Below are 57671 nucleotides of genomic sequence, written 5' to 3'. Positions count from 1 at the left end.
GACGTCCGCCACGGCCTCCCCGATCAGCGCGGCCTCGGCGGACAGCACGACGACCTCCACGCGCGTGTAGTCCTCCACCTCGGCGATGGCGGCGCGCATGACGTCCTCGACGGGGACGGGCCTGCTCCAGCCCCGGCCGGGTGAGGCACCGGAGAGGATGACCAGGCCTTCCGCGTGGCGGCGCATACGGGTCGTGAGGTGGTCCAGCCGGAACAGGTCCGCCATCACGTCCGGGTCGGTGGCGCGGCGTTCCATCTCGTCCAGCATGCGCAGCTGCCGGTGGAGCAGAGACTGGCTGCGCCAGGCGACGTTGAGGAAGACGCGGCTGATGCCCTCGCGCAGATACGACTCGCGGACCGCCGTCTCGATCGCGGTGTGCTGGACGCGGGTGAACGCGTCGCCCACGCGGGAGACCTCCCTGGTCTTGCCGATGATGAGCGGCGGCGCCTCGGCCTCGACGTCCACCTCCTCACCGCGGCGCAACCTGGCGACGACGTTGGGAAGCCGGTCCTCGGCCAGCTGGAGGGCGGCGCGCTGCAACCCGCGCAGCTCACGCGACAGGCTGCGGGCGGCGAAGATCGACAGGAGCACGGACGCCACCACCGCGAACAGGCCGAAGCCACCGACAAGGACGAGACGGCGGACGACCCGCTCGCCGATCGGCTTCGCAAGCTCGTTCAGCGCGAGGCTGGCCTGGGTGACCTTCTGCTCCCATGCCTGGGACAGCGGCGCGACGGTCGCCGACCACTCGGCGACCTCCGGCGGCAGCCGGTCGCCGCGCGAGTTGATCACGGCCTCCTCGATGGCCCGGTAACGCTGGAAGTTCGGGGTCGCCCCGAGCTGCTGCAACGGGCGCCTGAGGTCGTCGTTCATGTCCACGAGCCCGACCTGGAACTCACGCCGCCCGATGGCCGCCCACTCCGCGAAGGCGAGCTTCTCCTCGTCGCTCAGCCTGCCGCCCTTCGCGAGCGCAGCGGAGATCAGCGCGTCCTGGCGCAGCATGTAGGCGCGCGCGTTGCCCACGCTGATGAGCGCGCGGCCCTGTTCGAAGATGTCGAGGTCGTTGACGATGACCAGACCGCTGAAGACCAGGATGACGCGGTCGAGGATGTTGCCGTAGGACTCGATGAGCTCCAGCGTCCCGATCTGCCCCGTGTCGACCTTGGCCCGCAGCGCAGGCAGCCGGTCCAGGGCCTTCATCGCCTCGGCCAGCCGCTGGCCGGTGTCGGCCTTCGCCGCGTCCGTGGCCTCGGGCGAGAACGCCGACTTGCGGAACGCGTCCTGCACGGCGCTCGCGCGGGCGCGTTGCGCACCGAGTTTCTGCTTGTCCGCGGGCTTCCGGGTGCTCACCGCGACGACGCTCAGCGAACGTTCCTGCTGGAGCTGGTTGACGAGGAAGAGGCCGGGCAGGCCGACCTTCTCGTAGGTGGTGGAGAAGTCGTACTTGTCGATCGCCGGGCCCAGCGTGATGTTGGCGGCGAATCCCCAGAGGGCGACCAGGGACATCAGCGGCACGAGCAGCAGCACCGTGATCCGCAGGCGAATCGGCAGGCCTCGCCTCCTCGTGCCCCCGGGGTTCTCACGTGCCTTCTGCCTGGCGGCCGCCCCGGGCGGGCCGGGCGGCCGGCTCTTGCTCTTGGTGCCCATCAGATCTCACCCTCATGTCGGATCGGGCCGCAGGGCTCGGCCCGCCCTTCTTCTCGATGTCGGGTATTCGAGGCCGGGTCGTACGTCGTTCAAGCCGGGTCGTACGTCGTCGTACGCCGTTCAGGTCGAGCCGTACGCCGTTCAAGTCGTCGTACGGCGTTCAAGTTGTCGTACGTTGTTCAAGTCGAGGGCGCACGTCGTTGTGCGTCGTTCACGTCAGGTCGTGCGGGGCCGGGTCGTGCGAGGCCGAGCGGTCTCGCCGCCGGGGCGGATCAGCCCGCGGCGGACCACCCTTCGTGCCCGCCCGACCAGGTCTCCCCCGCGTTGGCACGCGCGACCAGCCGGCGGAGCCGGTCAGTGATCATCGCGACCGCCTCCGCGTGCCCGCGGGCCGCCTTCTCCCGCGTCGTGTACTGGCCGATGTCGGCGTGCATCGTGAGATCGGAGGCGATGGTCTGCCACAACAGCGGCCGACCGTTCGCCGCGAGTCCTTGGTCGATCACGGTGAACCAGGTCGACACGACCACCACGACCGGGCCGACGCGGATGACGTCCTGCGCGAGCAGGCGTGATCTCACGTCGAGCAGCAGCCGCTGTGCCTCGTCCGATGTCGCGGGTCTTCCGTCTGCTCGATACCAGTCCACAGACATCGCATCCCCACCCCTATCGCCGACGGTCTGTACGTCTGCGGGGTCTGTCGGATGCGGCGTACATCGCCATGTAAACGCGCATGATGCTCTTCCGCTCCAGAACCTGGGCTCCCGGTCAACCGGCAGGGCGGGACCGCCGGCCGGCTTGCTGTGAAGGGCTGACGCGGGGCGCTACGGCCACGCGGGCACTTCACACCAGACCGACTTGCCGGCGGAGGTCTGCTCGATGCCGTGCCGTTCCGCGATGATCGCCACCAGGAACCATCCCCTGCCGGTCTCTTCCAGCAGGTTGACCTGGACGGCGCGCGGAAGGACAGGGCTCGGGTCGTGGACCTCGATCCGGAGCCGGGTACCGACGCGGAGCATGCGCAGGCACAGCGTGGCACCGGACGCCGCGGCGTGCTGCACGGCGTTGGTGACCAGTTCGGAGACGAGCACTTCGGCGTCGTCCCGGACGTCCGGGATCTGGCAGCCGGTGGTGATGGAACGGCTGAATCCGCGGGCCAGGGGCACGGACGCGTGCACCGGCGGCAGGTTCAGCTCGCCCAAGAGCACTTGCTGCGGTTCGAGCAGTTCCATTGGCTGGAGCTCCGGGGGCTCCGCCACCGCGAGCACGGCAGGCGGGGCGGCCGCCGTGACCGTGGGGGACGTGGAGGGAGAGTGGGCCCTGACCGCGGCCGCGGACGGCGCGGTGGGCAGGTGCGCCACGCGGGGCGCGATGGGCGCGGCGTGCGCCTCGGCGTGTGGCTCGGCTGTGTTGCTAGGTCGCTCTATCGTGCGGTGTTCGCCCGTCATGAACGCCTCCTCGGCTGGGGCGTGGCGACCGGTTCCCGCGCGGGCGTGGCGTGGGGCCGGGGGTCACGATGGCTTGCCTTCCTCGGCGTGCGCGATTGCTCGGTCGCGCAGCAGTTGGGCAGTGCTCTCGAACCACTCTCGGTTCTCCTGCTCGAATCGGAGCCCACGCAGACACGTCAGGTAGGGCCCGATTGGAGAACCGGTACGCAGATAGGTCTCCTCGTCGAGATCACCACGAAGGTGCTCGAGAGTGCGCTCGAAGATCGCGATCTTGGCGGCGGAGGCCAGAGCACGGTCCTCAAGCTGTGCGATCACGGCGGGCGTGGAGATGTGGTCCACGGCCTGTACCATGACCAGGAGGTTTTCGCGGATGATCCCCGGCTTGGCGGGTACCGCGGCGAAACGTTCCAACTCGTCGATCCCGGCTTGGGTGACGGTGAACACCCGCTTGTTGGGGCGGTCGTGCTGGATGATCCGCCGACCGGTGATCAGTCCCTCGGACTCCAGTTTGGTCAGCTCCGCGTAGAGCTGCTGGGGAACGGCGTGCCAGTAGTTGGAGACGGACAGGTCAAAGATCTTGGCGAGCTGGTAACCGCTGTACTCGCCGTCCAGCAGGGCTGCGAGAACCGCGTGACGTAGCGCCATGGCCCGTCTTCTCTCCACTCTGTGCACCGGGTGATCTGTGACTTTATCAGGCAAAGACATACCTAGTCTCGTTTTTGACTAATTTGTTTTGACACATCTGGTTGAAGATCAGTTACGAGCGTGTTGATCTTCCCGTCCAGCAGGGCCTGCCGAGTGAGCCCACGCTGGATCTTTCCGCTGGTCGTACGGCGGATCGCACCCCGTCCGGCGAGCACGACGCTGAGCGCCGGCAGGTCGAACGCACGGGCGACACGGGCCTTGGTCCGAGCCGCCAGGTCGCACAGTGGAGCCTCCCCGCCCGGTGCGGTGCTCACCTCCTGCACGATGACGACCTGTTCCACGCCGGTGTCGATCGAGAACGCGGCGGTGTTGCGCGCCTTCGGGTTGGCTGCCTGGGCTGCCTCCTCCAGGTCGTGGGCGTGGATGTTGCGCCCGTTGACGATGATCAGATCCTTGATGCGCCCGGTCACGTACAGCTCCCCGTCCACGACGAAGCCGAGATCGCCCGTACGGAGGTACGGCCCGGCCCCGTCAGCGGTGAACGCGTGGAACGTCTCGCGTGTCTGATCGGGCCTGTTCCAGTACCCCTTGGCGACACTGCCGCCACGCACCCAGATCTCCCCCACGCGCCCCGGCGGCCGCACGACCCCGCTCTCCGGCCCGACGATCTGCACGTCCAGCGTGACCGGACTCCCGTTGCCGACCAGCCGCCGAACACCCCGTTCCGCAGGGTCGTCCGCGTCGGTGGCCGGTCGGTCATCCGTAGCGGGTGGGGTGTCGAGGGGGATTGCCTGGTCGTGGGTCAGGGCGTCGGCGTCGAAGTCACGGACGACGGCGCCGCCGCCGAACGAGGCTCCGGTGATGAGGAGCGTCGTCTCGGCCATGCCGTAGCAGGGCATCCAGACGTCCGGCCGGAACCCGACGGGGCCGAACCGTGCGACCATCCGCCGCAGCGTCTCGGCGCGGACGGGCTCAGCGCCGTTCTTGGCCGTCCGCAGCGAGCTCAGCTCAAGCCCCTCCAGCTGCCGGTCGGTGATCCGCCGCAGGCACAGCTCGTACCCGAAGTTCGGCGCCAGCATGATCGTCGCGCGGTGCCGGGTGACGAGCTCCAGCCAGAGGACGGGGCGCTTGATGAACGTGATCGGCGACGTGAACACGTACCGGCACCCGAGGTAGAGCGGCTGCAGGAACTGACCGACCAGGCCCATGTCGTGGTAGTGCGGCACCCAGCCGGTACCGATCGTGTCGGGGCAGCCCTGGATGCGGCGCTTGATCTCTTCGGCGTTGTAGAGCAGGTTGCCGTGGGAGACCATCACGCCCTTGGGTTCGCTGGTCGAGCCCGACGTGTACTGCAGGAACGCCAGCGTGTCAGGGCCGATGTCCGGCGTCGACCAGTCGCCGGGGTGGGCGCCCACGTCGGTCTCGGTGTCCAGGCACCCGACGTCACCCGCCAGGCCCGCGTCCGCGAGCCACTTCTCCAGGGGTCCGCGATGCGCCCGGTCGGTGAGGACCCAGCGGATGTCGGCGTCCGCGATGATCCGCCGCGTACGCCCCGAACGGCCGGCGTCGAGATCGGGCAGCGGCGCCGGTACGGCGAGGACGCGGGCGTACAGGCAGCCCAGGAACGCCGTCACGAACTCCAGGCCCTCCGGATAGAGCAACATGACGGCCCGGTCCTGAAGGTCGTACGCCTGCAGGCGCGCGGCCAGCGCGCGGGCGCGGCGGTCGAGCTCGGCGAACCCCAGCTCGGTCTCCCGGTACGTCCGGCCCGGTCCGCGTTCCTCGCTGACGAACGTGAAGCAGCGCCGGTCGCCGTAGGACGCCGCGTTCTCCCGTACGACGGAGACGAATCCGCCGCTGAAGCCCGCATTGAAACGAGCGCTGGATCTCGCGCTGGATCTCCCGCTGAATCCCGCGCCCCCGGCGAGGCCGTCGCGTGACCGCACGGCGGATCACACCCCGGCCCGCGGGTCGGGCGCGTCTTCGGCGGCCAGGGAGAGCAGCGAGAACCAGCGGCGCTCACCGAACCCCTTGAACATCGCCGCCTCGATCACGGCCAGATGGTCCTCGGTCAGCTCGGTATCGGGCTGGACGCGTTGCAGGAGGCGCTGCAGGCAGAGCACGAGCCAGCCCCCGTCGGCGAACGCCCCTCCGAAGTCGTCCCGGTTGTGCAGCCAGGTCAGCATGCACGAGACCATCGCGTGGATCTCGCAGTACCGCCGTGCCCGTCCCAGCGCCGCCACCGAGGTCGTGTCGCCCTCGGCCTCGTGGACGCCCGCGTGCATGTCGGCGCGCAGGTCGGCGATGCGGGACAGGAGATCGGCGAGTTCCTCCGCCACGCCCGGTGCGGCGTGCACCTTGGCCTCGGTGAGGACTTCGTACGCGGTCGCCTCGAACCGCTGCCCGATCTCGTCCAGGCCCTCGTTCGTGAGCTGGAGCCGCCGGCCGTCGGGGCGCCACGCGGGCGGGATGCGCGTCCAGCGGAAGAGGTCCGCCAGCAGCTCGTCCTCCTCGCCTGTGACCTCGGGAGAGGTGACGAGGTACGGCAGTTGCCCGGCGACGTTCGACAGGTTGACGTGCGTCGTGCCCTCGAAGATGCTCGCGATCGCGTGGTCGCGCTGGAGCTTCTGGAAGACGCCGTGGGCGACGCCCTCCCGCAGGTAGCCGCGTGCCGCCAGGACCGTGCCAATGCTGGCAACGACCTCTTCTCCCAGCACGGGCACGAAGTACTTGACGATGGACGACCACAGGCTGAGCCGTGCTGGGGCGACGGTCAGGCTGCGGGTCACCGGGATCGCGACGCACTCGGCGATGAGCAGGTCGAGATGCGCCTTGATCAGGTGATCGCGGATCACCGGGATCTGGTAGATGTCGGCGCCGTAGAGCGTGCGCTGGCGCGCGTACTCCATCCCGATCCGCACCACCGCGTCGATGGTGCCGACCGACAGCGCCGCGATCGCCGTCCGCGTGATCTGCAGCGTCTTCAGCGTCTGGACGAGGCCGGACCCCTGCCGCCCGATGACCCGGTCGGCCGGAAGCCGCGCACCCGTGAACACGATGCCGCTGAGGTCGTGCCCGCGCAGCCCCACCGTCCTGACCGGCGGGAGCACGAACCAGGTCTCCGGATCGAGCTGGTCCTTGTCGACCAGGATGAGTGAGAAGTCCCGGGAGCCAGTGCGCGCGTACGTGGTGACGAAGCGCCCCCGGGTGGCGTTGCCGACCGGCCACTTGGTGCCGGACAGGATCAGCTCGCCCTCCTGCCGCTCGGCCTCCGCCTCGCAGGCCATGACATCGCTGCCGTGGTCGGCCTCGGAGACGCCGAAGCAGGCGAGGGCGCCGCCGAGGACGCCGTCGGCGACGGTCCGCTGCTGGCGTTCGTCACCCCACAGCCACACGGGGTTCACGGCCAGCAGTCCGGACCCGTACATCACCGCGAGCGTGACGCTGCGCCGCGAGATGCCGCGGGTGACGAAGAACAGTTCCTCCAACGTCGCCAGGCGCCCGCCGAGATGGCACGGCACCAGGTACGCGGGGAAGCCCCAGTTCCTTACCGCCTCGACCGCCCCGCGCGGCAGTTCGTCGCGCTCTTCGGCTTCCACGATGGCCTGGTACGAGAACGGGGCGGCGCCATCGTCCATGGGATCACCGAGGTAGGCGTCCAGATCGGCGGCGATCCGGTGCGCCGGACTCAGCGCCGCGCGACCCGATCTCGCGCGGACGGTGACCTGGCTTTCCATCTTTCGACTCCCTCTTGCTGGTCTGAGTCAGGCGGACTCGTGTCGCTCCATCCGCCTTCCGACGAGCCGCGCGAGTGTCATCGCCGCGGGCAGAGGCCGGACCATGACGGTCAGGCCGGTGACGAGTCCGGCATCGTTGAACCTGATCAGGTCGAGTCCCTGCACGTGCTTGCCCATGACCCGGGCGTTGAAGATCAGTGCCTGCGCCGGCGGGAGGCCGAACCGGCTCGGCCGGCCGGCCGTGGTGGATCCCACCAGTTCGTCGGTGTAGTGAAAGTCCTCGAAGACCTCGAGAAGAACCCGAATCAGCTCGGTGACCGAGTCCAGGCCCTCGTAGGGCTTCACCATCACGGGGCTGTGGAACTCGATGGCGGGGTCCAGCGTCCCGGTGATCGCGGCGAGGTCCTTGGACTCCACCGCGGCACGGAATGTTCCAGGAACGGTCACGTTCGCTGCTCCTTTGCGTGAAGCGACGCCGTTCGGGGTGTGCCGGCACCGTCGACACCGCGCCGGCACTCGCCAGAGGTCGGACGCCGGCCCTCCGAAGCACCCGCGCCTTCCAGGCGCTGGCAGTTCGGGCGCCCGCGTCGTGTGGGCGTGCTGCATCGTTGGGAGACCTGCACATTTGTCGGGGGAGCGTCGGCGCTGCGGGGATGCGTCGGCACTTTGGGGAACGTCGGCGCTGTAGGGAGCGTCGACGCTGCGGGAACGTCGGCGCTTTTCAGCTCGCCGAACGCACCGGATGGACGTGACGTGGGGGCCATGTGGAACGTGGAGGCCATGGGGCCGGCGGCCATGGGGGGTACGCCGCAGGCGAGGAGACGGCCAGGGCCAGGTCGCGTGCCCAGACCCGGTAGCCGGCCGGTGACGGATGGAACCCGTCGGAGGCGAAGAGCCGGCGGTCGCGCGCCATTCCTTCGTCCATGGGCACGTGGTAGGCGCCGTGCGCGTGCGTGACCTCCTGCATGATCCTGTCCATGGCCCGCGCCTGGGCGCCCAGCATCATGCGCAGCGGCTGCGGGATCGCGGGAAACCGGTGAACGGGCGGCATCCCCGCGACGACCACGCTGGCATGGTGATACCTGCCGCGCAGAGCGGTGATGAGCTCGGACAGGTCGGCGGCCCAGCGTTTCAGGGGGCGGCGCCGGATCAGGTCGTTGATCCCGACGGTGACCACCACGAGGTCCGGGCCGAAGCCGTTCGAGGAGAAGCCGTTCGAGGAGAAGCCGTTCGAGAAGCCGTTCGAAGCCGGCACCAGATCGGTGATGACCCTGCGGACCGTGGCGCCGTTCTTGCCGTTGACCGACCAGGCGACGCTGCGGCGGAGATGATGGCGCAGGGCATCGGCGAGGAAGCCCGGCAACGCTTCGGCGTGCGCCGAGGCGCCCACTCCCGCGGCCGTGGACTCACCGATCACGAGAAGGCGGAACGCGGGCGCGGTGCCGGTGGTGACGCCGGTCTCGGCACCGGTCGCCGGGTCGAGCCGCGGCGTGTTGCGGGCCGTCCGGCGAGCCTGCACGAGCAGGATCGGCGCGAGCAGCAGGAACATCGTCGACTGCGCGATGCGGGTGACGTGGGCGAAGGAGAATGGTCTCTTCATCTCTAACCCCAGACGGTGACTGTCCCCCGAGGATCAGGTCGTCCGCTCAGCTCGCCGCACGAAAGGATCGTGAACTCTGATCGTTCGCTCGGATCGCTCTCGAAGATCGGCCAAGCCGGTCATCGAAATCGATCGTTCGCGTGGATCGTCGGGTCGATCATCGGTTCAGATCGTTCGCGCGCTGAGCAGGTCTCTGGCGATGTCCGCGATCACCTCCGCGACATAGGCGTGCCCTTCGGAATTAAGATGGATTCCATCTGGACTCCAGAGCGATGGATGGTCGACTCTGGGCACCGCCTCCGGCGGGAGAAATGTCATCCCGGAGGCCTTCGCACTCCGACTGAGCGCGTCGTTGAACTCGTGAATTCGTTGATGCACTCGTTTCTTTCTGAAGTCGGACATCAGGCCGTGGTAGAGCAACGGGGGGTGCGGTACGGGGGCGGCGATGGCCGCCGCGCCCATGCGCGCGGACCAGTCGAAGACCTCCTCGAGGCGGTCCGCGACGTCGGCGTTCTGGAACCCGTTGAGCGCGTCGTTCATGCCGCAGTTGATCACCACCAGGCCGGGCCTGAGGTGCTCGACCGCGGGCAACTGGTCCCGGACCACGTCGGCGATGACCGCACCCACCCGCGCCGCGTTCGCGACGTGCCCGCGCGGCATGTCCAGGTGGACCGCGAGGCGGCCGGCCCACCCGATCCAGCCTCCGGACGGGTCCGGGTCGTTCTGCCCCACGGCGACGCTGTCTCCGAAGACCACCAGGTGACGGCGGGCGGTGTAGTCGTCGGGCCAGCCGTTCATCGGCCTATGAGGTCGAGCAGATAGTCGGTCAGCGAGTCCACCGTCTCCCGGCGGCGCGCCTCGTCCAGGTCGACCTCCACCTGGAGGTGGTCTTCGATGTCGCTGATGATGCTGATGGCGTAGACCGAGTCGACGCCGTAACGGGCCAGCTCGACCGCGGGGTCGATGCTTTCGGCCGGCTTGTCGAGGTAGAAAGCGATCCGGTCAATGAGCCACGTTTGAAGCTCACCGTTGGATATTGTTGTCGCGTTGCCCACAGCGTTCCTCCTTTACCCGGGACGGGCTTTGAATCGATCGCGGTGGCCACCGGAGGACGAGCACAACGCAACATACAGCCAAACCAATGCCTCGTACACACCCCCAAAGTTGACTATCTGAACAGCCCTTCTGGCGCCTTGTAAATCGATCCGTCACCGCCGGAATAAAGGGCAGCGGAATATTCCGGGCACTCAGTTCCAATACCTGGCTTGGATCGACCACAGTCAGCTACGAAGCTGGCTAGGCTCAACCACAGTCAGCTACGAGCCTCCCGAACGCCACAGAGATCCGGTTGCACACCGGAAGGTCGCGTTGCCCCACGGACCAGCGACAACCCTCGAAACAGGCGTCCCGATAGATCGACTCGGGCCGATCTGTAGGCCCCCAAACGGCGGGCCCCACTGGGGGTATTTGGGACACGGTCGGCCACGCAAGTGGCGGCTACTCCCCGTACCACCGGCTGTCTCGACAGTCACAGTCGCCCCGGGCCGTGGCCGGATCGGGTCGGGAAAGTGTTACGCCTAGGCCATATCCGGATGCTGCAATGGGACGGGTGAGAGGGAGGGAGCGCGGCCGCACGGCCGGCCTGTTGATCATCCTGGGGATCGTCGCCGCGTGCTCGGTCTCGGAGCCCGGATCCGGCAAAAAATCACCGCGACCAGGTCACCAGAGCGCCGACGCGGGATCGAAGGCGGGGCCGGGGTCGAAGGCGCGGTCGAAGGCGGGGGCGGGAGCGAAGGCGGGGGTCCGAGTGGGAGCTGAAGAGCGGCGCGGCATCGCCCTGCCCTCGTGGAACACCGACGACTACGCGAGCCCTGCCGCGCGTTCCTACGTCCAGGCGATCGCGAAGACCGGCGCGCGCTGGATCCAGCTCAATCCGACCTGGTACCAGGACTCGCCGCAATCAACCGACCTGCACACGACGGAGGAGACGGCCAGCCACGCGAGCCTCCGGCACATCATCGGTCTGGCGCGGCGAGCCGGACTCAAGGTGATGCTGAAGCCGCACGTCAACCTGCCCGGCGACCAGGACCGGTCGGCGATCCGGCCGCGGAAGGATGACCGCGCCCGCTGGTACGCCTCGTACACCCGGTTCATCGTGCGCTACGCCGACCTGGCACGCGAGACCGGCGTCGCCGAGCTGGCGGTGGGGACCGAGCTGGCCGGGATGTCGGGCGACCGAGCCGACTGGCTCGCGGTGGTGCGGTCGGTGCGTGCTCGTTTCGGCGGGCCGCTGGTGTACGCGGCGAACTACGACGAGTTCGAGGACGTCGCGTTCTGGGACGCCGTCGACCTGATCGGCATCGACGCGTACTGGCCGCTGGCTCCGCACGCCACCACCGACGTCGCCGCGCTGCGCCGCGCCTGGCAGCCGATCCTCGACAAGGTGGGGCGCTTCGCAGCCGAACGGCGGCGGCCCGTTCTGTTCACCGAGGCGGGATACGTGAGCCAGCGCGGGACGACGACCGAGCCGTACGCGTGGGATCTGAGCAAGTCGAACGGGAACGCCGAGCAGGCGGCGGCCTACGAGGCCCTGCTGGCAAGCTGCGCGGGGCGGCCGTGGTGGGCGGGCGTTCACTGGTGGATGTGGGACGACTGGCCGGACGCCGCCGAGACCCCGCCGGACCTCTCGTACAGCCCGCATGGAAAACCCGCCGAACAAGTCCTACGCCGCTGGTGGCGCCCCAGCTGAAGCTCGGGGCGCCACCAGCAGCAGTCGTGCATGTGCGGTTATCGGCTCTCGGACGGAGTCACGGAATCGACGGGATTCATGGGATCGATGCGTTCACGAGATCGGTGCGTTCACGGGTTCGGTGCGTTCACGGACCGATGCGTTCACGGGATCGATGCGTCACGGGATCAGGGTCGCGGGGTCGACGAAGGTGTAGCCGAGGTCGCGGATCCCGCGGACGATCTCGCGCAGGGGGGCCACCGGGTAGTACGGGTGGTAGAAGGTGCTGGCGAAGCCGTCGCGGACGGCCAGGTTGTAGCGGGCAGCGCGGATGATGTCGGCGGGGAACCGGGCCGGGTGGTTGTTCTGCGACTCGGGCTCGTAGTTGCCGAGGTTCTCCGGCAGAACGGTCGCGCCGTTGACGTCACGGACGGGATACGGGAAGAACTGGCCGATGTAGCGCTGGCCATCGACCGGCCCGCCGGAGAGCTGGCCTGAGAAGAAGAGGCTGCGCTCCAGGCGTGCGGCGTAGTGCTGCTTGATGACGCCGTAGTCCAGCGCCGACGCGGCATAGTGCGGAGTCGTCCAGATCGTCGGCACCGGCAGCCCGACCGGCCCGTACTCCGCCTTGCCCGCCGCGATCCTGCCGTCGGCCCAGGTCTCGGAGTCCTCCGGCACCGGACCGTCGAAGATCACGTAGTCGTCGACGTTGACGTGCGCCCGGAAGAACTCGAAGTCGTCGCCGGTGACGCCGTTGTAAGGATTGGCCACGTTCTTGTACTGGTGCGTGTAGCCGTGGGCGACGATGCGGCCGCCGTTGGCGAGCATGTACTTGAGCGCGTTCACGACCAGTGGCCGTTGCGCCAGCGTGACGGTCTCAGGCACACCGTCGTTGTACTCGCCGTTCGGGTCGGTGTAGACGGGGATCACCTGGAAGGCGTACGGGATGCGCTGGCCGGCCAGGTAGCGGGCGATGTTCATCAGCTGGTTGGGATCGCTGTTCGGGCTGATGTCCTCCAGCCGCAGGATCGCGCGGTGCCGGGTGGGCGTGTTCGGCGCGAGCGCGTCGAACAGCAGGTCGTGCCAGGCGATGATCCGGTCGGTCTCGTTCACGTAGGAGTACGGGATCTCGCCGAGATACGTCAGGTTGGACGACCGCAGCGCCCACGGGAACGTCGTGGCCGGCGTGGTGCTGGTGTCGTTGGCGATCGCGAGCGGGGTCACCAGGGACGGGTTGGTGACGTACGGCCGCAGGACGCCGTTGTCGCCGCCGTCCGGGACGGTACGGGTCAGCGGCTGGGTCTTGTAGTCGACCCGGGTGACGTCTCCGATCGGGTCGAAGTAGGAGTTGGTCGGGTCCCATCCGTACTTGGCCGTGAAGTTGGCGATACCGATCTTGTTGGCCAGCGTCCAGATGTTGTCGTTGATCCAGATGACCGGTTTGGCGGTGGTGGCGACGTCGCTGTAGAAGGCGTCCGGGATGGCGTCGGGGATGCCGCCGCCGTAGTACGTCGAGCCGATGTAGATGGTCGCGGTGTGCTGTTCGACCTGGCCGGCGGTGTACTGCGAGACCGGCTTGGCGGTGACCTCGCCGAAGCGCCCGGCCAGGTTGGCGGTGGCCATCCCGTACAGCTCGCCGAGGAACCCGTATGGTCCGGTCGTGTCGTAAAGGATCAGCGCTGAGGTCGTGTCTGCGGCGCGCGCGGCCAGTCCGGTCTGGCCGGCCGTCTTCGAGGTGATCTTCAGGCCGGGGATCGGCTTGGTCGCGCGGGGATTCCTGCGCCGTTGCTTGTCGGCGCTGATCTGCTGCTTCGCCCAGTCCTTGAGCTTGAGCGCGGGCGACGGCGTCCGCACCATCGTCTCGGCTCGGCCACGGCCGTCAGGACCTGCCAGGCCGCGCCGATCGCCCCGGTGGTCCGCCGCCGCCCCGGCGCCGGAACCGGCCACGACCCCGAACGCGAAGATCACCACCAGGGCCGTCAGCAGCGCCATTGCACGCCGGCTTCGCCATCTCATCCTCATGAAGTGCCCCTCCACCTTTGCTGGAACGAGGTAATGAGAAATGTGGTCGGCGGCCCCAACAAGGCATGAAGTTCGGGTTAAACAAATCTCGATCTTGGCTTGCCGAGCAACGCCACCGCGTGTTCACTCTCCCCCGACTTTGCAGGGACTTTACTTCGGGATACGGTGCCTTCGGAACAGCCGAGAGGCCCTGATTCAGAGCGTTACGAAGAAGTCCTGCATCGGACGTAGACGGCCTACGCATCCTGCGGGATCCAGCTCGATGACGGGCAGTTGAAACGGGGGAACCGTGCGGTGTACGTCAAGTTGTCGGTCAGCACATTTCTCATCTTCGCGGGAATCGTCGCACCGCCGGGCGCCACACCCGCGGCCAAGGTCGCACGCGTTCTCCTGCAGGTGACAGGGATGGGATTCGGCATCTACTGCGTGGCCGCTATTGGCCTTTTCCTCGCCGGGGTCTGCATGAGGGTCCGGGAGCGGATGACCGGGGATCCGGCAGGGCACGCGACCCACGACCGGGCCACGGGGGAACGTCCATGACCGTGTCCGGAGGACTCATCATCGACGGTCTGACCAGCACATTCGGGACGGCGACGGCCGGGCGGATCGCGGTGGCGGGCAGTCTGGCGATCATCATCCTCGCCGTCTCGTACAACAGCGGAATGTTTGCGCTGTCGCGCCGACGCACCGAAAAACCCATCGCCCCGACCGGCTCGCGCACTTATGTTTTCCTGCTCGCGTGCCTGAACGAGGAAAGGGTGATCACGGAAAGTCTGACGCGGATTATCCGGCTTCCGCTGGACGACCTGCTGGTGCTCGTCGTGGACGACGCGTCAGATGACGGAACGGCGGCGGCCGTCCGGGACATGGCATCACCACACGTACATCTCTACACGCGTGAATTTCCGGATGCCCGGAAAGGGAAAGGGGCCGCACTCAATGCGGGCCTGCGCTGGCTCCGTAAATCGGATCTGCTCCAAGGCAAAGACCCGAACGATATCATCGTCTGCGTCGTGGACGCGGACGGCCGCCTCGACGGCCATGCGGTGGAACAGGTCGATCCGTTCTTCGACGATCCGAAAACCGGGGCCGTCCAGGTCGGCGTCCGCATGTACAACCGTCGTCGGCGCCTGCTGGCCCGCCTCCAGGACATGGAATTCGTCGTCTACGGCGAGATATTCCAGAACGCGCGACGCCATCTCGGCAGCGTCGGAATGGGCGGGAACGGCCAGTTCATGCGGCTCGCCGCGCTCGAGTCGCTACCGGGCAAGGCGTGGAGCGACTGCCTCACCGAGGATCTCGACCTGGGAGTGCGCCTGCTCGCCGCGGGCTGGATCAACGGCTTCTGCCCCACGGCGGCCGTTCACCAGCAGGCCGTGCTCACGCTCGGCCGGCTGCTCCGGCAGCGGTCGCGGTGGTTCCAGGGACATCTGCAGGCGTTCCGGCTGGTCCCGTTGATCCTGCGCCGGATCCCGGCGCGGTCCGCGATCGACCTGATCTACCACCTGTCCAGCCCGGCGCTCCTTCTGCTGACCTCACTGCTGCCGATCGCGTTCATGATCATGATCGGGGACGCGGTCGTCGCGTCGTTCCAGGCGGGGCACAGCCTGCTCTCGCCCTGGTGGCTTCCCTGGTTCTACCTGATGACGTTCGGCATGGCCGCCGCCTACGCGTTCGTCTACCGCAAGCGCGAGCCCGTGAGCTGGGCCTTCGCCCTCCTCCTCGGGCACATCTACGTGATCTACGGCTACATCTGGTTCGTCTCCGGCTGGTGGGCCCTGGCACGCGCCCTCACCGGCAAGCACACCTGGCTCAAGACCGCTCGAACGTGAGCGGCCGCTCCCCGGCGCGGCCCCGACCGGCGCCGCGCCCCTGATCCCTGCGGTCTCAGCGCTCCCCGCCGCCCCTGTCGAAGAGGAGCCATGTCATGTCCATGATCGAACCTGCCCTGGACCTGCTCTCTGACGGCCCGATCCGGGCGATGGTCGTCCTCGGCACCCGGCCCGAGGCGATCAAGCTGGCCCCGGTCGTGCGCGCGATGAACGCCTCGCCCGCGTTCGACCCGATCATCGTGAACAGCGGCCAGCACCGCGAGATGCTCCTGCCGATGCTGCGCACCCTCGGCATCGACGCGGGCACCGACCTCGCCGTCATGCGGAACCGCCAACGCCTGTCCGAGCTGACCGCCCGCCTGGTGAACGCGCTCGACGAGGCCATCGCCGACCGGCGGCCCGACCTTGTGATCGTTCAGGGTGACACCACCACGGCGCTGTGCGGCGCGCTGGCCGCCTCGTACGAGCGCATCCCGGTCGCGCACGTCGAGGCGGGGCTCCGCACCGGCAACCTCGCCAACCCCTTCCCCGAGGAGCTCAACCGCCAGCTGATCGGCCGCATCGCCCGCTGGCACTTCACCCCGACCACCCGCGCCGCCCGGCATCTGCACGCCGAGGGCGTCCCCGAACGCCACGTGATCACTACAGGCAACACCGTTATCGACAATTTGCACTGGATGCTGCGCCAGGACGAGGGCAAACCCGCCTTCCGCACCGACGGACTCCGCATCCTCGTGACGCTGCACCGCCGCGAGAGCCAGGGTGCCGGCATGCGCGAACTCGCCGGCGTCCTCCGCCGCCTCGCCGACCGCGGCGACTGCGAGGTGCTCCTGCCCCTCCACAAGAGCCCCACCGTCCGCGAATCTCTCCTCCCCACCCTCAAGGACCACCCCGGGATCACCATCTGCGAGCCCCTCGACTACCCGGACTTCGCCGCGACCTTGGCGGCCTGCGATCTGGTTTTGACAGACTCGGGCGGTGTCCAAGAGGAGGCCCCCAGCTTGGGCAAGCCCGTCCTTGTCCTGCGCGCCACCACCGAACGGCCCGAGGCGGTCGAGGCCGGAGTCGCCCGCCTCGTCGGCACCGAATCGACCCGCGTCCTGGCCGCCGCCACCCGTCTCCTCGACGATCCCGCCGAACGAGCCGGCATGGCCAGGGCGGTCAACCCGTTCGGCGACGGCAAGGCCTCGAACCGCATCGTCACGACCCTCATCCGCGACTGCCTGCGGCCGGACGCCCTCTTCGTCCCGGCCCTAGACTGAAGCATGCCGGACCGCCGCTGGCCCCTGGCCCTCGCGCTGACGGGCGCCCTCACCGCCGTGGCCGTCGTCGTCGTGCCCAACTACCGCAAGACCAACTTCGTCCAGTGGCGCGACGACACGGTCCACGGCCCCTGGCGCGCCGTCTACGACGGCCACGGCCGCAACGGCACCCGCGAGGGCGTGATCACCATGCGCCCCCAAGCCTCAACGTCCCCCACCGAGACCCACGCAGGCTTGATCGTCTCCCTGACCTCCTACGAGAACGTCACCTTCCGCCTCCGCGCCCGAACCGTCACCCAACTCCGCAAGGTCCGCCCCAACCCCTGGGAATCGGCCTGGGTGATCTGGCACTACACCGACGATGACCACTTCTATTACTTGGCCCTCAAGCCCAACGGCTGGGAACTGGGCAAACGCGACCCCGCCTACCCGGGAGGCCAACGCTTCCTGGCCACCGGCCTCCCAGCGTTCGCCCTCAAACGCTGGTACGACATCCGCGTAGATCAAAAGAACGCAACCATGACCGTCCGCGCCGACGGCCGCACCCTCACAACCTTCACCGACGCCGAACGCCCCTACACCAAGGGCTCGGTAGGCCTCTACACCGAAGACGCCGAGGTGGAGTTCCGCAACATCAGCGCCCGCGGCTGACGACACAACCGCCCCGGAAACCCGGTACGCTACGGCATGGTGATCGGGCCCAACACCCGACCCAAGCGGGCGTAGCTCAATGGTAGAGCCCCAGTCTTCCAAACTGGCTACGCGGGTTCGATTCCCGTCGCCCGCTCCCACGCAGAAGGCCCAGGCCAGAGGCATGATCCTCGACCTGGGCCATTCGAACATCTAGCGATCTCGCCTGTCCCGTGCCACACACGTGCCACTAGCTTGATCGTCTGGTCTGGCGGACCTGCCGAAAGGCATCCCGCGCGGCTCGGTTGGCTTCACCTCTCCGCCCTGACCCGCACCTCGCCAACGCACCGAGTCCAATCCGCAGCAAGGTCGGTTGCTCAATCCGCTCGTTGGTGAAGCTGGTCAGTCACAGCTACCGCCAACTCCACGTCCAGCCTCCTCACTAACCCGTGGCGCGCGTCCTCTCGTTGAACGGGCCTCTCCGCCCGGAGAGTTGCGCGGTGGCTGCCCCATGACCAGGGCTCGCCCACGCATACGGCGCGCGACCATGCGCCGAGCCGCAGGCACCTCCTCACGGTCAACTGTCGAGGACCGGATACCTGGGTGCTTGCCGCTTGGAAACCGATCGGTGTACCGTGGAGGAAACCGATCGGTTTCAGGGTCTCTTGACCCATGGGCATCGGCGCAGCGTCAGTCGGTCGGTGCCGTTGATCGCCAAGCCGATGCGGAGATCAGTCCCGAACGCGCCGCGCCCGGCGCGTGCATACTCGACCTCGGAGTCAAAACCATGTCTGCTCATGCCACCTCCACCATCTTCGTCATCGGCGGCACAGGGGCTCAAGGGATACCCATCGTTCGCGCCCTCGTCGCCGACAAGAAGTACTCCGTCCGGGTCCTCACCCGGGATGCCACCTCCGCCCGGGCCCAGGCTCTCCTCGCACTCGGCAACGTCTCCATCCTCGAAGGGTCATTCGCCGACGAGGACGTGCTGCGCGAAGGATTTCGCGGCTGTGACGGGGCGTTCATTAACATCGACGGGTTCAACACCGGAGAGAAGACCGAGATCTACTGGGCCATCCGCAGTTATGAGATAGCGATCGAAGAAGGAATCAAGTTCTTCGTCTATGGAAACCTCGACTACGCCCTGAAGAAATCAGGCTACGACTCCAGGTTCCGCACCGGTCACTATGACGGCAAGGGCCGCATGGCCGAATGGGTGCTGTTCCAGAACGAAAAGAACAGGGACCGGATGGGAGCAGCGGTCTTCACGTCAGGTCCCTACATCGAGATGGTCATCTCACCGCTCACGCCCATGACGCCCACCGTCGAGGACGGTGTCGTCACGTGGCGAGTCCCGCTCGGCGAGGGAGCTGTTCCGCATGTGGCTCTCGAAGACTGCGGATTCTATGTCCGGTGGCTCTTCGACCATCCGGAACGAGCCAATGGCATGGACCTCGAAGTCGCCATCGAGCACATGACCTACACCGATATGGCTGCAGCGTTCGAGAAGGTCACCGGGCATCCGGCCCAGTACATCGACACTGATCTGGAAACATATTGGAACAATCCGGACCTGAGAGGGATTGCTGATCACCCTGCCGGATACAACGCCGATCCCAACGACAAGAGCACCATGAGCTTCCGCGACAATTTCACGGGCTTCTGGAATGTGTGGAAGCACGGAATCATCACCAGGGACTACGCCCTGCTCGACGAAATTCACCCCGACAGGATCAGAAGCGCTGAAGAGTGGTTTCGTCGCGAAGACCAATTGGGAAGGGAGCTCGGCAAGGGAAGTCTCTGGGAGAGGGTCCAGCCGGAGAACTGGAGCATGGACTCCGCGGTCCTCAAGAGCAGCGCGGATCTCAGGACGGGCACGTTGTAGGCGGGCACGATCAGCGCCGCCCATGGCCCGGCCAACACGGTCAGGAACGGGCGTTCCGGCAGAGGGTGCTTCAGATCGCGCATGCGCCCCGTTAGTTCGTGCGCTCGGCCACGACCACCGGGTTGCGGGTCGCCGCGCGCAACCTTGAGTTCTACGACACCGGCAATGTCGGCGGGACGGACGGGGTGTTCGCCCAGGATCTGATCGACCACAACCCTGCTGCCGACACCACCTGGGGAATCGACGGCATGCGAGTGCTGATCGCCGCGGTCCGCGACGGTTTCACCGACACGCAGCACCGGATCCTTTCCAGCAGGAGCTTGCCGACGGCTGGGTGGTCCTCCACTGGCAGATGACCGGGACCCACACCGGAGACGCCTTCGGGCACGCCGCCAGCGGCAACCCGGTCGATATCAACGGCACCGACATCATCCGCGTTGTCGACGGCAAGATCACCGAGATCTGCCGCGTCGAAGAACTGCTCAAGTTCAGCATCGGCGCGCAGTCGGCGTGAAGATCGAGATCTGCTCGGACAACGCCCGCGCCTGGCGGCGCGAACCGCGGTGATCCAGTCGGTGAGCTTGTAGTCATTGCCCCCTGCTGCGGTCAGCCGCTGAGCGAACTCGCTGCTGAGGCGAGCCAGCTCGCTCGCCTCCGGGCAGGCTTCGGTGAGTTCCCGCAGGAGTGCGGTGCCCCTGTCGCGTAGGTCCCGGAGCGGGTGAGCGGGAGGCGGGTGAAACACTGCGGGGTGGTGACCAGCTTGTCGCCCTCGGCGTGGCCCGCGGGTGATGTAGCGGTAAGCAGGTTGAGGCTCCCGTGTGACGCAATTCCGCGATTTCCCAGGGGAGTTGAAGGACGAAGACGGCCAGCCCTTCCGCGCGGCGGGTGCGCGGGCGGTGGCCGTAGGGGTCGACGAGCGTGAGCTTGTGACGGGGTGCGCAGCGGTTGCCGGTGGGTTCCTTCACGCGGGCGTACTGTTCGACGGCGTCCAGGGCGGCATCGAGGCGGCGGGCGCATTCGAGCAGGCCCACACCTTGGCCGATCAGATCGTGGGCCCGCTGCCAGCGTTCGCGGTAGCGCCGCTTGCACGAACCGTGCGGGAGAACCTTGCGGATACAGGGACGTCAGCCTGGTGAATCCCGCCGCGACGACGCTCGTGTTCTGCTCACTCCGACCGGCTATGTCTCATGACAGGAACGTCAACAACGGCGGCTGCGTCGTGGTCGCGCTGGATGAGGGCGAGGATGCCGCCCGCGCCGGGTCGGCTCGGCGCTGCCGTGGCCGGAGCGCCGACCGTCGAGAGGATGCCGGTGGTGAGATTGCCGGCCGCTGCGGTGAGGTCCATCCCGATGGTGGTCAAGGCCGGTACGGCGCTCTCGGGGCGGTCACGCCACCGCGTTCAACAGGTCGGCCAGCACGTCGGGCCGTTCCAGGGCAATGAAGTGACCGGCCTTCGGCACCTGCGTGAAGTCGGCGGCCGGCAGCATCTGCTTGTTGGCGTGCCGGTCCGAAGGCCGGGACCAGTCGTTCTCCCCGTAGACGAGGTGGACGGGCGCCTTGACCTCGGGGTAGCGCGAGCGGGCCGCGATGAGGCTGGGCAGGCTCTGGTACACGGCACGGGCGACGGTCGGGTAGCCGGGGCGGCCGCCCACCTGGAGGAGCTCGTCCACATAGTCCTCCCGCAGCGCGCCCTTGTCGCTGAGGCCGCCATGAAGGATCTTGCGGAGGGCGGCCTTGGGCTCCACCCCCGCGATCACCGGGCCCACTCCCGGCGTCAGGACACCGCTGACCACCACACGGGCCAGGAGACTGGACCGGGCGATCCCGCTGCGGAAGTCGTAGGTGTTGACCGCGACGACGCGCCGTACCCGCTCCGGCAGATCGGCCGCGGTGGTCAGGGCGAGCACCGCCCCCATGGACTCCCCGACCAGCGTCACGTCATGCAGGTCGAGTTCGGTGAGGAGCCGCTTGACGCCCGCGCGCATGGCCGGCTCGTCGTACGACGCGCCGGGCACGATCTCGGAGTAGCCCATTCCCGGCAGATCGAGGGCGTACACGGTGTAGTGGTCCGAGATCAGCGGGATGAGGTGGCGGAAGTGCTCGGCCTGGGTGCGCACGGTGTGCAGCAGGACCAGGGGGGCACCGGTGCCCGCCTTGAGGTAGCGCAGCGTTCCTTCGCGGCTGTGGCGTCCTGCGCGCGGGGCGATGGTGTGGCTGGTGGTCCCCGGAATGTGGATCGTGGGACGTGACTCGTGGCTGGGCATATCGTCCTTCAATGTGGTCATGACCGCCTCCCCAAGGGGAAACTGATCGGTTTCCATCACAGTAAACCGATCGGTTTCCATGCGCAAGCCCAGGGAGGTCTCCTGCTCGATCCTTTACTCCGACGCCCAGGGCGACGCGGGTCTGACCCGGGGGCGGGTCATGATGGCGGCCGTGCTGTTCGGCTCGGCGTACTGGGGCGGTACGAACCGCAAGGGCCGCACCGCATCCCGATGGAGACGACGCCCGAGAAGACCGCCGTCCCGGCATGGCGACAGGTCCCTAAGAGGGGGCCATTGGCTCGGAGTGACCCCGGCGCGTGTCGCCCTGACGGGAAACTCCAGGCGCGCACACCACCAGGCCCGGCGACGGTCTTCCTCGAGATCGTCGCCGGACCCCGCCGGAAACCCGGAAACCGATCGGTTTTCATTTCGTCCGCTTCGGGCTAACCTCGCGTCATGACCACCGAAGTGAAACTGAGCCCCAGGGAGCGGCTGCTGGAGGCCGCGGCCACGCTCACCTACCGAGACGGTGTCGGTATCGGTATCGAGGCGCTGTGCAAGGCGGCCGGGGTGTCGAAGCGCTCGATGTACCAGCTGTTCGAGAGCAAGGACGAACTCCTGGCAACAAGCCTGAAGGAGCGCGCCGCCGCCTACGTGGCGACTCTTCTGCCTGCGGTGGACGACGGCCGGTCACCCCGCGAGCGGATCCTGCACGTCTTCGAGCAGCTGGAATCGCAGGCAGGGGAGCCCGAGTTTCGAGGCTGCCGGTACCTGGCCGTGCAGATCGAACTCAAGGATCAGAGTCACCCCGCGAGCCGGGTCGCCCATCAGGTCAAGGCGAACCTGACCGCCTTCTTCCGCGCCGAGGCCGGGCAGGGCGGGGCAGACGATCCCGACTTGCTGGCCCGGCAGCTCAGCCTGGTCTTCGATGGCACCAGCGCCCGCGCGGGCATCGGAGCGGACAAGCTCACGGGACTCGTCGCACCCACGGTGACCGCTCTGCTCGACGCGGCAGGCATGCGCTGACGCATCGCCTTTCCAGACCAGCTCCCTGACCGCCCGGCACCCGGGGGGAAGCCCGATGGCCGTAAGAGCGTTGCCGAGCCGCGCCAACCGACCCTGGTGATGAGTTTTCGCGCCCGTACCCGTCACACCTACGACGGAACAAGACGAGGCGGAAGGATCACGTGATGAGTGCGGACACGCGGCTGGAGGAGCTGGGCGTGAGCGGTCTGGGCGAGGTCGACGAGCCTGCGTTCTCGGGGCTGGCGGAGCGGCACCGGCGGGAGCTGCACGTGCACTGCTACCGGATGCTCGGGTCGTTCGAGGACGCCGAGGACACCGTGCAGGAGACGTTCCTCCGTGCATGGCGGCGGCGGGAGACCTTCGAGGGGCGCTCGACGGTCCGGGCCTGGCTGTACCGGATCGCCACCAACGCCTGCCTGGACCTGCTCGCCAAGTGCCGCCCGGAGCCTGCGACCGGCGGCGAGGTGCTGTGGCTGCAGCCCTACCCGGACCGGCTGCTCGACGAGCTGCCCGCGGGCGACGCGAACGAGCCGGAGACTGTCGCCGTCGTGCGGGAGACGATCGAGCTGGCGTACCTGGTCGCGGTCCAGCACCTCGCGCCGCGCCCGCGGGCCGTGCTGATCCTGCGGGACGTGCTCGGCTGGCCGGCGAAGGACGTCGCGGAGCTCCTCGGGGACTCCGTCAACTCCGTGAACAGCGCGCTGCAGCGGGCCCGCGCCGGCATGCGGGAGCACCTGCCCGCCGAGCGGCAGGACTGGACCGGCGGCGAGGAGGACGCCGGAACGCGCGAGCTGGTGCGCCGCTTCACCGACGCCAGCGTGGCCACGGACGTCAACGCCCTCGCCGCACTGCTGCGGGAGGACGTCCGGTGCTCGATGCCGCCCACGCCGGGCCTGTACGTCGGCCGCGACGCGGTGGTGAACAGCTGGGTCGAGGACGGCTTCGAGGGCATGAAGGACCTGCGCGCTGTCCAAACCTCCGTGAACCGGCAGCCCGCCGTCGCCTTCTACCTCTGGCGGAAGCAGGAGGGCGCCTACCTGCCGCTGACGATCGACGTCCTGCGCGTCACCCGCGGGGCGATCACCGAGATCTTCACCTTCCGCGACGACCAGTTCCCGCGGCTCAGGCTGCCGAACCGCCTGCCGGGGGACGGCACGGAGTAGCCCCGGTGCAGACGCTCGCGCTGCGCCGTGTCGCGGTGGCCGCGGCGGAGTGGTGCAGCTGGAGCTGTGCGACGGCGGGCCCGGCCGGCTCTCGGACGCGACGCCGGGTTCTGGCCCCGCGGCACCGGCGGCCGCGCCCTGCGGAACCCCGGCCGTCGCACCGCGAAAGTGCGCATCGTCACCCCCAGGGCCATGACCGTCAACACACTCCTACGCCAGTCACCGAATGATGAAGGACGACATGAACAGCATGAATGACACCGGGGGCGTCGCAGGCCCGGCATCGGACCAGGCCGGCCACACTCACCGACTCCGAGGGCTCGCCGGCACCGGCTTCATCGCCACGCTCGCAGCGATGGTGACCACCACCCTCGCCGCCGCGCTCGCCCAGGCCGTTGGCGTCGACTTCGAGGTCCCCGATGGTGGCGAGTCGATCCCGTTGTCCGGGTTCGCCGTGGTGACCGGCTTCTTCTCGGTCGTGGGCATCGTCATTGCCGTCGCTCTTCTTCGTTGGAGCGCTCGCCCCGCCGAACGATTCGTGTGGACGACAGTGTCCCTGACCGTGATCTCGTTGATCTTGCCCTTCCTCTCCGGGGCGAACACCGCTACCACCACCGCCCTCCTCGGGCTACACCTCGTCCCTGCGACGGTGATGATCCCCACCCTGGCGCGGAGCCTCCGCACGCGGACCGATTGACGATCCCGCAACCGGACAACGTGCGGCAGATGAGGATGCGCGGCAGATAGGGCATGGCGTCAGGGAGGAGCAGTCCGCGGCATGACCGCATAGGGTCGATCGTGGGTAGAAGCAGAGGGAGAGAGCGCATGGCCATCACGCTTTCGAAGGATGACGGGGCCGCCGATCTGAGCGGTATCACCCACCTGTCCGTCGGGGTTGCATGGGACCCTTCGTCCGGGTCCAGCGGCGGGATACTCGGCAAGGCCCGGCGTAAGAAGGGTGTGGACCTGGATCTGATCGCGGTCCTCATGCAGGGCTCGGAGCCGGTGCGGTTCGCCGGACTCGATTCCCTGGATCCGCTCGGCAACGGCTCGGTCAGACATTCCGGCGATGAGCAGACCGGTGCGGCGACCGGGGATGATGAGACCGTTCTCGTCACGTTCGCCGACGTCCCGGCCGCGATCACGGCAATCGTGTTCATCGCCGCGGCGTTCAAGAAGGGCAGTTCGTTCGACAAGGCCAACAACGTCTCGTTCAAGGTCTATGACGCGACAGGCGGCGACAGCACCCAGGTGGCCGACATCTGGCCGTCTCTGCTCGGCACCGACAATGCCAACGCCATCTGCCGCGCCTTCCGCAACGGCAACGATTGGCAGCTCGAAGTGCTGAACCGGACCGGCAAGATCAAGCAAGGAGACCGGCAGGCTCTGATCCGTTTCGCCATGCAGTAGCGCCCGAGGCAGCGCACCGGGGCGAACACCAGACAGCAGTCACAATCGTGGTACGGGCTGTGGGGATACGGTCCTGTCGGTGTGATGACGGACCTCTCCGGACCGGGCGGCCGGGGTGGTCGTATCCAGGCGCACGCGCATGATGCTCGCTTGCGTGGGCGGGAGCCGATCTGGGGATTGCTGCTCCGCTCAAGGCCGGATCGGAGCGATGACGAGGCGCGGTGGCGACGTACAGGGTTGCCACTCGCGTTACCGGTCGTGGCCGTCGCGACGTCAGTCCGATGCGCCGCTTGCCGAGGTGGCCGGGGGGTCCGGGTGCTGCGAGGCGGCGCCGCGGACATGGGCCCTTGGCAGGGACGCAGCGGGTGCTGACCATGACGTCGGTCGTAGGAGGCCCGCACGACAAGTTCACCGTCACTGCCCAGACCCACACATGGGGACAGGGTGGGGAACAACCCACGTGTCCGCATGGGGATTCTTGCAACGTCCGCACATCGGCATTAGCGGACGACAGATCGGAGACCTAACGCGACAGATGTCGGTCACTCGGTGTGACGCGGTTGGGTGCACTGCTCAAGTAGGTCGGCCGCCGCTGCTCACGTGATGCTCGACTACAACGGTGATCGCTCATCCATCAACTGCACATCACGGTCATTTCAGCACCCGACCTCGCCCCGGAAGATCGAACAACGTTGACTCGCCAACGCGCCGACCAGCCTGGTCTATGGAGGATCGCCCTGGATGTCGCGTGGGTCCGGCCGACCACCCTGCCCCATGGGATCTGCGTGCGAATTGTGATCTCGCTGCCGAGCACTGTGTCAGTCTCACTCCCTGCCCGTCTGCACTCCGATGCTCAGGTCGGCCGGTTCTGCGTCCCGCCACCGTGACCACGGCGATCGGCTCGGGCGGCTGCCGGGATCATCTCGTCGACGATCAATCTCGTCTGCGGCGAGAGGTCGGCTGGGGCGCGGAGGACGTCGCTGCGGAGCTCGCCTGCGCCGAGCTGGGCCCTCAGCGCCTTAAGCGTCAGCTCCGGCATCGGGACGGACGGGCGGACAGCGAGGTCAGCTAGGCGTCCGCGTCGGCTGCCGCCGCGGGGGTCCCCATTATCGCGATGAGGCCTTTTTGGTCGTCACCGCCGAAGAGGTCGTGCAGCGGGACGACGGTGCTCGCCCGTGGCGGTAGAAGGCGTTCGGCGCGAGCACGGTGTAGCCAGTCGCGGCGAGGTGGTCGGCCATCTGCCGCAACGAAGTGGGCGCCGGTGTCGCCCCTCTGAATGGACACCTCGACAGTTGTTCGGCGTCGCCACCGGCAGCAGTCCGTCTGCATCTTGCAGCGTGTATCGCGCTGTTACTGCTGATCCAGCCTCCATTGTCCCGTATTAGGGTGTTGGGCAGGTGAGCTGACGAGGGCGCGCGTGGGACGTATGGTTCTGGCCGGTTTGGTTGGGCACGACCCGTTCGACCGCCGCCTCGGCTCGCACCTGACGGCTACAGAGCGGCGGTGATCACCCGGCTCCTCCTGTTGCACAACGCTCAAAGGGACACCCGAGTACGCGGTCGCCGCCATGCCGTTCCTGCCCGTCGCGTCGTCCCCACCGGGCGTCACCGCCTGATCCGATCCTCATGAAGGGAGCGTCATGGCCGCCAGACTGACCCCACCATTCCGCGCCGACCATGTCGGGAGCCTGCTCCGACCGCCCGAACTGCGGCACGCCCGGGCCGAGCACGCCGCCGGGCGAATCAAGACCGAGGAACTGCGCGCCATCGAGGACGAAGCCATCCGGTCGGTGGTGGCCATGCAGAACGATGTGGGCCTGCGCTCGGCGACCGACGGCGAGTTCCGCCGCGCCTCTTGGCACATGGACTTCATCTACCGGCTCGGCGGGATCAGCCCGGCCGACGAGCAGATCAAAGTCCAGTTTCACCGCGAGAACGGCGACATCGAGTTCACCACCGCTGCCCTGCGGGTACATGACCGTATCCGCCTGGAGAAGACCATCTTCGCCGAGGACTTCGGCTACCTGCGCGATCTGACGGCCGGGACCGGTGTGACGCCCAAGCTCACGATCCCCTCCCCCAACATGGTCCATTACCGTGGCGGCCCGGCGTCCATCGATCCGGCCATCTATCCCGACGTCGAGGAGTTCTGGGCCGACCTGGCCGCGGCCTACGCCGAGCAGGTGCGGCGTCTCGGCGAACTCGGGTGCACCTATCTGCAGTTCGACGACACCAGCCTCGCCTACCTCAATGACCCCGCTCAGCGCGCGATGATCGCCGAACGCGGCGACGACGCCGAGCATCTGCACCTGCGCTACATCCGGCAGATCAACGCCGCACTCGCCGGGCGACCGGACGGGATGGCGGTCACCACACACATGTGCCGCGGTAACTTCCGATCCGCCTGGACCGCGGAAGGCGGCTACGACTTCGTCGCCGAGGCGCTGTTCAGCGAACTGAACGTCGACGGGTTCTTCCTGGAGTACGACGACGACAGGTCGGGCGGGTTCGAGCCGCTGCGCTTCGTTCCCAAGGGAAAGACGGTCGTGCTCGGCCTGGTCACCACCAAGCGCGGCGCCCTGGAGTCCAAGGACGACCTGAAGCGCCGCATCGAGGCGGCGAGCCGTCACGTGCCGATCGAGCAACTCTGCCTCTCGCCGCAGTGCGGCTTCTCCTCCACCGAAGAGGGCAACGTACTCGGCCACGACGAGCAAAGGGCCAAACTCCGCCTCATCGTCGAGACCGCCGAAGAGGTCTGGGGCTGAAGGGGACCGGCGGCCTGGTTTTAAGTGCCGCTCGACTCGTGGGACCAACTCAAGGCCGCGCGCACGGCCGCAGCCAACCCGTGCTCGGGCGGGTGGCATTCGCGAAGAGCGTCTAGGTGCCGCGGCGCCACGTCCATGCGCGTGCCTTTTGCGGGTGTGTTGAGGGAGGTCAGATGGCTGATGTGACGTTCAGCCCGTACGACTATTACGACATCGACTCAGACCCGTATCCGGTGTACGCGCGCTTGCGCGAGGAAGCGCCGCTCTATCGCAATGAGGAGCTGGAGTTCTGGGCCTTGTCACGACACGCGGATGTCATGGCGGCGCTACGCGACCCGATGCGCTTCTCTAGCGCCAACGGGCCGTTGCTGGAGTCCTCGGTCTGGGGGCCGGCGGCCCAGCGCGCGCTGTCCTTCATAGCCATGGACCCGCCGCGGCACACGAGAATGCGCGCCATTGTCTCGCGGGTGTTCACTCCCAGGCGGGTCGCAGAACTGGAGCCCCACATCCGGGCGGCTGCCCACCATCACATTCAGAACGCCTTCTCGAACGAGCAGTTCGACTTCATCGCCGACGTCTCCGCCAAGGTCCCTACTGATGTGATCTCTGAACTTGTGGGAGTGCCTCCGTCTGACCGTGCAGAGGTCCGTCGCCTGGCGGATGTGGCTTTGCATCGCGAAGTCGGCGGGCGAGAGGTTACGCAGGAGGGCCTCGATGCTCTGCTGGTGCTCGTCGGACATTTCGCCGAGCTGGTGGCCGAACGCCGGAACCGCCGGCGGGACGATCTGGTCTCAGCCCTGCTTGACGCGCAAGTCGACGGAGATCGCCTCACCGATGAAGAGATCGTCGCGTTCCTGCACCTGCTGGTGGGTGCCGGCAACGAGACCACCACCAACCTGCTTGGCAACGCCGTCTATTGGGCCTGGCGCCATCCGGACCAGAAGGCCAAGGCGCTTGCCGGGCACGTGCCCGAATGGGTCGAAGAGACGCTCCGATACGACACTGCGGCGCCAACGGTGCTGCGTTCGCTGACTTGCGAAGTCGAGCTCCACGGGGTGGCGGTACCGCAGGGATCGCGCGTCCTCCTGCTGCCCGGCGCGGCCAATCGTGACCCGGTGGTCTTTGCCGACCCTGACTGCTATGACCTGAGCCGGGATACCGGGTCAATGATCAGTTTCGGCAACGGGCCCCACTTCTGCCTCGGCGCGTCTCTGGCCCGGCTCGAGGCCAGAGTGACGCTGGAGGAGTTGTCTGCACGGATCGCTGACTTCGACCTCGACCTTTCCCAGGCCCGTCGACGCCAGTCCCCCTACATCCGAGGTTTCGCCGCACTCCCCATGACGACGGTCAGGTGATGCCCTCCGCCTTGGTTCAGGACTTTCGCGCAGTCCCACGCCAGACGTTCCGGAGTTTTAACCCGGACCTCATCAGGTGTGTCCAAGTGCCCTCTGGTCAGGCATGTAAGGCGTGGAGCGAGCGGCTCCCAGCCTGCGAGAAATGACTCGATCTCTGCAGGGCCCGAAAGTGAAGTGGGACGTTGCTGCGTGCGGACGACTTGCAGCCCGGCCTCGGTGTCGTCGGGCCTGTTTCTTTTTTGTGGCGACATCGGTCAGGTGGCTGATCATGGACGTCGCCCAGTGAAATTGGGGCTTGACTTCTGGTCACGGGCTTCCGCCGAACTTGGCGGTATTCCGTTGAAAGTTGGCAGTATTTTCTCCGGTATCGCCATGCGTGATCTGTGATGATCAGCTCGCCCGTGGATTGCCGCCCCTAACACACCGCTCGGCGGGCCGGCATTAGTGGGATCGCCATTGACCACAGCGTGAGCCATCTGGATTGAGCGCTCGACCATGACCTCACCTTGCTACCCGCTGAAACAGGCGCAGGGCAGGTGTAGGGAAACCCGTGGTGCCGGACATGTCCGGAGGTGAGGCGGAATCAGTGTCCGAGCAGGAAGGTGCACATGAGGGGAAGCTTGTCCTTAAGAGTCGGCCGTCTCGCCGTTGCCGTCACAGCTGTGCTGGCAGTGACGGTGTCGGCGACGGACGGCCGTACCGCGCATGCGAACGAGCGACGCGATGTCACCCGAACGGACTCGCTGCACCGTTACCGGCTGGCAGATGCGCCGAGCGCGCGAGCTCAGGGAGGACGGTTCGACCGTACGACCGTGCGCGGCGATGTGGACGGCAGAGCGCTCTCCGCGGAAACGCGGCGTGCGCTGGGCATGCCGACGGCCCCAGCCGACCCTCCCTCACCCCGCAGACGCGGCGAACCGACCCACCGGGTCACGTTCTCCGTGCTCGACCGCACCGGGAACGCTCCCAGTGTGGAGAACGCCAGACGCGTGGTCATCGACGACCTCGCCACCGGCGACCATTTCAGCGTGCCCCTCAACGACGGGCGCGGCGAAGTCGAGCTCCCGGCGGGCCGCTACAGCCTGTATGTGAATGTGCGGACGCCGGAAGCCGGTGAGGTCTCCACGACGCTGGTGTTCGACCCGCAGGTTCACATCACCCAGGCAGCCGAGGTCGTACTTGACGCACGCCGGGGAAAGCCGCCGGTGACGACGGATCGTCCCGACGCCGGCATGCGCGAAGGTTATCTCGTCATCACCCAAAAGGTGGCGGACGAGGATCTCGTGAGCGCCTTCGAGATGACCCGCCGTTACTATGTGGCAGCAGCCGGGTCGGCACCCGGCCTGGTGCTGAACGCCGTCGCCATGTTCACCAAGGGCGGTGACGAGACCGGCAGCCCCTATGTGTACAACCTGGCCTTCAGCCGCTCGGGCTCCATCGGTGACGATCTGGCCTTCCACGCCCGTACCCGCGACCTCGCCACCGCGCAGGTGAACCATGCCTCACCAGGACGGCCGGCCTGTGGCGGCGCCCTCGCCGGCGCCGACCTGCCCGCAGCGGGGCTGTCAATCAGCAGGTACTCCGGCATCGGTGCGCTGCCGGCGACGCGAACCGAATACTTCTCTCCCGGCTATTCGTGGGAACGCTCCTTCGGTGTCACCACCCGGGATTGTGACTTCTCCCCCGGCAACACCGACACCTTTCACCACAGGGCGGGGCAGCTCGCCCGCGGCGATCGCCATACCTGGGCGTGGAATACCGCACCCTTTGGGCCGGCCGCAGCCGACGGTGGCGTTCGGCGTGGCGACGAACTGGCCGTCACGATGCCCATGCTCACCGATGCCGAACCCGGCCATCAAGGTGGCTCGTTCGCACATGCGAGCGGGCGCACCACGCTGACCCGTGATGGCGTGCTTGCCGGCACCAGTGAGGTGCCCGGTGAGATCCACGCTGAGGTGCCGCCGGAGCGCGCCACCTACCAGGTGCGCACACAGGTACAGCGCAACACACCCTGGTCCGACCTTTCCACCGCGCAGGACGTCACCTGGACCTTCAGTTCCGAACGGGCGGACGAGGCAGCGTTGCCGCTACTGGCCGTGCGGTACTACGGCATGCGTCTCGATGAGCACAATCGGGCCAAGGCCGGCGCGCGCAACGACTTCACCGTGAACGTTGAACATCCCACCGGCGCCACGATCGGCGCCATCCGGAAACTGACGCTGCGCGCCTCCTACGACGACGGCAAAACCTGGCAACCGGTCAACCTCACCAAGCAAAATGGCCGCTGGATCGCCAGCTTGCAGCATCCGAACAACGGCGAGCACGTGTCGCTGCACGCCACCGCCAAAGACGACCGGGGCAATGCCGTGGACCAGACCCTGATCCGGGCCTACGGCCTCACCCCTTGATCCGACCCCGCCACCACAGCGCCCGTCGCACGGCCGGGGAATCCGGCCGGCGACGGGCGCCGCCTTCTCTTACCCCAAGAGACGGCTGGCGTGGGCCGTCCCGTCCCGACGGCTGACTCCCCGGATTCCGCAACGGGTGCGTGACCCTGCCGGGCGAGGTTGACGCCCCCTGGCCGTCACGGACCGTGATCGCGGGCGGTGGTGCGGAGCTCGCCCAACACGCGGGTCCAGTCCGCCGCCGGATCAACGCCCAGTCCGCCGTGCGAGGGGCCAGTCCGCCGCCGTGCGGAGACCCAGGGCACCGCCAGGCGAATGCCTAGCAGGATCGCCGAGACGCGCACCCGTGCAATCGCCCGTTCAGGACCGAGCAGGTCTGAGGGGAGACCACCGCACAGGGCACCGAGTCCTGCTCGTCTGCAGAACGAGCCATCAGCTGGGGACACAGGTCAGGCCGAGATCGCCCTACTGGGATTCCGTGCTGTCGGGCGGCGGGGCCTTCAACCCGCGAAGCAGCGCAAAGATCACGGTCTCGATGTCGCGTGACGCGCCCGCGACGTCGGAATCGTCGGCGGCGATGAACAGGACGGCGTTGCAGTAGAGGCTGAAGAGGAGTTGGGTGGCGGCGTCGATCGGAAGCGGACGAGCCACGCCGGCCTGCACGAACTCCTCAAGGGTCGCCCGCAGGAGGGGCAGGGCGGTCTCTTCGTCGAGAGCACGGACACGGCTCCAGCCCAGAACCTCGATGGCCTGGCGGAGCAGCGCACGGGCGTCGTCGTCGGCGACGTAGCTGCGCAGGAACGCGCGGGTCGCGGCCTCGACACGGTCCCATGGCTGCCCGGAGTCCCCAGTTGATGCGATCGCGGTCTGCATGACCGCCAGCTGGGTGCCCCGGAACACCTCGGCGAAGATCTCGCGTTTGTCGCTGAAGTGGTGGTAGACCGCGCCCTTGCTCGTCTCGGAGAGCCGCGCGATCTCCTCAACCGAGGTCGCCTCGAAGCCCTTGGCCACGAAGAGCTCTTTGGCGGCGTCCAGCACCGCGGCCCTCGTCAGGGCGGCGTATCTCTCTCGTCTTCCAGACTTGACGTCACTCACAGTCCCGCATCATAGTGAGCGACTATGAGTCTGTAACAGACTGCGAGTCTGTCAAGTGCACGATGGTCATGCAGAGAAGGGTGAAGATGCTGGTCGAAGACGATGCGCTGCCCGCAGCGGTGAGCGACGGCGCCGGAGAGCGCGCACGACTGTTCGTGGAGGCGTTCGCGGAGGGCTGGCGGGCACCGGCCGACGGCGACGCGCTGGCCGACCATTTCGAGCCATGGCTGCAACCGGACTATCGCTTCGTCCACCCCTTCTCCCGCGCCGTGGGCGTCGGGGCCACTGCGTTCCGCGAGGCGTTCGCTCGCCCGCTCTTCGGTGTTCTCTCCGACGTGCAGGGATCGGTCGAGTCATGGGCGCACCGCGGTGACACGGTCTACATCGCGCTACGCCTGAAGGCCGAAGTCGGCCGACGCCGGGTGACCGTGCACGTGTGCGACCGGGTGAGACTGGTCGACGGGCGCGCCGCCGAAAGGTTCACCTATGCGGACGTGACGCCCCTGTTGTCGGCCGCCGTGCGGACACCACGATCGTGGTGGCGCATACTGCGGTGGCGGTTCGATGACGCCCGAGCGGCCCGGCGATCGAAGTGAGGGCGTTCGAGGAGATCCCGTCCCGTCAGGTGCGGCTTGCGGACGCCACGATCAACTACCGCGAACTCGGGCAGGGGCCGCCGATCGTGTTCGTCCACGGTCTGCTGTCCAACGGCACGCTGTGGCGGAAGGTCGCCGAGAGACTGCAGACCTCGCACCGGTGCATCGTTCCGGATTGGCCGCTCGGCGCGCACACCGCGCCGGTCCGCCCAGGCGCCGATCTCAGTCCGTGCGGTCTGGCGCGGATGGTCGCCGGGTTCCTCGACGTGCTGGGCCTGCAGGACGTCACACTGGTCGCCAACGACACCGGCGGGGCGATCGCACAGATGGTCGCCACGGAACACCCCGGGCGGCTCGGCCGGCTGGTCCTCACGCCATGTGACGCGTTCGACAACTTCTTGCCGCCGATGTTCCGGCCGCTTCAGTACACCGCGAAGGTACCCGGCGCCTTGTACGTCGCCGTCCAGGCGCTCCGCGCCCATCCGCTCAGGCGCCTGCCGATGACGTACGGCCTGCTGGCCAAGCGGCCGATCCCCGATCACATCGTCGACGGCTGGCTGCGACCGGCGCAGACCCGCCACGCCACGCGACGCGACACCGCCCGTTTCCTCCGCGCGATCGGCACGGCCCACACACTCGACGCGGCCGCCCGGCTGTCCTCATTCCGGCGACCGGTGCTCCTCGCCTGGGCCACCGAGGACCGCGTCTTCCCTTTCGAGCACGCCCGAAGGCTCGCCGCGATCCTGCCGAGAGCCACCATCGCCCCGATCGCCGACAGCTACGGCTTCGTCCCCGAAGACCAGCCTGAGCGTTTGGCCGAGCTGATACGCGACTTCGTCAATGCGACCAACCCGGCCACCCGGCATGAAAGGCAAGAGACCTCATGAACAAGCCACAACGCTTCCATTCGCCGAGCCCGGCGGTGACGGACGGCCTCACGTCACCGATCCCCGACGATCCCGCCGCGTTCGTCGCCCGCGCACAACTCGCGACCAACACCTGCGACACCGAATGGCCGATGACCATCTACGCGCCGGCGATCCGGCTGGAGACGATCGGCGACGGAGTCCACGACGTGCATGAAGGAGCCGATGCCGTCCGGCCGGCGCTGGAGTCCCTGTACCGCTGGTTCGCCGCCGCCGACGCGACGATTTCCAAGACCCTGATCGCGACCTCGCACGACACCGTCGTCAACACATGGGAGGGCACGCTCTTCGGCGGCCGCCAGACCACCTACGGCGCCGAACTCTGGCGCTTCGACCAGAGCGGGCACGTGAGCCACAACCTGCTCTACGCCTCCATCAACCCCAAGCCCTCGGCGAACCCGCTCGGCGCCCTCCGCATGCTCCTCGGCCACCCCCGCCCCACCTGGACCTACCTCAAAGTCCGGCTAAGGCAACGCCGATAACGGACGCCCGGTGCCGGTGTTGCGGCCCGGGTCAGCGGTTCTCGCCGAAGCGGTTCCTGGCCTGCGCGAACGCATCGAGCTTGGCGGGGTTCATGGCCCACATCAGCTGATGGATGCCCTTGTCGTTGTCATGGGAGGGCGTTCTTGGCTTGGGGGATCGCGGGTTTCAGGAGGCGCTTGTCTGGTTTGCCGCTTGGGGCCAGCGGTGCCTCGTCCAGGACGGTGATGGTGAGCGGTACGCAGGCGTCGCCTAGCTGTCGGCTGACCAGGGTCCGGAGCGCACCTAGGTCGGGAGTCCGGTTCGCTGCCGGGACCACGAATGCGTGAACGGCCTCGCCGGTGTCCTCGTCGGGGGCGCCGATCACGTACGCCTCTGCGAGGTCAGAGGACGTGGCCAGGACCCGCTCGATCGGGCCGGCGTAGTGGAGCTCGGCGTTGACGATGATGACGTCCCGCGCCCGCCCGACCAGGTAGAGGCGCCCCTCCTTGTCGAAGTGACCGAGGTCCCGGGTGCGCACCCATCCGTCGATGAACACCTCCGCGGTCTCCGCCGGCTCGGCCCAGTACCCGATCGCCTGCGCGGGTGTGCGGACGTACAGCTCACCGTCGGCACCGGCCGGGACCGGACTGCCGTCGGTATGCCGGATCTCGACGTCGATGACCTCGGGTGGGAAGCCGACCGACGGGGGGACGTCCGACGGCGTGGCCATGGAGATGGTGCCGGTCTCGGTCTGCCCGTAGCCGTGGAACACGACCGGGCCGAGCACGTCGAGTGCCTCGCGGAGCCGGGACGCCTCCAGCGGCGACCCCGACACCATGAGCGCCCGGAGGCTGCTCAGGTCGACCGGATCGCCACGTTGGGCGGCGACGAGCTTGTACAGGCGGGGCACGGTGATGACGCTGGCGGACGCCCGGTGTCCGGTGATCGCGTCGGGGAACACCGGCGGGTCGGCGACGACCATGGTTCCGCCCGCGGCAAGCGTGAGGACGCCGTACTCCATCATCACCTGGCTGCTCAGGGACCCGAACACCAGGTAGCGCTGCAGCCGGGACGCCAGTTCCCGGATCGCCGGCGGCCACGCCTCTGGCCGGGCCGTCCACGCGGCGTTCATGGCGGCGTACGTCTGCGCGCATGCCTTCGGTGCGCCGGTGCTGCCGCTGGTGTAGAGGAGCCGGGCGACATCATGCGGCCGGCCGGACAGACGCAGCGGGTCGTCAGGTGCTGCCAGCAGGTCGGAGACGGTCAGCGTGCGCGGCGCGTGCTCCGGTCCGGTGGCCGCGTCGGTCACGACCGCAGTGATGTCCCGGAGCACATGACGGAGCTGCCCGTCGGGCATTCCGGGCCGCACACCCACGATGCGGGCCCCCACGACATGGCCGGCGATCATCGCGGCGAACGCTTCCGGGGTGACGCCGAGCATCATGGCGACGCCGTCCCCCGGCCCGATGGCCGCGGCGCGCAGCCCGGCCGCGACCCGCCGGACGAGGCCGAGCATCTGCTCGCCGGTGACGATGCGGGCACCGTGCTCGAAGACGGGCCGGTTCCCGGCCGCCATAAGCAGATCCAGAACCGGCCGCGGGTACGGGTCAGCCGGCATCGGCGAGACATTCCTTGACGAAGACGGCCAGCGGCTGCTGATGCACCGCGGGCAGATTCCACTGGTTGTCGAGGTTCTCCGCGAGGTGGTGGACACCGGCCATCGCGCCGTCGCGGTAGTACCGCACCACCGGGTGCAGGTAGCTCGCGTCGTGGGCGTTGGCGGCGTCGTTCTCGACGACCCGCGGGACCGAGATGTCGAACGGGTCGCCCTTGTCGTGATCCGGTCCGTATTCCAGCGTGATGACGAACCTGTGCCGGGCATCGCCGAGCCCACCATCGGCGGTATAGGCCACCGGGACCTCCTCCTGGTACAACGCGATGGCGCCGTCCACGGTGACCACGTCGCCGAGCACGCCGAACTGCTGCCACAGCGCGGAGGAGCGGTTGACCCGGGTGATGATCGCGTCACTGATCACGTCCGGAGCGGGTTCGAGCTTTTCGGCCGGCCAGGTCTCACCGTGGTAGCGCGTGATCAGGATCCGGTAGAGCGCGCGCACGCCGTAGCGGAAACCGTGGATGAACCCGCTGGTGGACTTCTTGAAGTCGCGTTGCTGGGTGAGCGTGCCGGCGAAGTACAGACCGGGCACGGTGGTCGACTCGTACGCCGGCGTCTGCTCGGGGAAACGGTCGTTGATGACCAGCGCCGGCCGGCAGTCGTCGTCGAACACCGAGGCGTCGAACCGGAAGCCGGTGCACACGATGACCCGGTCGTAGAACAGTTCGCGCAGCGCTTCCACGGTGCGGGCGTAGCGGAACATCACCCGGTAGCGGCCGTCGCCTTGGCGTTCGATGCTTTCCACGATGCCGTCGAGGACCGAGTTCTGGGACTTCAGCTGGTAGGTGTCGAGGAAGTTGTTGTTCACCGCGCGCAGGTGCCCGACGTAATGCGTCTGCCAGGCCATCTTGACCGAGTGCGGCCCGGCGACGTGGATGACCGCGGCCTTCTCCATGAGCGCCTCTGCGGTCTCGAACCCCGAGTTGCCCTTGCCGATCACCAGGACCTGCTGGTCGGCGAAGGACGCGGGGGCGGTCTCGAACGTGTCGTAGTGTTCGGCGGTCTCGATGCCGGGGATCGGCGGGACGTACAGCCGGGACACGCCGGTGGCCACGACCAGCCGCCGGGCCCGCCATGACCGTCCGCGGTGGTCGACGGCGGTGAACCCGTCGTCGTCCCGGCTGATCCGGACGATCTCGGTGTCGTAGTGCACCTGGACGCCCGTCGCCGAGGCGAAGTCCGACAGGTAGCGCACGAGATCGTCGGCCTGCGGGAAGTACCGCTCGCTGTAGCGGGTGAACAGCAGGTCCGGATCGTCGCTCAGCAACGAGTTCCAGTCCATCCGCAGCCGCAGCTCCGGATCCCGGTACCCGGTGTGCACCTTGTTGATGGAGATCAGTTGGCGGTGCCGTGGGAACCGGGTGAAGAAGGTGCCCGGCCCGGCTCCGCGTTCCAGAACGGCATAGTCGTGTCCGTCACGTTCCAACAATGCGGCGAGCTGCAGCCCCGCCGGTCCGGCCCCGATGATCAGGTAGTCATGCGGCATGTGCCGGAAGCTACCGACGAAATCTCAGAGGATTCTGAGATTCAGCTTCTATGGTCCAGGCATGCCCGCTGTAGAAGGCTCCATCAACCTCGGCGCTTTGCTGCGCTCCGCCGACCTGCACCGCGCCGCGGCGCCCGTGTCCGTCGTGGTCGACTCGGACGTCCGCAGCCGCGTCGAACGCGGCCGTGACCACCTCCGTGGCGTACTGCAGGAGGAGGAACGTCCGGTCTACGGCGCCACCACCGGCTTCGGTGCCCTGGTCGGGTTCCCCGGCCGGGACGAGGAGACGGACCAGTGTGACAACACCCTGGCCCACCTCGGTGCAGGGCAGGGGCCGGATCTCCCCCATGAAGTCGGACGGGCCGCGCTCCTCGTGCGCGTGTGGTCTCTCGCGCAGGGGAAGTCCGGGGTCTCGGCGCACGTGGTCGACGGGCTTGCCGCGATGTTCGCGACGACGTTCACCCCGGCGATTCCACGCTACGGTTCGGTCGGCGCGAGCGGAGACCTGATACCGCTCGCCTATGCCACCCAGGCGCTGCGTGGCCGGGGACACGCGTATGCCGACGGCCAGCGGATGCCCGCGGCCGAGGCGCTCGGGCACGCCGGGCTGACCCCGTTGACGCTCGACGGCCGGGACGCCCTCGCACTTGTCAACGGCACGTCCCTCACCACCGCCGCGACCGCCCTGGCCCTGGACAGCATCCGGTCCTCTCACCGCGCGACGCAGGCGCTCACCTGTCTGCTGGTCGATCTGCTCGGCTGCGACCCCGGCTTCCTCGATCCGCGCCTCCTCGACGCGTACGGCCATCCCGGCGCGGTCGACGTCGCCGACGGCATGCGCAAGACCCTTTCCGGGATGACCCCGGCCGGCACACGTGCACTGCAGGAGCCCTACAGCATCCGCTGCTCCCCGCAACTGCTGGGCGCCGCCGAGGACGCCCTGCGGTACGTCGACGGTGTCGTCGAGGCCGACCTGTCCAGCGTGAGCGACAACCCGCTGTTCTTTCCAGATGACGACCTGGTCGCGCACGGCGGCAACTTCTTCGGGCAGCCGGCCGCGTTCGCCTCCGACATGCTGGCCATGGTCACCGGCCAGCTCGGCAACCTCGCCGAACGGCAGCTCGACCTCCTCGTCGACCCCGCCCGCAATGGAGGCCTGCCCCCGATGCTCGCCGCCGGACCCGGCCGCCAGCACGGGATGCAGGGGGTACAGCTCGCCACGACCGCGTTCGTCGCCGAGATCCGCCGCGCCGCCGTGCCGGCCGGCATGCAGAGCCTGCCGACCAACCTGCACAACCAGGACGTGGTGCCGTTCGGCACACAGGCCGCCCTCCGCGCCTACGACATGGCGGCCCTCCTGCGCCTGCTCTGCGGTTCGCTGGCGGTGGGCCTGCGGCAGGCAGTGCACGTCGGCGCCCGCCGCCCCACGTCCCCGGGCTGTGCCGCACTCCTCGACGCCCTGGTCGACGCGATCCCGCCGGTCGATCCCGACAGGCCGTTGGACTCCGATGTCCGCACGGCCGCCGAGCTGCTCACCGCGATACTCCCCTGAAGTACGGCTCACCGCGATGCTTCCCTGAGTGCGTCCCACCGCGATACCCCCTGATGCGTCTCCCGCCGAGTCGTACGGCTGATGGAGCGGCCGTCGGCGAGATGATCGACCGTCTGCTGCAACAAGGCCGTGCTGCGCTGTGGAGTGTCTTTACGTCAGCGGTGTTTACATGGGGAAATCAGCGCGCTTAGCGTGAATTGGACGGCATTCAGGGAGGCTTGGGTTTCCTGGGCCTCGATAACGATCAGGTCGCCGTTGACGCGGTCGCGGCGGGTGTCGTGTCCCCCTTGGCGCTCGTGTGCGGGCGTGTGGCGACGCCTGGATAACGGGGGGATCATGGCGTATACGATTTCCGGTAATTACCTGGCGAGTTGCTCCTGCGTCCTGGTGTGCGGGTGCGCCATGGACGCGCAGCCGAGAGACGCACAGGGGAACGAGCAGTGCCGGGGCACCGCGGTGTTCCACATCGCGGAGGGATACCTGGACGACGTCGATCTGTCGGGTGTCGACTTCGCGTTCTACAACTACTTCCCGTCCCACCTGACCGCAGGCGACTGGAAGCTGGGGCTCGTGGTCGACAGCGACGCCGGCGAGGAGCAGGCGGACGCGGTCGAGCGGATCCTGACGGGCAGCGAGGGCGGGCCCTTCGGCGAGCTGTCGCAGTTCTTCGGCGAGTACCTGGGCATGCGGCGGGCGCAGATCTCCCTGTCGGACGGGGACAAGCCGGCGTTCGAGATCCAGGGGCTCAGCGATGTCCAGTACCAACCGCTCACCGGCCCCGATGGGACCCCGACAACGGTGAAGAACGCGCTGTTCGGGTTCGCGCCCGAATTCGAGATCGGCCGCACCGAGGGGCAGTCCGACGGCTTCGACCTGGGCTTCGCGCCCGAGTACGGTGAGCGCGGCGACTACGTCTTCTCCACGGAACAGCAGGAAGGGCAACCACACGGGCGAATCTGAGCACCGCCAGGGGTGAATCTGATCTCTGATTCTCAGGACGCGCCCGATTGCATCTCCGACATATCCGACATCATCAGGCCGGGCAGGAGCCAGTCCTGGAAGGGGGCCAGGGCGGCGAGGATCAGGAACACGATTCCGGCCACCCGCGACAGCGCGGCCCCATGGCGCCACAGCTTCTCCAGAAAGATCAAGGCGGCCAGCGCGGCGATCGCGGCGACGTTCATGACGCCCAGCGGGATGAGCACGACCATGAGGGCCCAGCAGCAGCCGAGGCAGTAACCGCCGTGGTGGACGCCGACCCGCAGATCACGCGCCCACGGCCGGAAGCCGGCGTAACGCAGGAGCTGGGCCATGGGGCTACGGCAGTGCCGCAGGCAGATGCTCTTCAACGGCCCGAGCTGGTAGAGCCCGGCCAGCGCGAACGCGCCGGCCCCGATCCAGCGCCCTATCTCGGGGTCGCGTTCGACCAGGTCACCCGTCAGCGACATTCCGCCGTACGCGAGGAGGCCGAAAGCCGTCCAGACCAGCAGGTAGCCGCCGACGAACTGAACGGTCCGCGCCACGCGCGCCGGGCCCGCCGACCGTCGCCCGATGGCTCGTCCCCAGGTCAGCGCCACGGGCGCCACGGACGGCAGCATCATCGCCGTCATCATGACCAGCCAGAGCAGCAGGAACAGCGGCAGGGCCATGCCCATGGTGCCGGGTTCGACGCCCATGTCGCGCGCCTGCCCCACCATGAACACCCACGCGAGGGCGGACAGAAGGATCATGACCGTCCAGGAAACGACCACGTCCCCCCAAGGCAAGAGACCGCTGGTCTTACGCATGGCGAAATCCCCCTGTGCCCAGCAGAGCACAGGGTTGTTAAAGCGATCTCAGCGTTTCGTCAAGCACTTGGCGAAGCGTCCGTCCGCCTCTTCGCCGGTCCGGCCGAAGTCACCCAGCCGGTAACGGCATCCGGGCCGCCCCGCAACTGCGCAGGCGCGCGGGCGTGCAACGTGCAGCGTGCAACGCGGGCGGCTTCAGTCGTCACGCCCGACGCCGCGATCGGGTGCGCTCATGTCCCCCGTCCCGGGCGTGCCCTCGGCGAGCCCGTAGCGCAGGTACACGGTGCCTTTCGGACCCGCTACCGGCGGTTCGAGGAGTGTGACGTTCGTGGGCACCGCGCCACCGTCGAACACCTTCTTCCCGACGCCCAGCACGATCGGGTGCACCCAGAGGTCGAGACGGTCGAAGAGCTTCTCGCGCAGAAGGGTCTGCACCAGGTTCAGGCTCCCGACGACCTTCACGTGCTCGTGCCGGTCACGGATCTCACGCACCGCGCCGGCCAGGTCCGGGCCGAGCTGCGTGGACCCGGCCCACGAGAGGTCGGGCTTGCCGCGGGAGGCCACGTACTTCGGGACGCTGTTGAAGAGCGTGGCGATCTCGTTGTCCTGGCCGCCCTCCTGGTAGGGCCAGAAGGCAGCGAAGATGTCATACGTCCGCCGACCGAGCAGGAGAGCGTCGGTGCCCTCGTACGCGGCACCGATCTGCGCCCCGGTGACCTCGTCCAGCAGGGGCGCCTGCCAGCCGCCGAACGGGAACCCCAGCGGATCCTCGTCGGGGCCTCCGGGCGCCTGCCCGACGAGATCCAGGGTTGCGAACAGCTCGATGTGGATGATGCCCATGCCTAACTCCCGATGTGTTGGTTTTCGCGATCGGAAGATAGACCTGTGGGCGCCGGCAGACTCATTGCTGCGACGGCATCCGGTTTCGCACTCTTCGCCCCCGCCCGATGCATCGGTCACTACCCGCGATCTACGGCTGTTGCACTGAACCCGGGTGCGCCAAGAGTGTCCGGCGTCCGCCCGCCACCGGTAAGCACATCGCAGGCCATCCTCTTGACGATCACCGACAGTGGGGCGTAACTACTTACCTAAGTGTCGCTTGCGGGCAATGCGGGAGATGGGGCCGAATGTTCCCTAGGGGTTACTTGTTCGATTTGCGCGCGGGACGACACCGCCGGCCACCCAACCCTCGCCGGCCGCCCTCCCGGTACGGCCTGTGGATCGGAATGGCGTTGCTCGCCATCGCAGTCGGCGCATCCCTTCACGGAATCGCGACGTCGCTGGACGCAGAGCACACCCGGCCGCCCCTCTCCCAGCTCTCCGCACAGGAGCTTCGGACCTATCCATCGAAAACACCGCCCACGACACCGGGCGGCATCATCCCGAAGCCGACACCCCCGCCGGCCAAGGAACCCGAGCAGCCACCGAAATCGAGGCCGGCACCGCCGGTCGCGCCGCAGCCGGCCAGCAAACCCCACGTGCTCGACACATCCGATAAGGGCAAGACTTCAATCTCACTGACTGAACGTCCCACCGCGCCGCCACCGTCGAATAACGGGACACAGCAACGCCGGACGCCCGGGCCCGGCTACTCCTCGCCGCCATTTTCCGGGTACGGCTGGCACACCCCCAACCCGTGGTGGCAGCCGTGGTCACACTCCTCACAGCCGCCCTACTGGGGCCGGTGGCCATACTGGGCGCCGCCATCGAACGTGCCGCGACCCACCTCGCCGCCCGCTCGCTGACCCGGCTCACCACAGTGGCCGTGCTCCAGGGGGCTTCTGTTGGCTGGTCAAGCTGGGATCGAGTTTCCCATTCCATCGCCGCAGGGGGGCCGTTCGCGGCATGTGTTCCGTTGGGTGGTTCGGCGGTTGAAGATGGTGCGGTAGGTGCGAGGAGGCATGCCGCGGCGTTTGACGAAGAGTTCGCGGAGGACGGTGGCGTTGCGGTAGCCGACCTGCTCGGCGATCTCTTCGATGCTCAGGTCGGTTGTTTCGAGGAGTTCCTCGGCGCGGTTGAGGCGCTGAGTGAGAAGCCAGGCGTGCGGGGTGGTGCCGGTGCTCTCCTTGAACCGGCGGGCGAAGGTGCGGGAGCTCATCAGCGCCCGTGCGGCCAGTTCGTTCACCGACAATGACCGCCGGAGGTTCTCGCCCGCCCAGGCGATCGCCGCCGCGATGCGTTCGTCGCCGGAGTGCACCGGCATGGGATGGGGGATGTACTGCGCCTCCCCGCCGAGGCGATGCGCCGAGACCACCAGCTCGCGTGCGATCGTGTTGGCGACCGCCGAGCCGTGGTCGCGACGCAGCAGGTGCAGGAGCATGTCGAGGCCGGCGGCCCCGCCCGCGCCGGTCACCAGGCGACCCTCGTCGACGTACAGGGGTTCGTGGACGACCTTGACCTTCGGGAAGCGGGCGGCGAGGCCGGCCGTCAGGCTCCAGTGCGTCGTGGCGCGCCGGCCGTCGAGCAGTCCCGTGGCGGCCAGCAGGTACGAGCCGGCGCCGAAGGCGGCGATGATCGCGCCGTGGCGATGGGCGGCCCGGATCGCCTCGATCACTGCCAGGGAAGGATTCGAGGTCCCCTCATCACCCGGCAGCAGCACGACCAGCTCGGCCTCCGGCAGCTTCTCGAGGCCGGTTTCGATGTGCTGGGTCAGCCCCAGATCCGTGCGCACCAAACCCGGTGTCTCGGTGACCGTCATCAGGTCGAAGGCCGGAAGTCCCAGGTGGGAGCGGTCGGTGAACACTTGGCCGGTCAGGGCCAACCCGAGGGTGTCCAGATTCTCCGGCGCGTACGCCACGACGGCATGAAAGCCCACGATTGACCTCACTGAGATTGACGCGCTTCGGGATTCCATTGAGCCGCTCAGGTGCTGTGCCTAGCGGCTCACTTTTCGGCGAAAGCCCCGCGTTGCCCTGCACCTACCGCTGCTTGTCCAAGGGAATCCCCGAGTCGGCGCCGGGCCGGGACGCCGGGAAGGCAAAGCGCTGTTCTCCTCACGAGAGGTAACCGTAGGAGCTGACACTCGTGGAATGTTGTCGGGCAGCGTCAGGTTGTTGACCGTGCGCGCCAAGTTGAGGGGGCGTTGGCACGGGCCGGACCTCAGCAGGCGATGTGACGAACACAAGGTGATGGCTCATGGACGTGGTCAGTACGGCGGGAGTCCCGGCCAAGGACCGGTTCGCCTTCTGGTCCGAGGCAACGTCGAGCACCTGGGTGCCCTATGACTTACGCTGCCGGCCGCAGTGGGAGAGCCGATTTCAGGCTCGGGTCGGCATCAGCGAGTTCGGCCCGGTGCAGGCGACGCTGATGACCGCGACGCCGCATTCGGTTCACCGTACTCCCAAGCGCATCCGTCAGGCCGATCCCGAGGTGTTCAAGCTCGCCTGCGTCGTGAGCGGTGGCTCCGTGATGGAGCAGGGCGGCCGGCGTGCGGATCTCGGAGTCGGAGATCTCGTGCTGTATGACACCTCACGTCCCTACCAAGCCGAGTGCCCGCCGGACCTTCCGGCGAACCGGCTGCTGCTCCTGCGTTTTCCGCGCTCGTTGCTGCCCTTTCCCGACCGGGATCTGCGGCGGCTGAGCGCGGTCCGGCTCCAGGGCGAGCTGGGCATCGGCGCGTTGTCGTCGCAGTTCTTGCTGCAGCTCGCCCGGCACATGGACGAACTCAGCCCGGCCGACGCCGCCCGTCTGTCCAACCTGACGCTCGACGTGCTGACCGCAGCCCTCGCCGGCGCGCTGGACGCCCAGAAGGCGGTGCCGCCGCACACCAGGCAGCGAGCGCTGATGGCGCAGATTCACGCCTTCGTCGGAGAGAACCTGGGCGACCCGCACCTGACTCCGGGTGCCATAGCCGCGGCGCACCACATCTCCCTGCGACACCTGCAGAAACTGTTCCATGAGGACGGGCACACCATCACGGGCTGGATCCGGGAGCGCCGCCTGGAACGGTGCCGACGAGACCTGGCCGAACCTCTGCTCGCCGCCCACCCGATCAGCATGATCGCGGCCAGGTGGGGGTTCACCAGTCCCGCCCATTTCAGCCGGGCGTTTCGCAGTGCCTACGGCCTTTCGCCGCGCGAGTTCCGCCGGCAGTGCATGGCGAGACATGCTGGCTGAGCTACGGCGAACTCGATTTCAGGGTGCGCTGGTGACAGCGGAACGTGTCATGGGGCGAGGGTGCGCGGGTCTGGAGGGAAGAGCTCGACGATTTTGCGGCCTCGTTCGGTCTGGTGGATGCGGATCTCGCGGCCTTGCCGCTCGCGGTGGACCAGCCCGCTGGCCACCAGCCGTTCACAGTGATGGGTCACGGCGCTGGGGGCAAGCTGAGTCAGCTTGGCCAATTCACCCATGGTGACCGGCAGCGCCGCGGCACACAGCAGCGTGGCGCGCACGGGGCCGACCAGTGCGACGAGCGAGCCGGGTTCTTCGAGGCCGCGCGCCCGGTCATGGACGACGTGCAGCGGATAGGCGATCCAGGCCCCCGCCGGGTCGTCGAAGTCGCAGATCAGCGCATCCTCGCCGACCAGCATCGGGACCAGGACGAGAGGACGATCCCCGAGATCGAACCGGGCGGGTTCGGGATCGGGGATGCGGAGGACGTTGTCCTCGAACGAGGCGGCGGGATGCAGGCCGGCCAGGACGGTGCCGAGCCCGTTCCGCACGGAGGCGATGCCGATGCGTTCTATCTCGCGCTCCAGCAGAGGAAGAGCGTGTTTCCAGAGGGGTTCGACGGCCTCCCACACGTCCACCATGGTGTCGGCGTAGCGGTGCAACCAGTCCTCGGGCCGGTCCGCGACCTGGCGCCAGTGCGCCGGAAGGACTCCGGAGGGGAACGCCATTTCCAGATCCTCGAGCAACTGTTCCCCGGGAATGGCGCGGAGTCGTTCCACCTGGTCACGGACCGGGGTCTCGCTGATCGGGTTCAGCGGCTTGACCGAACCCGGGACGACCGACTGGCCCTCGACCGTGAGCGGATGCATGGCCAAGGCTTTCCGGGCCGTCAGCGAACCGAGGATCCGGCGCTTCCAGTGTGCTGGAGCACCACGATGGTGGCTGAGGGCGTCGAGCCCCAGAGCCAGCGTCGACGCGTAGGGGTCGAGCGCCACGCGCACATCGAAGACCTGGCCGATACTGAGTTCAGTGACCGTCTGGACGGGCTTCACCTCCTACCTCCGCGTCACCTTTCTTACGTCCCCTCACGTCTGCGCCTTGATGGAGACCAGGTCACCCGGGCCCGCCGATCTGTGACCAGGCTGAGCATCACTCTGAGTGAGCTGTGGCGTGAACGTCGGGTACGCGGCATTCCTGGGACGCAGGCCAGTAAGGGCCCTCGCCTCCTGGTCAGCCGACAGGCCCACCGGCGGTGGCCCGGGCGGACAGGTCAGAACGGTCGATGACCCGCAGGATCCACCCCCGGGATGAGCGGCGCTTCGCTGATACGCCGTTCACGCCGGTCCGCCTTGGTCAGGAGCTTGGCCGGGTCGGCCTTGTCGGCCGCCTCAGCGACCTCGCGCAGCAGCGCGGCGATCGGGGTGAGCCGGTCACCGTCCACCGGGAGCCGGTCCAGCAGCGGAATGGCGGTCATCAGTTCCTCGAGCAGCGTGCGCACGATCTTGCGGTGCGAGGTCACCGACACCGCGATCGACAGGTGCAGCGATCCCTCCGGCCCGGCGAACGCCCGGTGACCGGTGCCCGCCGGAATGTAGAGGCCGTCACCGGGCGTCAGTTCGATCACGTGGTCGGGGTCCTGGTCGGTGTGCAGGGTCTGGTTGTCCTGCCAGTCGGTGCCCCCCGGAATGTCCCAGAGATTCCATTTCTTGGTGCCCTCGACCTGGAGCACGAAGACGTCCGCCATGTCCCAGTGCGCACCGACCCCGCCGTCTCCCGGGGAGGTGTAGAAGGCGTAGGTCGTGATGTCGGCGCCGACGGTCTCGGCGAGCCGGTCGGCCAGCTCCGCGACGGGCCGGTACCAGTCCTCGATCCCGACGAGCCGCAGCGTGGCCCCCTGCCGGAGCTGTTCGGCGATCGCGGCGGTGACCGGGTAGCCGGGCATGCTCAGGGCTAGATACGGGCGTGTCTCGGTGAACATCGTGGGCGGCACTCCACCTTCCGGCATGTTCACCTGGAACTGCGGATAGCGAACCTGGCCGTATCGGATCCAGTCGTCGATCCGCTGGAAGCTCAACAGCGATGTGGTCGCCGTGGACGCGGTGAAGCGCAGGTGTTCCCGGCCCCATTCCAGGCGCTCACGGTCGGCGGGGTCGGCGAAGATGTCGGACCAGCTCATTCGGCGGTCTCCATATCAGTGGGGAGCAGTGCGAGTATCAATTGAGGAGCAGTGCGGCGTCCCAGCCGGTCACGGGCGGCGCACCGGTGCCATGGCAATGCAGGGCGAGGGCGATGCCGGCGGCGCCCTCGAGGAAACCCGGACGGTCGGTCTGGTGCGGCGCGGTGGGATGGGCGTACCGGAATCCGAACGGCGCGTCCGGGTCATAGACCTCGCCGATCCGAGTGGCGAACCCGTCTGCGGCGGCCGTGTACGCGGCATCGCCCGTGTCGTGAGCCATCCGGGAGGCGATGTGCAGCAACCCCGCCCAGCCGTGGCACAACGCGACATCGTGAATGGCGTGCTCGGCGGGACCGGTGAGCGCACCGCGCACCGCGGCGTCGCCGGTGTCCCGCCACTCCTTCTCGTCGAAAGCCGAACCCGCCAGGTACAGGGAACGGCCCACCCCCGCTGCCCCGTAGCACCAGACATCACGGATCCTGGCCGGATCATCGGCCCCGTCGAGGAACACCCAGTAGGGCCAGTAGGGACCAGCTTCATCTTCGAGCTGCCGGTCATCGAGCAGTGCCACGATGGCGGCGGCCGCCTCCGCGTGCCGGTCCACCCGTACGCCCGCGCGCCAGGCGACGGCCAGCAGCGCGAGCGGACCACCCAGGCCGTGCGCCAGACCGAGGTTGAGGTGGCCGGCGGTGTCATCGTGCGTCACACCGTGGTGGACCCACCAGGCGGGCACCGGCCGTCCGTCGACCTTGGTGTCCGCGGCGAGCGCGACGTTCACCAGTACGTCGAGGGTCTCGCGCAGCGCCTCACCGACCCCTTCATCACCCGTCCGTTCGTGGCGGGCCAGCAGATACCGGCCCAGCCCCGCCCCACCGGTGATGACGTCATAACCGCTCCAGTCACCGATGGGGGCGCCGGCCGACCGCCGATCACGAGCCCAGCGCCGAACCTGCCCGACGATGGCCTGGTCCAGTCGCGACAGCAGAGTCGTGTACCCGCCCGATGCGAGGGCCGCCGCGTGGGCGGCGAAGCCGAGGGACATGGCACCGCCGTACAGTGCGGGGACCGGTGGAGGTGCGTCCGCGGCAAGACCCGCCGCCAGGTGGGCGTGCGCACGGGGTCGCTGGGCCGCATCGGTGGCGCCGAGTTCGGCGAACAGCAGCGACACGGCCGGATACGAGTCCGACAGCCCGTGCGTCTCCCACTGCCTCATCGTCGCCGTGGGGAGGACCAGCTCGTTCCCCGGGCGGGCAGCGATGGCCGCGACCTCCTGAGGATCGGCGAGCTTGCCGGCGATGGCTTCAACGATCTGCGCTGTCATCTGTTCAGGTGTCGCTCTCGGTCCTGGTGGGCTTGTAGGGCGCCGCGGGCGATGGCATAGGCGTCCTGCTCCGCGTACGGGTCGATCCCGGCGAGCCGGTTGTGGTGCATGTGCAGCACGCTCGCGAAGACGTCCGAAGGATCGTCCAGAGCCTCGCGGACCGACCTGCCGTAGGCCGTGATCAGCTCGGCTCGGCGTCGCCAACTCTCCAGCAAGGCCTGTCCACCGGGCAGGCACGCCAGCTCCGCGAAGCCCGTCGCCGGATCCAGCAGCCGCACCGCCTCCCGGCGATGTTGCTGGAACGCCTTGTGTCGCGGGCCCTTGGGGAAGGTCTCCAGCAGCCACTCCTGCCACCCTTCGCCGTGCAGGTGTTTCGCCAGATCGAGGTGGTTGGCCGCGAGCAGCAACGGCATCGGCACGTCCAGCGGTCCGTGGGCGCGCAGCGCGAGCTGGTCGAGGACGCTGTCGGAGTCAGCCCCGAAGGCCCGTTCGGCCGCCTCGATCAGCTCTGGGCCGCCGTACCTGTCGATCTCGGGGCGGTAGGTGTCGAGGACGATCCCGCTGATCAGCTTGGCCGCAGTCAGGTCGGCGGCCCAGCCGTGCACGACGGGCAGCAGATGCGTGCCGAGCGCCGCCGGCTCGCCATGGAAGCGCAGCCGCAAATGGGGTTCCTCGTCCCGGTAGCGCATGAAGAACCAGCGGTCGGTGAGTGCCGCCGCCCGGCGCACGAGCGCGGGAACGTGACGCCCGAGCAGCTCCCCGTGCCGTCCCGGACTGGCGTAGACCTTCAGGTACAGCCATTCGCCGCCGGGTGGATGGCTCTGCCGGGTGGTGCGGCGTCGAGTGGTGTCCGAGATCTTCCGGCGCCGGACCGGCCGCATCGGAACGACGATCTCTGTGGCGTGCCCGCGCGCCCATCCGAAACCGTAGCGGCCGCCGGCCGGGGCCTCCTGGAGCACCGTGGCCGGACGTTTACGCAAGTCCGCGCGGAGCATCTGCAGGTGCGCAGGGCTGGTCAGGTCGAGGCGCACCCGATGGTCTGTGTAGGTCGCATACACGATGTCGGGCACCGCCCAGTCGGCGCGCCAACGCTCGAAGGCTCGCACCCAGGTGGCCCAATCCGACTCCTCTGTTAGCCGGGAGTCGGGGAGCCATCGGGCCGGGGCCAGGATCGTCCGGCCCCGCCGCACACGCGGCAGGTACGGCATTCCCCCGGCGGCGCCCCAACTCCACAGAGGCCACGGCGGAGTGCAGCTCTCACCGATCTCGATCAGGAGCCGGACCGCGTTCGGCAGGGTGAGTTGGGGGTTCAGCGCGTTGAACGGCATGGGGGCCAGCTCACGGCCGTCCCGCCGGGAGATCACCAAGAAGCGATCATGGTCGGCGCCGATGAGCAGATCGTCCAGATCGAGCGCCTCCGGGCGGTCAGCGAACACGCCGGCTGCCACCAGGTCGTCGGCCAGCAGCGGGACCTGGGCGACGTTGGAAAGGCGGGAATCCAGCACTGGACCCACAACCTGCGCCGGGGTCGCCGGGGCCGCCTCGTCGCGGGCGACCTCCGCCACTGCAGGGCCGAGCTCGGGCAAGATGTGCAGGAAACGGCCGGCCATCGCGCCGGGCCGGGTGAAGTTCATCGCGGTCGCGACCAGCTGGAAGTCGCCGTCTCGCAGCTCGTCCTCCGAATCGGCGACGAGCTCGGCGCACACCTCCGCGTAGGAGGCGGGTTCGTCCGCGCCGCCGAATCGGGCCAACCGCTCGACCAGCTCGTCGTCCAGCACGATCTCCGGGCCACCACGCTGTACCAGGCCGAGCAGCAGCGTGTCCCGTTCTCCGTCCGACGCCGGGCGATCAGGGTCCCGCCGGTGGCCCGGGGGCAGCAGGTAGCCGGCCGGCGGCCCGATGCCCGTCTCCGGGTCGATCACCTCCTTGACCGGGACGAGCACGCCGGTTCCGTAGTGCTCGATGAAGGCGGCCCGGTAGCCGGCCAGCTGATCGAACGGTGCGAAGCGGGACGGGAGGATCCGCCGGGCGATCGTGGCCGCCTCCACCAGTTCGGCCGCCACCTCGTCGGGCAGGACGACATCAGCGTCCATGCCGAGGTCCACCTGGATCAGCCGGTCATCGGCGTGCAGGCGGCGCATCGCAGACGTCGCCGCCCGCCACGCCGCTCTCCCCTGTCCTGGAGAGGTCGCGGCATACGTCGCCAGCGCGTCGCGGACACCGGCAAGCGCGCTCTCCTCCGGCAGCAGCTCCAGCACATGCCGGAGGGGATCGTCCGTGGTGGCCGAAGGGCGTAGATCGGTGAGCAGGAACTCGCGTTCGACCAGCTGCGCCACCATTCGCCGCACGACCTCCGGCGGCGCGTCCGGGAACTGTCCGCACAACCGGTCAACCAGCTCGCCATGGCCGATCGGATGTTCCGCCGCGGCCATCACGGCGTGCACCGCGCGCGTCGCCCGTACCGTCTGCTCCCGGTCATCCGGGGCCCGCTCGCCGGTCTCCTGCCGGACGAGAGGCAGTACGAGCCGGTCACCACGGACGTAGCAGAGATCGTTGGCGACCAGACGCAGGCGTGCGAGCACCGCTGGATCGGATTCCCACGGCCGGATCACCTTGATGAGCCAGCCCATGTCGGCGCGTGCATGCTTGCGATGTTCGGAACCGATCCGGAACTTGGGCTCCGCGTCAAACCGTGCCCTGGTGACGCCGGCCATGAGCCCGAAGGGGGTGGGCCGATGCGTCATCCGGGACAGATACCGGGTGGTCGCCAGCACGGCCCGCCGCAGCCCGGCTGTCGACATCCCGGCCCCGGACATGACCTTGTGCAGGGCACCGTCGAGCCCGGCGCTGGACACGGCGATGGCCTCGCGCACACCGGGATCGGCCGCCACCTCACGCAGATAACGGCGCATCGCCTCTGGCGAGGCAAGGTCGTCCGGCGGTGCCGGCGCCAAGGATCCTGCAGGCAGTGCGGACATCCGCACAATGGCGAAATCCGGTGCACGGAACAACGGCTCCTGTGCCATGGCCCCCTCCCAACGACTCAGACCAGGACCAAAATAGGCCGAGCGCACGCCATTCCCTGCATATTTCTAGGATCCTCGAAATGACCGCTTTAGGGCTGACTGGCCGAGATAGAGTGGCGTTACCCGGTCGGCACTGCTCTTTTAGCGAGTGTGCCGGAGACATTTCCAAGCCGGGCCGGAAAGTTCCCATGCAGAAAGGTCTCTTGATATGGGTGAATTCGACCTCGATCCGAGGATGGAGGGCGCCGCGGGCTTCGGCTGGGAGGCTCACTTCCGCGATGCCGCGCCCGCCGACGGCGTCAGGATGGCCGGCGACAGCGATGGTTGTGTCTATGCGTGCGACCCCTCGCGGCCGGGGGGCACCTTCTGCGGCACCTGCAGTCACACCTGCGGAGCCACTGGCAAGCCGTGCATTTGCTGACAAAACGGTGGTGAGGCGCGCGAGCCACCGGCAAGCCCCCACCCGTTCAGCGGAGACCGATCCGTTGTTCGGGCGGGGGTTTCGCTTCTCGTACGACCCGCCTTCCTCCGCGGACGCCAGTACCCGCGCGGCACTGCGCAAGTTGCCCTCCATCATCGGAATCACCCTCCGGCTCGGCTACCGCGCCGATCCCGCCGCGCTGGCGGCCGTGGCGGTGAGTCAGCTCGTGATGGGTGTCGCGACCTCGGCGACCTATCTCACAGCGCAACGGCTGCTCACCGGTCTGTTCTCGGCGGCGCCGGCCGACGAGAAGATCCATTCCCTGCTGCCGGTCGCGGCGTTCGTGGCCGGCGCGATGGCGATCCGGGGTCTGTGCGAGGCCGTGGCCGTCGCCGCCTCAGGGCGGCTCGGGCCGCGCATCGCCCAGATGGCCCAGCTGACCCTGCTGGAGCAGGCCGTCCGGGTCGAGCAAGTCACGATGGAGGACGCCGACTTCCACAACCGGCTCAGCACCGCCCGGCAGGGCGCCGATGCCACCGCACGGGTGACCCAGAGCACCGTGGGCCTGTGCGGCGGAGCAGTGTCGATCCTCGCCGCCCTGTGGGTGCTTGTCGCGTTGAACCCGTTGCTGACGCCCCTGCTCTTCGTCGCGCTGGCGCCACGGGCGTGGGGGGTCGCACGCACCGCCGGCGCACGACACGCGTCGACTAAGCGTTGGATGGAGCTGGCCCGGCAGGTCGACCTGCTCGCCCAGCTCATGACCCACCACGAAAGCGCCGAGGAGGTGCGCGCCCATCGGGTGGGGGGCTTTCTGCTGGCGCATTACCGCCGGCTGGCCACGCTGTCGGCGGATGAGCAGGCCCGGCTGGCGCGCGGAGAGGCGTTCACCCGTTCGCTGGCCGGTGCGCTGAGCGGGCTGGCCGCACTCGCGACCTATGGTGTGCTGCTGCTGCTGGTGATCGACGGCCGGACGACGTTCGCGACCGCCGGCACCGCCGCGTTCGCAATCCGGTCCAGCATGATGAGCCTGACAGGGTTCGTCATGCAGTTCCAGCAGCTGTACCAGGACGGGCTGCTCACCATCGAGTGGCGCGAGGTCTGCGGCCATGCACGGGCCGAGGCCGTCCCCGTGCGCGCGCGACCGCTGATACCGCCGGTGGAGACGATCAGCACCCACGGGCTGCACTTCACCTATCCGGGCGCGCGGACGCCGGCGCTGGACGGCGTCGACATCGACATCCAGCGCGGCCAGGTGGTCGCCCTCGTCGGCGAGAACGGGTCCGGCAAGTCGACCCTCGCCAAACTGCTGACCGGCCTCTACCTGCCGTCCTCCGGAAGCGTCCGGTGGAACGGCGTGCCCACGACCGAACTCGACCGCGACACCCTGTGGGAACAGGTGTCCCTGGTGTCCCAGGACTTCGTCCAGTGGCCGTTCACCGCGCTCGCGAACATCGTGGTGGGCCGATCGGACCGCCCTGCCGAGGGGCGCCGGCTGACGAACGCGGCGCGGTCCACCGGCGCCGACGTCGTGGTGGACCGCCTCGACGATGGTTGGTCCACGCTGCTGGCCCGGGAGTTCTTCGGCGGCACCAACCTGTCCGGTGGCCAGTGGCAGCGCCTCGGCCTCGCTCGGGCCTGGTACCGCGGCGCACCGGTCCTGGTCGTGGACGAGCCCACGTCCGCGCTGGACCCCGCAGCCGAGATCGACGTCTTCAACAAGATCACCGAACTGGCCGCGAACGGCACGATGGTCATCCTGATCACCCATCGCCTCGCCTCGGTCGCCCGCGCCGACCGGATTTACGTGCTCGACGCGGGACAGGTGGTGGAGCGGGGAACGCATGCGGCACTGATGAGCACGAATGGTAGATACGCCGCCATGTACCGCCTTCAAGCCGAACAGTTCCTGGCGACCTGAGCCCCGTTCGTCCTCGGGGCCGGAGAGACTGGCCGGTCTTTCCGGGCGTCGCCGCTTTGCGGAGGCCGACTCCGGATGATCCGGATGGACCGGCCCCGTTTCGCTGTCTCCATGACACGATCTCCCTCTCCTTGCGCGACGAACAGGAAGTCGTCGCTACGTGACGCTCCGGTCACGCGTGGAGAGACTGCCATTACGGGCAGGCACCAAACCAGCAGCAGCTCTGCCAAAAGATCTCCTCTTTCCTGCCACCTCCCGAGGATGTGACCGACCAGTGGGGCACAATTTTCGAGGAACCGACCAGGCCAGGGTCGTTCCGGCAGGTATCTGGAAACCGGGGGCCGCACCCCGTCGGACTGGCGGGTGCGAGCCGCTGCCCGCGGCAGCCCGGCCTGTTCCATCGAGGTGGGCACGAATGCTCTACGTTGCCAGATCAGGTGCCAGCTTGATTTTTCGCTCCGCCGCCACGACTGGACCGTTTCTGTGTATCCGATTGTTTGTCATCGCGAATTGGCGGTTGGCGCTGTTGCGGTAGGCACGGGGCGGCATGCCGCGGCGCTTGACGAATTGCTCGCGCAGGACGGTCGCGCTGCGGTAGCCGACCCGCTCGGCGATCTTTTCGATGTTCAGGTCGGTGGTCTCGAGGAGTTCCTCGGCACGATCGAGACGCCGGTTGAGGAGCCAGGCGTGCGGGGTGGTGCCGGTGACCGCCTTGAAGCGCCGGGCGAACGTGCGGGAACTCATCAGCGCCCGGACCGCCAGATCGTCCACCGAGAGCGATCGGTGCAGGTTCTGCCCTGCCCAGGCGATCGCCTTCGCGATGTGATCGTCGCCGGAGTCCGCCTGCATCGGATAGGGGGTGTACTGGGCCTGACCACCGAGGCGATGCGCCGAGGCCACCAGCTCACGCGCGATCGCACTGGCGGCCGGCGAACCATGTTCACGACGCAGCACATGCAGGAACATGTCGAGGCCGGAGGCACCACCCGCACCGGTCACCAGCGAGCCCGCATCGACGTACAAAGGACCCGGGACGACCTTCACCTTCGGAAAACGGGCGGCGAAATCAGCCGTCAAACTCCAATGCGTCGTGGCGCGCAGGCCATCAAGCAACCCCGTGGCGGCCAGCAGGTACGACCCGGTGCAGAAGGCCACGATGATGGCACCCCGGTGATGAGCGGCCCGGATCGCGGCGGCGACCGCCGGCGACGGATAGAGCGGCCTCTCGTTCCCGGGCAGTAGCACGACCAGTCCAGCCTCCGGCAGCCGGTCGAGGCCGAATTCGATGTGTTGCGTCAGTCCCAGATCCGTACGCACCGGGCCCGGCACCTCGGTGGCCGTCTCCAGATCGAAGGCCGGAAGCCCCAGGTCGGACCGGTCGGCGAACACCTCACCGACCAATGCCAACCCCAAGGTGCTTACATCCTTCGGCGCATACGCCACGACCCTACGAAAACCCATGGTCATGGCCTCACTGAGAATCGCACTGGGATACTCCAAATCGCACGGTACCCCTGGCGGTGCTCTGCCCTGGCATACCTGTCCAGCACCAGCAGGGCCGCCACGACTGGAGTCGGGGTGTTCCCGGCAGGCGCCAGCCCTTCGGCGGCCTGATTCGGCCAGCGTTAAAAGCTTGCATGGCGGCGGTAAGACTGTCAGCAAACGAGCCATCGAAAACCCGCCCTGATTGATAATGCACGGCTTATGGTTGCTGGCAGAGCGGCCATGGACACTGGCGCCAGGAACCCGGTGGCGGCGGGACCGCGCGCCGGCGACGCCGTACCGCCGACGCCCACCTACGTCCGGGTTGATCAGCGGATGCTTGAACGACGAGTGGCCCCGGCAGCGTGCGCGTCTGCTGCTCTCGGTGTTGACAGCACGGCAGCGCGCTGGAACCTCATGGTCCGGGTCGCCGGGTGTGGGTTCGGGCAGCCTGACGGATGGCGGTGATGGTGGGTTCGTTGCGGCGCTTGCTGAGCCAGGCCAGGCTGCAGGTGGATGGGGACAGATCGACAACGTCGACGTAGCGGATGCCGGGCCGGGGGAAGAAGTCGCGGGCGGCTGCAGGCAGGAAGGACATCGCCTTGCCTTGGGCGACGATGTGGAGCAGTGCTTCCAGATCGGTGACGACGGGTCCGTAGCGGACTCGGCTGCCGTCAGGCCGCGGATCCACTGCCCAAAAGTCCCACCACGTTCTCGGTACCTGTGGGGGAACGTCGACGACGGGACGGTCGGCGAGCTGTTCCAGCATGATCTGTGGCTCGTTGGCCAGGGGGTCATCGGCCGGGAGGCAGGCCACTCTGGGTTCGATGGCCAGCTGGTGCAGTTCGATGCCGTCAGGCACGGGAGGTCGTAGAAATACCACGTCGACTTTCTGCTGCATCAGATCGGCGAAGTGGTCGACAAGGTTGAGGCTGAGGACCTGCACGGTGATGTGGGGGTGCTGGTGGTTGAGTTCCTGCAGGACTGCACGGGTGTAGGGCATGGCGGCCTCGGCGCCGACGGTTCCGACGGTGAGCCGGCCGGTCAGCTGGCGTAGTTGGGCGTCGGCGGTACGGCGTAGCTGGTCGATGCCCTCGACGACCGTGCGGGCTTCTGCCTGCAGTGCCCGCCCTGCCGTGGTGAGTTCGACCGTCCGGCTGGTGCGTTCGAACAACCGCACTCGCAGCCGCTTCTCCATGTCCTTGAGCTGCTGGCTGAGCGCGGACTGGCTGATGAACAGCCGCCCGGCGGCACGGCCGAAATGAAGCTCCTCACTCAACACCAGGAACAACCGCAGCTGATGAACGCTCGGTTCGGCCGCCGCCGAGTCCCTGGCACCGTGGTCGCCCATGGCCCCACCGCCAGCAGTCACGCGGCGCCCGGCTTCGTCGTGAAATTCATGCACACGCCCATCACCATGATCTTCTGGGTGATCACGTTCTCGCCGACCACAGTGAATCCACAGCACCGGACGCGAGGGTGATCAATCGGCAGGACTCGTGCCGTTCGTCTTTCCGTCCAAGCCCAGCGCCGGCGCCGCCATCCTAATGGGACAGAGCTTCGCAGCGGGATCGGGCGTGGATGGACATCACGGTCGCCCACCTCAGCATGATCTTCACGCCGAGCCAGCCGAAACGTACGCCCGGCGTTCACGAATCATTCTCATATCTCGTCCAGTGTCGGACCGATCGACCTACGCACGACGGGACGGGCTCCTCATGACCGACGACCATCTGACCGGCACGGGACGGCGCGGCTTCCTGCGCGGCGCGGGACTGGCGAGCGCGGGCGCTGCCGCCTCGGCCGCGCTCGCCGCTC

General features: G+C 68.1%; 50 protein-coding genes and 1 tRNA gene (1 of these 51 running past the window's edge). 26 read left to right on the top strand and 25 right to left on the bottom strand.

Going from position 1 to position 57671, the window contains the following annotated elements; translation table 11 throughout:
• The 10 genes from F8566_RS48385 to F8566_RS48340 form a co-directional block, all read right to left on the bottom strand.
• Positions 1 to 1647, bottom strand: partial view of a sensor histidine kinase gene (locus tag F8566_RS48385; protein WP_151571050.1) — the 5' portion only. The gene continues 1128 nt to the left of window position 1, outside the view; only the first 1647 of its 2775 coding nucleotides appear in the window; its start codon is at positions 1645 to 1647; the stop codon falls past the left edge of the window.
• A gap of 272 nt (positions 1648 to 1919) precedes the next feature.
• Complete coding sequence (locus tag F8566_RS48380; RefSeq protein WP_151571048.1) at positions 1920 to 2297, bottom strand: hypothetical protein; 378 nt, start codon at positions 2295 to 2297, stop codon at positions 1920 to 1922.
• 171 nt (positions 2298 to 2468) lie between these two features.
• Positions 2469 to 3092 carry an ATP-binding protein gene (locus F8566_RS50700; protein WP_192810278.1) on the bottom strand — a complete coding sequence of 208 codons (624 nt, stop codon included), beginning with the start codon at positions 3090 to 3092 and terminating at the stop codon, positions 2469 to 2471.
• A gap of 63 nt (positions 3093 to 3155) precedes the next feature.
• Complete coding sequence (locus tag F8566_RS48370) at positions 3156 to 3737, bottom strand: PadR family transcriptional regulator (protein WP_151571046.1); 582 nt, start codon at positions 3735 to 3737, stop codon at positions 3156 to 3158.
• A gap of 62 nt (positions 3738 to 3799) precedes the next feature.
• Positions 3800 to 5683 carry a fatty acyl-AMP ligase gene (locus F8566_RS48365; RefSeq protein WP_151571044.1) on the bottom strand — a complete coding sequence of 628 codons (1884 nt, stop codon included), beginning with the start codon at positions 5681 to 5683 and terminating at the stop codon, positions 3800 to 3802.
• A gap of 6 nt (positions 5684 to 5689) precedes the next feature.
• Positions 5690 to 7474 carry an acyl-CoA dehydrogenase family protein gene (locus F8566_RS48360; RefSeq protein WP_151571042.1) on the bottom strand — a complete coding sequence of 595 codons (1785 nt, stop codon included), beginning with the start codon at positions 7472 to 7474 and terminating at the stop codon, positions 5690 to 5692.
• Positions 7475 to 7501: 27 nt separating this feature from the next.
• Positions 7502 to 7921 (bottom strand): nuclear transport factor 2-like protein, encoded by a 420-nt coding sequence (locus F8566_RS48355; RefSeq protein ID WP_151571040.1) that lies wholly within the window; start codon positions 7919 to 7921, stop codon positions 7502 to 7504.
• Positions 7922 to 8195: 274 nt separating this feature from the next.
• Complete coding sequence (locus F8566_RS48350; RefSeq protein ID WP_151571037.1) at positions 8196 to 9074, bottom strand: SGNH/GDSL hydrolase family protein; 879 nt, start codon at positions 9072 to 9074, stop codon at positions 8196 to 8198.
• 165 nt (positions 9075 to 9239) lie between these two features.
• Positions 9240 to 9872, bottom strand: a complete 633-nt coding sequence (locus tag F8566_RS48345) for an SGNH/GDSL hydrolase family protein (RefSeq protein ID WP_151571035.1) — start codon at positions 9870 to 9872, stop codon at positions 9240 to 9242.
• Complete coding sequence (locus F8566_RS48340) at positions 9869 to 10129, bottom strand: acyl carrier protein (RefSeq protein WP_151571033.1); 261 nt, start codon at positions 10127 to 10129, stop codon at positions 9869 to 9871. The genes F8566_RS48345 and F8566_RS48340 overlap by 4 nt, the downstream gene beginning before the upstream one ends.
• A gap of 752 nt (positions 10130 to 10881) precedes the next feature.
• Here F8566_RS48340 and F8566_RS48335 point away from each other — a divergent pair.
• Positions 10882 to 11823 (top strand): glycoside hydrolase family 113, encoded by a 942-nt coding sequence (locus F8566_RS48335; protein ID WP_151571031.1) that lies wholly within the window; start codon positions 10882 to 10884, stop codon positions 11821 to 11823.
• A 159-nt stretch (positions 11824 to 11982) separates the two neighbouring features.
• Here F8566_RS48335 and F8566_RS48330 read toward each other — a convergent pair whose 3' ends face one another.
• Positions 11983 to 13794: a DUF2334 domain-containing protein gene (locus F8566_RS48330; RefSeq protein WP_151571029.1), complete on the bottom strand. Its 1812-nt coding sequence runs from the start codon at positions 13792 to 13794 to the stop codon at positions 11983 to 11985.
• A gap of 324 nt (positions 13795 to 14118) precedes the next feature.
• Here F8566_RS48330 and F8566_RS48325 point away from each other — a divergent pair, with 324 nt between their 5' ends.
• From F8566_RS48325 to F8566_RS48285, 9 genes are all read left to right on the top strand, one after another.
• Complete coding sequence (locus tag F8566_RS48325) at positions 14119 to 14364, top strand: hypothetical protein (protein WP_151571027.1); 246 nt, start codon at positions 14119 to 14121, stop codon at positions 14362 to 14364.
• Positions 14361 to 15656, top strand: a complete 1296-nt coding sequence (locus tag F8566_RS48320) for a glycosyltransferase family 2 protein (protein ID WP_151571025.1) — start codon at positions 14361 to 14363, stop codon at positions 15654 to 15656. Before F8566_RS48325 ends, F8566_RS48320 begins: the two co-directional genes overlap by 4 nt.
• A 95-nt stretch (positions 15657 to 15751) precedes the next feature.
• A complete protein-coding gene (wecB, locus tag F8566_RS48315) occupies positions 15752 to 16918 on the top strand; it encodes a non-hydrolyzing UDP-N-acetylglucosamine 2-epimerase (protein ID WP_225994212.1) in 1167 nt (388 codons plus the stop codon).
• Positions 16919 to 16921: 3 nt separating this feature from the next.
• A complete protein-coding gene (locus tag F8566_RS48310; protein WP_151571023.1) occupies positions 16922 to 17569 on the top strand; it encodes a family 16 glycoside hydrolase in 648 nt (215 codons plus the stop codon).
• Between the two features lie 65 nt (positions 17570 to 17634).
• Positions 17635 to 17705, top strand: a tRNA-Gly gene (locus tag F8566_RS48305).
• A 471-nt stretch (positions 17706 to 18176) separates the two neighbouring features.
• The gene (locus F8566_RS48300; RefSeq protein WP_225994211.1) at positions 18177 to 19433 is read left to right on the top strand and encodes an NmrA family NAD(P)-binding protein; all 1257 of its coding nucleotides are present in this window, start codon (positions 18177 to 18179) and stop codon (positions 19431 to 19433) included.
• Positions 19434 to 19531: 98 nt separating this feature from the next.
• A complete protein-coding gene (locus F8566_RS48295) occupies positions 19532 to 19789 on the top strand; it encodes a nuclear transport factor 2 family protein (RefSeq protein ID WP_151571021.1) in 258 nt (85 codons plus the stop codon).
• On the top strand, positions 19786 to 19947 hold the full coding sequence (locus F8566_RS48290) for an ester cyclase (protein ID WP_151571019.1): 162 nt from the start codon (positions 19786 to 19788) through the stop codon (positions 19945 to 19947). The genes F8566_RS48295 and F8566_RS48290 overlap by 4 nt, the downstream gene beginning before the upstream one ends.
• A gap of 304 nt (positions 19948 to 20251) precedes the next feature.
• Entirely contained in the window at positions 20252 to 20569 is a 318-nt protein-coding gene (locus F8566_RS48285) for a hypothetical protein (protein WP_151571017.1), read from the top strand.
• A 29-nt stretch (positions 20570 to 20598) separates the two neighbouring features.
• Here the strand turns inward: F8566_RS48285 and F8566_RS48280 are convergent, their stop codons facing one another.
• Both F8566_RS48280 and F8566_RS48275 read right to left on the bottom strand, forming a co-directional pair.
• Positions 20599 to 20793: a hypothetical protein gene (locus tag F8566_RS48280; protein ID WP_225994210.1), complete on the bottom strand. Its 195-nt coding sequence runs from the start codon at positions 20791 to 20793 to the stop codon at positions 20599 to 20601.
• Between the two features lie 25 nt (positions 20794 to 20818).
• Positions 20819 to 21718 (bottom strand): alpha/beta fold hydrolase, encoded by a 900-nt coding sequence (locus F8566_RS48275; protein WP_225994209.1) that lies wholly within the window; start codon positions 21716 to 21718, stop codon positions 20819 to 20821.
• Between the two features lie 435 nt (positions 21719 to 22153).
• On the opposite strand from F8566_RS48275, the gene F8566_RS48270 reads away from it, so the two are divergent.
• From F8566_RS48270 to F8566_RS48230, 9 genes are all read left to right on the top strand, one after another.
• Complete coding sequence (locus F8566_RS48270; RefSeq protein WP_151571015.1) at positions 22154 to 22723, top strand: TetR/AcrR family transcriptional regulator; 570 nt, start codon at positions 22154 to 22156, stop codon at positions 22721 to 22723.
• A 164-nt stretch (positions 22724 to 22887) separates the two neighbouring features.
• Positions 22888 to 23886 (top strand): RNA polymerase subunit sigma-70, encoded by a 999-nt coding sequence (locus F8566_RS48265; protein WP_151571013.1) that lies wholly within the window; start codon positions 22888 to 22890, stop codon positions 23884 to 23886.
• Positions 23887 to 24127: 241 nt separating this feature from the next.
• Positions 24128 to 24583, top strand: a complete 456-nt coding sequence (locus tag F8566_RS48260; protein ID WP_192810276.1) for a DUF6069 family protein — start codon at positions 24128 to 24130, stop codon at positions 24581 to 24583.
• A gap of 128 nt (positions 24584 to 24711) precedes the next feature.
• Positions 24712 to 25296, top strand: a complete 585-nt coding sequence (locus tag F8566_RS48255; protein ID WP_151571011.1) for a TerD family protein — start codon at positions 24712 to 24714, stop codon at positions 25294 to 25296.
• An 883-nt stretch (positions 25297 to 26179) separates the two neighbouring features.
• A complete protein-coding gene (locus F8566_RS50695) occupies positions 26180 to 26368 on the top strand; it encodes a hypothetical protein (RefSeq protein ID WP_192810275.1) in 189 nt (62 codons plus the stop codon).
• Positions 26369 to 26935: 567 nt separating this feature from the next.
• Positions 26936 to 28060 carry a 5-methyltetrahydropteroyltriglutamate--homocysteine S-methyltransferase gene (locus tag F8566_RS48240; RefSeq protein WP_151571007.1) on the top strand — a complete coding sequence of 375 codons (1125 nt, stop codon included), beginning with the start codon at positions 26936 to 26938 and terminating at the stop codon, positions 28058 to 28060.
• Positions 28061 to 28233: 173 nt separating this feature from the next.
• Positions 28234 to 29415: a cytochrome P450 gene (locus F8566_RS48235; protein ID WP_151571005.1), complete on the top strand. Its 1182-nt coding sequence runs from the start codon at positions 28234 to 28236 to the stop codon at positions 29413 to 29415.
• Between the two features lie 216 nt (positions 29416 to 29631).
• A complete protein-coding gene (locus F8566_RS50690) occupies positions 29632 to 29802 on the top strand; it encodes a hypothetical protein (RefSeq protein ID WP_192810274.1) in 171 nt (56 codons plus the stop codon).
• A 602-nt stretch (positions 29803 to 30404) separates the two neighbouring features.
• Positions 30405 to 31823: a hypothetical protein gene (locus tag F8566_RS48230; RefSeq protein WP_151571003.1), complete on the top strand. Its 1419-nt coding sequence runs from the start codon at positions 30405 to 30407 to the stop codon at positions 31821 to 31823.
• Between the two features lie 462 nt (positions 31824 to 32285).
• On the opposite strand, the gene F8566_RS48225 is transcribed toward F8566_RS48230, so the two are convergent.
• On the bottom strand, positions 32286 to 32915 hold the full coding sequence (locus F8566_RS48225) for a TetR/AcrR family transcriptional regulator (RefSeq protein WP_151571001.1): 630 nt from the start codon (positions 32913 to 32915) through the stop codon (positions 32286 to 32288).
• A gap of 86 nt (positions 32916 to 33001) precedes the next feature.
• Between F8566_RS48225 and F8566_RS48220 the strand changes: the two genes are divergently transcribed.
• Genes F8566_RS48220 through F8566_RS48210 form a run of 3 tightly spaced genes read left to right on the top strand, consistent with a single transcriptional unit; the run spans position 33002 to position 34919 of the window.
• Positions 33002 to 33511: a nuclear transport factor 2 family protein gene (locus F8566_RS48220; protein WP_192810273.1), complete on the top strand. Its 510-nt coding sequence runs from the start codon at positions 33002 to 33004 to the stop codon at positions 33509 to 33511.
• Complete coding sequence (locus tag F8566_RS48215) at positions 33508 to 34398, top strand: alpha/beta fold hydrolase (protein WP_151570997.1); 891 nt, start codon at positions 33508 to 33510, stop codon at positions 34396 to 34398. The genes F8566_RS48220 and F8566_RS48215 overlap by 4 nt, the downstream gene beginning before the upstream one ends.
• Positions 34395 to 34919 carry a nuclear transport factor 2-like protein gene (locus F8566_RS48210; protein ID WP_151570995.1) on the top strand — a complete coding sequence of 175 codons (525 nt, stop codon included), beginning with the start codon at positions 34395 to 34397 and terminating at the stop codon, positions 34917 to 34919. The genes F8566_RS48215 and F8566_RS48210 overlap by 4 nt, the downstream gene beginning before the upstream one ends.
• A 128-nt stretch (positions 34920 to 35047) precedes the next feature.
• Here F8566_RS48210 and F8566_RS48205 read toward each other — a convergent pair whose 3' ends face one another.
• Positions 35048 to 36517: a class I adenylate-forming enzyme family protein gene (locus F8566_RS48205; protein WP_151570993.1), complete on the bottom strand. Its 1470-nt coding sequence runs from the start codon at positions 36515 to 36517 to the stop codon at positions 35048 to 35050.
• Positions 36507 to 38060: an NAD(P)-binding domain-containing protein gene (locus tag F8566_RS48200; protein WP_151570991.1), complete on the bottom strand. Its 1554-nt coding sequence runs from the start codon at positions 38058 to 38060 to the stop codon at positions 36507 to 36509. Before F8566_RS48200 ends, F8566_RS48205 begins: the two co-directional genes overlap by 11 nt.
• A 61-nt stretch (positions 38061 to 38121) precedes the next feature.
• Here F8566_RS48200 and F8566_RS48195 point away from each other — a divergent pair, with 61 nt between their 5' ends.
• The gene (locus F8566_RS48195) at positions 38122 to 39612 is read left to right on the top strand and encodes an aromatic amino acid ammonia-lyase (RefSeq protein ID WP_151570989.1); all 1491 of its coding nucleotides are present in this window, start codon (positions 38122 to 38124) and stop codon (positions 39610 to 39612) included.
• A 336-nt stretch (positions 39613 to 39948) separates the two neighbouring features.
• Complete coding sequence (locus tag F8566_RS48190) at positions 39949 to 40572, top strand: DUF1326 domain-containing protein (protein ID WP_151570987.1); 624 nt, start codon at positions 39949 to 39951, stop codon at positions 40570 to 40572.
• 32 nt (positions 40573 to 40604) lie between these two features.
• On the opposite strand, the gene F8566_RS48185 is transcribed toward F8566_RS48190, so the two are convergent.
• The 3 genes from F8566_RS48185 to F8566_RS48175 form a co-directional block, all read right to left on the bottom strand.
• Entirely contained in the window at positions 40605 to 41342 is a 738-nt protein-coding gene (locus F8566_RS48185) for a DUF2182 domain-containing protein (RefSeq protein WP_225994208.1), read from the bottom strand.
• A gap of 252 nt (positions 41343 to 41594) precedes the next feature.
• Positions 41595 to 42239, bottom strand: a complete 645-nt coding sequence (locus tag F8566_RS48180) for a dihydrofolate reductase family protein (protein ID WP_151570983.1) — start codon at positions 42237 to 42239, stop codon at positions 41595 to 41597.
• A 952-nt stretch (positions 42240 to 43191) separates the two neighbouring features.
• Positions 43192 to 44214, bottom strand: a complete 1023-nt coding sequence (locus F8566_RS48175; protein WP_225994207.1) for a GlxA family transcriptional regulator — start codon at positions 44212 to 44214, stop codon at positions 43192 to 43194.
• Between the two features lie 320 nt (positions 44215 to 44534).
• On the opposite strand from F8566_RS48175, the gene F8566_RS48170 reads away from it, so the two are divergent.
• Positions 44535 to 45515, top strand: coding sequence for an AraC-like ligand-binding domain-containing protein (locus F8566_RS48170; protein ID WP_151570979.1), 981 nt, complete (start codon positions 44535 to 44537; stop codon positions 45513 to 45515).
• 47 nt (positions 45516 to 45562) lie between these two features.
• Here F8566_RS48170 and F8566_RS48165 read toward each other — a convergent pair whose 3' ends face one another.
• The 4 genes from F8566_RS48165 to F8566_RS48150 form a co-directional block, all read right to left on the bottom strand.
• Positions 45563 to 46561, bottom strand: a complete 999-nt coding sequence (locus F8566_RS48165) for a helix-turn-helix domain-containing protein (RefSeq protein WP_151570977.1) — start codon at positions 46559 to 46561, stop codon at positions 45563 to 45565.
• A gap of 218 nt (positions 46562 to 46779) precedes the next feature.
• On the bottom strand, positions 46780 to 47685 hold the full coding sequence (locus F8566_RS48160; protein WP_151570975.1) for a JmjC domain-containing protein: 906 nt from the start codon (positions 47683 to 47685) through the stop codon (positions 46780 to 46782).
• A gap of 37 nt (positions 47686 to 47722) precedes the next feature.
• Entirely contained in the window at positions 47723 to 49006 is a 1284-nt protein-coding gene (locus F8566_RS48155; protein ID WP_151570973.1) for a lanthionine synthetase C family protein, read from the bottom strand.
• The gene (locus tag F8566_RS48150) at positions 49003 to 52032 is read right to left on the bottom strand and encodes a lantibiotic dehydratase (RefSeq protein WP_151570971.1); all 3030 of its coding nucleotides are present in this window, start codon (positions 52030 to 52032) and stop codon (positions 49003 to 49005) included. Before F8566_RS48150 ends, F8566_RS48155 begins: the two co-directional genes overlap by 4 nt.
• 431 nt (positions 52033 to 52463) lie before the next feature.
• On the opposite strand from F8566_RS48150, the gene F8566_RS48145 reads away from it, so the two are divergent.
• Positions 52464 to 54371 (top strand): ABC transporter ATP-binding protein, encoded by a 1908-nt coding sequence (locus F8566_RS48145; RefSeq protein ID WP_192810272.1) that lies wholly within the window; start codon positions 52464 to 52466, stop codon positions 54369 to 54371.
• Between the two features lie 420 nt (positions 54372 to 54791).
• Here F8566_RS48145 and F8566_RS48140 read toward each other — a convergent pair whose 3' ends face one another.
• Positions 54792 to 55814, bottom strand: coding sequence for a GlxA family transcriptional regulator (locus F8566_RS48140; protein ID WP_225994206.1), 1023 nt, complete (start codon positions 55812 to 55814; stop codon positions 54792 to 54794).
• A gap of 454 nt (positions 55815 to 56268) precedes the next feature.
• Positions 56269 to 57204: a LysR family transcriptional regulator gene (locus F8566_RS48135; protein WP_151570967.1), complete on the bottom strand. Its 936-nt coding sequence runs from the start codon at positions 57202 to 57204 to the stop codon at positions 56269 to 56271.
• Positions 57205 to 57671 lie beyond the last annotated feature (467 nt).

The sequence above is a fragment of the Actinomadura rudentiformis genome (assembly GCF_008923185.1).
Lineage (GTDB): Bacteria > Actinomycetota > Actinomycetes > Streptosporangiales > Streptosporangiaceae > Spirillospora > Spirillospora rudentiformis.
Note: the sequence above shows the minus strand (reverse complement) of the source record. Positions and strands in the feature narration are given on the sequence as shown.

Excerpts from the sequence above, each read along its gene's own strand:
- F8566_RS48370 (WP_151571046.1), bottom strand. The coding sequence starts at position 3,737 with ATGGCGCTACGTCACGCGGTTCTCGCAGCCCTGCTGGACGGCGAGTAC.
- F8566_RS50700 (WP_192810278.1), bottom strand. The coding sequence starts at position 3,092 with ATGACGGGCGAACACCGCACGATAGAGCGACCTAGCAACACAGCCGAG.
- F8566_RS48205 (WP_151570993.1), bottom strand. The coding sequence starts at position 36,517 with ATGCCGGCTGACCCGTACCCGCGGCCGGTTCTGGATCTGCTTATGGCG.
- F8566_RS48290 (WP_151571019.1), top strand. The coding sequence starts at position 19,786 with ATGACCGGGACCCACACCGGAGACGCCTTCGGGCACGCCGCCAGCGGC.
- F8566_RS48380 (WP_151571048.1), bottom strand. The coding sequence starts at position 2,297 with ATGTCTGTGGACTGGTATCGAGCAGACGGAAGACCCGCGACATCGGAC.
- F8566_RS48195 (WP_151570989.1), top strand. The coding sequence starts at position 38,122 with ATGCCCGCTGTAGAAGGCTCCATCAACCTCGGCGCTTTGCTGCGCTCC.
- F8566_RS48260 (WP_192810276.1), top strand. The coding sequence starts at position 24,128 with ATGAACAGCATGAATGACACCGGGGGCGTCGCAGGCCCGGCATCGGAC.
- F8566_RS48320 (WP_151571025.1), top strand. The coding sequence starts at position 14,361 with ATGACCGTGTCCGGAGGACTCATCATCGACGGTCTGACCAGCACATTC.
- F8566_RS48240 (WP_151571007.1), top strand. The coding sequence starts at position 26,936 with ATGGCCGCCAGACTGACCCCACCATTCCGCGCCGACCATGTCGGGAGC.
- F8566_RS48235 (WP_151571005.1), top strand. The coding sequence starts at position 28,234 with ATGGCTGATGTGACGTTCAGCCCGTACGACTATTACGACATCGACTCA.
- F8566_RS48275 (WP_225994209.1), bottom strand. The coding sequence starts at position 21,718 with ATGACCACATTGAAGGACGATATGCCCAGCCACGAGTCACGTCCCACG.
- F8566_RS48330 (WP_151571029.1), bottom strand. The coding sequence starts at position 13,794 with ATGGCGCTGCTGACGGCCCTGGTGGTGATCTTCGCGTTCGGGGTCGTG.
- F8566_RS48220 (WP_192810273.1), top strand. The coding sequence starts at position 33,002 with ATGCTGGTCGAAGACGATGCGCTGCCCGCAGCGGTGAGCGACGGCGCC.
- F8566_RS48210 (WP_151570995.1), top strand. The coding sequence starts at position 34,395 with ATGAACAAGCCACAACGCTTCCATTCGCCGAGCCCGGCGGTGACGGAC.
- F8566_RS48310 (WP_151571023.1), top strand. The coding sequence starts at position 16,922 with ATGCCGGACCGCCGCTGGCCCCTGGCCCTCGCGCTGACGGGCGCCCTC.
- F8566_RS48155 (WP_151570973.1), bottom strand. The coding sequence starts at position 49,006 with ATGACAGCGCAGATCGTTGAAGCCATCGCCGGCAAGCTCGCCGATCCT.
- F8566_RS48360 (WP_151571042.1), bottom strand. The coding sequence starts at position 7,474 with ATGGAAAGCCAGGTCACCGTCCGCGCGAGATCGGGTCGCGCGGCGCTG.
- F8566_RS48190 (WP_151570987.1), top strand. The coding sequence starts at position 39,949 with ATGGCGTATACGATTTCCGGTAATTACCTGGCGAGTTGCTCCTGCGTC.
- F8566_RS48185 (WP_225994208.1), bottom strand. The coding sequence starts at position 41,342 with ATGATCCTTCTGTCCGCCCTCGCGTGGGTGTTCATGGTGGGGCAGGCG.
- F8566_RS48350 (WP_151571037.1), bottom strand. The coding sequence starts at position 9,074 with ATGAAGAGACCATTCTCCTTCGCCCACGTCACCCGCATCGCGCAGTCG.
- wecB (WP_225994212.1), top strand. The coding sequence starts at position 15,752 with ATGTCCATGATCGAACCTGCCCTGGACCTGCTCTCTGACGGCCCGATC.
- F8566_RS48160 (WP_151570975.1), bottom strand. The coding sequence starts at position 47,685 with ATGAGCTGGTCCGACATCTTCGCCGACCCCGCCGACCGTGAGCGCCTG.
- F8566_RS48265 (WP_151571013.1), top strand. The coding sequence starts at position 22,888 with ATGAGTGCGGACACGCGGCTGGAGGAGCTGGGCGTGAGCGGTCTGGGC.
- F8566_RS48270 (WP_151571015.1), top strand. The coding sequence starts at position 22,154 with ATGACCACCGAAGTGAAACTGAGCCCCAGGGAGCGGCTGCTGGAGGCC.
- F8566_RS48170 (WP_151570979.1), top strand. The coding sequence starts at position 44,535 with ATGGACGTGGTCAGTACGGCGGGAGTCCCGGCCAAGGACCGGTTCGCC.
- F8566_RS48200 (WP_151570991.1), bottom strand. The coding sequence starts at position 38,060 with ATGCCGCATGACTACCTGATCATCGGGGCCGGACCGGCGGGGCTGCAG.
- F8566_RS48255 (WP_151571011.1), top strand. The coding sequence starts at position 24,712 with ATGGCCATCACGCTTTCGAAGGATGACGGGGCCGCCGATCTGAGCGGT.
- F8566_RS48345 (WP_151571035.1), bottom strand. The coding sequence starts at position 9,872 with ATGAACGGCTGGCCCGACGACTACACCGCCCGCCGTCACCTGGTGGTC.
- F8566_RS48180 (WP_151570983.1), bottom strand. The coding sequence starts at position 42,239 with ATGGGCATCATCCACATCGAGCTGTTCGCAACCCTGGATCTCGTCGGG.
- F8566_RS48135 (WP_151570967.1), bottom strand. The coding sequence starts at position 57,204 with ATGGGCGACCACGGTGCCAGGGACTCGGCGGCGGCCGAACCGAGCGTT.
- F8566_RS48150 (WP_151570971.1), bottom strand. The coding sequence starts at position 52,032 with ATGGCACAGGAGCCGTTGTTCCGTGCACCGGATTTCGCCATTGTGCGG.